Annotated in this window: 46 protein-coding genes (1 of these 46 running past the window's edge); 25 read left to right on the top strand and 21 right to left on the bottom strand. The window is 32.9% G+C overall.

Going from position 1 to position 57,671, the window contains the following annotated elements; genetic code table 11:
• Positions 1 to 11 carry the start of a M14 family metallopeptidase gene (locus DFQ10_RS16280; RefSeq protein ID WP_115818512.1) on the bottom strand. 1,747 nt of this gene lie to the left of the window's left edge, so the window shows 11 of its 1,758 coding nt (coding positions 1–11); its start codon is at positions 9 to 11; its stop codon lies off the left edge, out of view.
• Between the two features lie 39 nt (positions 12 to 50).
• On the opposite strand from DFQ10_RS16280, the gene DFQ10_RS16275 reads away from it, so the two are divergent.
• Both DFQ10_RS16275 and ctlX read left to right on the top strand, forming a co-directional pair.
• Positions 51 to 419 carry a DUF7793 family protein gene (locus DFQ10_RS16275; RefSeq protein WP_115818642.1) on the top strand — a complete coding sequence of 123 codons (369 nt, stop codon included), beginning with the start codon at positions 51 to 53 and terminating at the stop codon, positions 417 to 419.
• Positions 420 to 483: 64 nt separating this feature from the next.
• Positions 484 to 1,416: a citrulline utilization hydrolase CtlX gene (ctlX, locus tag DFQ10_RS16270; protein ID WP_115818511.1), complete on the top strand. Its 933-nt coding sequence runs from the start codon at positions 484 to 486 to the stop codon at positions 1,414 to 1,416.
• A gap of 49 nt (positions 1,417 to 1,465) precedes the next feature.
• Here ctlX and DFQ10_RS16265 read toward each other — a convergent pair whose 3' ends face one another.
• The 3 genes from DFQ10_RS16265 to DFQ10_RS16255 form a co-directional block, all read right to left on the bottom strand.
• Positions 1,466 to 2,092: a chromophore lyase CpcT/CpeT gene (locus DFQ10_RS16265; RefSeq protein WP_115818510.1), complete on the bottom strand. Its 627-nt coding sequence runs from the start codon at positions 2,090 to 2,092 to the stop codon at positions 1,466 to 1,468.
• 38 nt (positions 2,093 to 2,130) lie between these two features.
• Positions 2,131 to 4,200, bottom strand: a complete 2,070-nt coding sequence (locus tag DFQ10_RS16260; protein ID WP_115818509.1) for a tetratricopeptide repeat-containing sensor histidine kinase — start codon at positions 4,198 to 4,200, stop codon at positions 2,131 to 2,133.
• 329 nt (positions 4,201 to 4,529) lie between these two features.
• Positions 4,530 to 5,657, bottom strand: coding sequence for a glycoside hydrolase family 53 protein (locus tag DFQ10_RS16255; RefSeq protein WP_115818508.1), 1,128 nt, complete (start codon positions 5,655 to 5,657; stop codon positions 4,530 to 4,532).
• Between the two features lie 145 nt (positions 5,658 to 5,802).
• On the opposite strand from DFQ10_RS16255, the gene argS reads away from it, so the two are divergent.
• The 3 genes from argS to DFQ10_RS16240 all read left to right on the top strand — a co-directional run bounded on the left by argS (position 5,803) and on the right by DFQ10_RS16240 (position 10,092).
• Entirely contained in the window at positions 5,803 to 7,584 is a 1,782-nt protein-coding gene (gene argS, locus DFQ10_RS16250; protein ID WP_115818507.1) for an arginine--tRNA ligase, read from the top strand.
• Positions 7,585 to 7,639: 55 nt separating this feature from the next.
• The gene (locus tag DFQ10_RS16245) at positions 7,640 to 8,692 is read left to right on the top strand and encodes a helix-turn-helix domain-containing protein (RefSeq protein WP_147299240.1); all 1,053 of its coding nucleotides are present in this window, start codon (positions 7,640 to 7,642) and stop codon (positions 8,690 to 8,692) included.
• Positions 8,693 to 8,793: 101 nt separating this feature from the next.
• Positions 8,794 to 10,092 (top strand): carboxypeptidase-like regulatory domain-containing protein, encoded by a 1,299-nt coding sequence (locus DFQ10_RS16240; RefSeq protein ID WP_115818505.1) that lies wholly within the window; start codon positions 8,794 to 8,796, stop codon positions 10,090 to 10,092.
• A 71-nt stretch (positions 10,093 to 10,163) separates the two neighbouring features.
• Here DFQ10_RS16240 and DFQ10_RS16235 read toward each other — a convergent pair whose 3' ends face one another.
• The 4 genes from DFQ10_RS16235 to DFQ10_RS16220 are packed head-to-tail and all read right to left on the bottom strand — an operon-like array spanning position 10,164 to position 15,257.
• Positions 10,164 to 11,441, bottom strand: coding sequence for an acyloxyacyl hydrolase (locus DFQ10_RS16235; protein ID WP_115818504.1), 1,278 nt, complete (start codon positions 11,439 to 11,441; stop codon positions 10,164 to 10,166).
• Between the two features lie 41 nt (positions 11,442 to 11,482).
• A complete protein-coding gene (locus DFQ10_RS16230; protein ID WP_115818503.1) occupies positions 11,483 to 13,795 on the bottom strand; it encodes a TonB-dependent receptor plug domain-containing protein in 2,313 nt (770 codons plus the stop codon).
• A complete protein-coding gene (locus DFQ10_RS16225) occupies positions 13,788 to 14,684 on the bottom strand; it encodes a FecR family protein (protein WP_115818502.1) in 897 nt (298 codons plus the stop codon). The genes DFQ10_RS16230 and DFQ10_RS16225 overlap by 8 nt, the downstream gene beginning before the upstream one ends.
• A 57-nt stretch (positions 14,685 to 14,741) precedes the next feature.
• Positions 14,742 to 15,257: an RNA polymerase sigma factor gene (locus DFQ10_RS16220; RefSeq protein WP_115818501.1), complete on the bottom strand. Its 516-nt coding sequence runs from the start codon at positions 15,255 to 15,257 to the stop codon at positions 14,742 to 14,744.
• Between the two features lie 104 nt (positions 15,258 to 15,361).
• Here DFQ10_RS16220 and DFQ10_RS16215 point away from each other — a divergent pair, with 104 nt between their 5' ends.
• The 4 genes from DFQ10_RS16215 (at position 15,362) to DFQ10_RS16200 (ending at position 21,613) form a co-directional block, all read left to right on the top strand.
• The gene (locus DFQ10_RS16215; protein WP_115818500.1) at positions 15,362 to 18,304 is read left to right on the top strand and encodes a hypothetical protein; all 2,943 of its coding nucleotides are present in this window, start codon (positions 15,362 to 15,364) and stop codon (positions 18,302 to 18,304) included.
• 252 nt (positions 18,305 to 18,556) lie between these two features.
• A complete protein-coding gene (ffh, locus tag DFQ10_RS16210) occupies positions 18,557 to 19,888 on the top strand; it encodes a signal recognition particle protein (RefSeq protein WP_115818499.1) in 1,332 nt (443 codons plus the stop codon).
• Between the two features lie 102 nt (positions 19,889 to 19,990).
• Complete coding sequence (locus DFQ10_RS16205; protein WP_115818498.1) at positions 19,991 to 20,875, top strand: bifunctional 5,10-methylenetetrahydrofolate dehydrogenase/5,10-methenyltetrahydrofolate cyclohydrolase; 885 nt, start codon at positions 19,991 to 19,993, stop codon at positions 20,873 to 20,875.
• Positions 20,876 to 20,884: 9 nt separating this feature from the next.
• Positions 20,885 to 21,613 carry a YwaF family protein gene (locus DFQ10_RS16200; protein WP_115818497.1) on the top strand — a complete coding sequence of 243 codons (729 nt, stop codon included), beginning with the start codon at positions 20,885 to 20,887 and terminating at the stop codon, positions 21,611 to 21,613.
• Here DFQ10_RS16200 and DFQ10_RS16195 read toward each other — a convergent pair.
• Genes DFQ10_RS16195 through DFQ10_RS16170 form a run of 6 tightly spaced genes read right to left on the bottom strand, consistent with a single transcriptional unit; the run spans position 21,599 to position 26,168 of the window.
• Positions 21,599 to 22,021 carry a VOC family protein gene (locus DFQ10_RS16195; protein ID WP_115818496.1) on the bottom strand — a complete coding sequence of 141 codons (423 nt, stop codon included), beginning with the start codon at positions 22,019 to 22,021 and terminating at the stop codon, positions 21,599 to 21,601. The two genes, DFQ10_RS16200 and DFQ10_RS16195, sit on opposite strands and share 15 nt — an antisense overlap.
• A complete protein-coding gene (locus DFQ10_RS16190) occupies positions 22,021 to 22,785 on the bottom strand; it encodes a pseudouridine synthase (RefSeq protein ID WP_115818495.1) in 765 nt (254 codons plus the stop codon). The genes DFQ10_RS16195 and DFQ10_RS16190 overlap by 1 nt, the downstream gene beginning before the upstream one ends.
• A 21-nt stretch (positions 22,786 to 22,806) precedes the next feature.
• Complete coding sequence (locus DFQ10_RS16185) at positions 22,807 to 23,634, bottom strand: alpha/beta fold hydrolase (protein ID WP_115818494.1); 828 nt, start codon at positions 23,632 to 23,634, stop codon at positions 22,807 to 22,809.
• A gap of 1 nt (position 23,635) precedes the next feature.
• On the bottom strand, positions 23,636 to 24,010 hold the full coding sequence (locus DFQ10_RS16180) for a cupin domain-containing protein (protein ID WP_115818493.1): 375 nt from the start codon (positions 24,008 to 24,010) through the stop codon (positions 23,636 to 23,638).
• 42 nt (positions 24,011 to 24,052) lie between these two features.
• Positions 24,053 to 24,625, bottom strand: a complete 573-nt coding sequence (locus DFQ10_RS16175) for a hypothetical protein (RefSeq protein ID WP_245940751.1) — start codon at positions 24,623 to 24,625, stop codon at positions 24,053 to 24,055.
• 4 nt (positions 24,626 to 24,629) lie between these two features.
• A complete protein-coding gene (locus tag DFQ10_RS16170) occupies positions 24,630 to 26,168 on the bottom strand; it encodes a helicase HerA-like domain-containing protein (protein ID WP_115818492.1) in 1,539 nt (512 codons plus the stop codon).
• Positions 26,169 to 26,294: 126 nt separating this feature from the next.
• Here DFQ10_RS16170 and DFQ10_RS16165 point away from each other — a divergent pair, with 126 nt between their 5' ends.
• From DFQ10_RS16165 to DFQ10_RS16140, 6 genes are all read left to right on the top strand, one after another.
• The gene (locus DFQ10_RS16165; RefSeq protein WP_115818491.1) at positions 26,295 to 26,927 is read left to right on the top strand and encodes a 7-carboxy-7-deazaguanine synthase QueE; all 633 of its coding nucleotides are present in this window, start codon (positions 26,295 to 26,297) and stop codon (positions 26,925 to 26,927) included.
• A 55-nt stretch (positions 26,928 to 26,982) separates the two neighbouring features.
• Positions 26,983 to 27,528 (top strand): HNH endonuclease, encoded by a 546-nt coding sequence (locus tag DFQ10_RS16160; protein ID WP_115818490.1) that lies wholly within the window; start codon positions 26,983 to 26,985, stop codon positions 27,526 to 27,528.
• 218 nt (positions 27,529 to 27,746) lie between these two features.
• On the top strand, positions 27,747 to 29,759 hold the full coding sequence (locus tag DFQ10_RS16155; protein WP_147299239.1) for a tetratricopeptide repeat-containing sensor histidine kinase: 2,013 nt from the start codon (positions 27,747 to 27,749) through the stop codon (positions 29,757 to 29,759).
• Between the two features lies 1 nt (position 29,760).
• Complete coding sequence (locus DFQ10_RS16150) at positions 29,761 to 30,399, top strand: response regulator (RefSeq protein ID WP_115818488.1); 639 nt, start codon at positions 29,761 to 29,763, stop codon at positions 30,397 to 30,399.
• A 160-nt stretch (positions 30,400 to 30,559) separates the two neighbouring features.
• Positions 30,560 to 33,331 (top strand): tail fiber domain-containing protein, encoded by a 2,772-nt coding sequence (locus DFQ10_RS16145; RefSeq protein ID WP_115818487.1) that lies wholly within the window; start codon positions 30,560 to 30,562, stop codon positions 33,329 to 33,331.
• Positions 33,331 to 35,619 (top strand): lamin tail domain-containing protein, encoded by a 2,289-nt coding sequence (locus DFQ10_RS16140; RefSeq protein ID WP_115818486.1) that lies wholly within the window; start codon positions 33,331 to 33,333, stop codon positions 35,617 to 35,619. The genes DFQ10_RS16145 and DFQ10_RS16140 overlap by 1 nt, the downstream gene beginning before the upstream one ends.
• A 62-nt stretch (positions 35,620 to 35,681) precedes the next feature.
• On the opposite strand, the gene DFQ10_RS16135 is transcribed toward DFQ10_RS16140, so the two are convergent.
• Positions 35,682 to 36,227, bottom strand: coding sequence for a DUF2911 domain-containing protein (locus DFQ10_RS16135; RefSeq protein WP_115818485.1), 546 nt, complete (start codon positions 36,225 to 36,227; stop codon positions 35,682 to 35,684).
• A gap of 262 nt (positions 36,228 to 36,489) precedes the next feature.
• Between DFQ10_RS16135 and asnB the strand changes: the two genes are divergently transcribed.
• The 8 genes from asnB (at position 36,490) to DFQ10_RS16095 (ending at position 50,164) form a co-directional block, all read left to right on the top strand.
• A complete protein-coding gene (asnB, locus tag DFQ10_RS16130; protein WP_115818484.1) occupies positions 36,490 to 38,154 on the top strand; it encodes an asparagine synthase B in 1,665 nt (554 codons plus the stop codon).
• A gap of 307 nt (positions 38,155 to 38,461) precedes the next feature.
• A complete protein-coding gene (gyrB, locus tag DFQ10_RS16125) occupies positions 38,462 to 40,411 on the top strand; it encodes a DNA topoisomerase (ATP-hydrolyzing) subunit B (protein WP_115818483.1) in 1,950 nt (649 codons plus the stop codon).
• Between the two features lie 186 nt (positions 40,412 to 40,597).
• Entirely contained in the window at positions 40,598 to 41,650 is a 1,053-nt protein-coding gene (locus DFQ10_RS16120) for a DUF6588 family protein (protein WP_115818482.1), read from the top strand.
• A 144-nt stretch (positions 41,651 to 41,794) separates the two neighbouring features.
• Positions 41,795 to 42,721, top strand: a complete 927-nt coding sequence (mdh, locus tag DFQ10_RS16115; protein ID WP_115818481.1) for a malate dehydrogenase — start codon at positions 41,795 to 41,797, stop codon at positions 42,719 to 42,721.
• A gap of 167 nt (positions 42,722 to 42,888) precedes the next feature.
• Entirely contained in the window at positions 42,889 to 43,980 is a 1,092-nt protein-coding gene (locus DFQ10_RS16110; RefSeq protein ID WP_115818480.1) for an acyltransferase family protein, read from the top strand.
• 94 nt (positions 43,981 to 44,074) lie between these two features.
• A complete protein-coding gene (locus DFQ10_RS16105) occupies positions 44,075 to 44,686 on the top strand; it encodes a hypothetical protein (RefSeq protein WP_115818479.1) in 612 nt (203 codons plus the stop codon).
• A gap of 176 nt (positions 44,687 to 44,862) precedes the next feature.
• On the top strand, positions 44,863 to 47,919 hold the full coding sequence (secDF, locus tag DFQ10_RS16100; protein ID WP_115818478.1) for a protein translocase subunit SecDF: 3,057 nt from the start codon (positions 44,863 to 44,865) through the stop codon (positions 47,917 to 47,919).
• A gap of 166 nt (positions 47,920 to 48,085) precedes the next feature.
• A complete protein-coding gene (locus DFQ10_RS16095) occupies positions 48,086 to 50,164 on the top strand; it encodes a PKD domain-containing protein (RefSeq protein WP_115818477.1) in 2,079 nt (692 codons plus the stop codon).
• A gap of 63 nt (positions 50,165 to 50,227) precedes the next feature.
• On the opposite strand, the gene DFQ10_RS16090 is transcribed toward DFQ10_RS16095, so the two are convergent.
• From DFQ10_RS16090 to folE, 6 genes are all read right to left on the bottom strand, one after another.
• Positions 50,228 to 51,091, bottom strand: coding sequence for an alpha/beta hydrolase family protein (locus DFQ10_RS16090; RefSeq protein ID WP_115818476.1), 864 nt, complete (start codon positions 51,089 to 51,091; stop codon positions 50,228 to 50,230).
• The gene (locus DFQ10_RS16085) at positions 51,084 to 51,587 is read right to left on the bottom strand and encodes a DUF192 domain-containing protein (RefSeq protein WP_115818475.1); all 504 of its coding nucleotides are present in this window, start codon (positions 51,585 to 51,587) and stop codon (positions 51,084 to 51,086) included. The genes DFQ10_RS16090 and DFQ10_RS16085 overlap by 8 nt, the downstream gene beginning before the upstream one ends.
• A complete protein-coding gene (lgt, locus tag DFQ10_RS16080) occupies positions 51,587 to 52,411 on the bottom strand; it encodes a prolipoprotein diacylglyceryl transferase (protein WP_115818474.1) in 825 nt (274 codons plus the stop codon). Before lgt ends, DFQ10_RS16085 begins: the two co-directional genes overlap by 1 nt.
• A gap of 65 nt (positions 52,412 to 52,476) precedes the next feature.
• Complete coding sequence (gene yidD, locus DFQ10_RS16075) at positions 52,477 to 52,710, bottom strand: membrane protein insertion efficiency factor YidD (RefSeq protein ID WP_115818473.1); 234 nt, start codon at positions 52,708 to 52,710, stop codon at positions 52,477 to 52,479.
• A gap of 2 nt (positions 52,711 to 52,712) precedes the next feature.
• Complete coding sequence (gene cysS / locus DFQ10_RS16070) at positions 52,713 to 54,194, bottom strand: cysteine--tRNA ligase (protein ID WP_115818472.1); 1,482 nt, start codon at positions 54,192 to 54,194, stop codon at positions 52,713 to 52,715.
• Between the two features lie 58 nt (positions 54,195 to 54,252).
• The gene (folE, locus tag DFQ10_RS16065; RefSeq protein WP_115818471.1) at positions 54,253 to 54,930 is read right to left on the bottom strand and encodes a GTP cyclohydrolase I FolE; all 678 of its coding nucleotides are present in this window, start codon (positions 54,928 to 54,930) and stop codon (positions 54,253 to 54,255) included.
• A gap of 198 nt (positions 54,931 to 55,128) precedes the next feature.
• Between folE and DFQ10_RS16060 the strand changes: the two genes are divergently transcribed.
• Complete coding sequence (locus DFQ10_RS16060; RefSeq protein WP_147299238.1) at positions 55,129 to 55,581, top strand: hypothetical protein; 453 nt, start codon at positions 55,129 to 55,131, stop codon at positions 55,579 to 55,581.
• Positions 55,582 to 55,684: 103 nt separating this feature from the next.
• Positions 55,685 to 57,671 (top strand): PKD domain-containing protein (locus tag DFQ10_RS16055; protein ID WP_115818640.1); only part of this gene is annotated, 1,987 nt, incomplete at its 3' end.

Raw genomic sequence — 57,671 nt, 5'->3', positions numbered from 1 at the left:
AGTTTTTTCATTATTATATATTTGTCCTAAAATTACTTATATTTATTGATATGAAATCACATCAATTAAGCTTTGGCGAAATTATTATTATAAAGCCTAATCTCGCAGAAGTTATAATTAATGACGAAGTTTTAATGGATATAAAAATGGTTGATGAATATCATGCCTTTTTGTTAACTCATTTAGAAGCTCCTTTTTCTCTCCTTGTAAATAAAAAGTTTTCGTATGCCTATACGTTTGAAGCACAAAAAACTATTGCAACTTTAAAAGAAATTAAAGCTATGGCTGTTGTTGTAGAAGGATTTAATGCTAAAGTGTCTACTAATTTTTTAATAAGTATTAATAAAGAACATAAGTGGAATATTAAAACCTTTAGATTAAGAAGTGAAGCCTTAGAATGGTTAGAAAATGAAGATTAATTTTATGATTGTTTTCGATTCAAAAAACAATAACTTTGCATAAGTTTTATCACTCCTTATTTTTATGCAACAAACTACAAATACCATATTAATGATTCGTCCTGTAAGTTTTAGGATGAACGAACAAACGGCTGTTAATAATTATTTTCAAGAAGATTTGGATTTAAAAAATGCCGAAATAAATATAAAAGCACAAGAAGAGTTTGATGCTTTTGTAAAAAAATTACGCTCAGTGGGTATTGATGTGGTGGTTGAGGAAGATGATAAATTAAATGATACACCAGATTCTATTTTTCCAAATAATTGGGTGAGTTTTCATGGTAATGGTGATGTTGCTAAGTACCCAATGTTTGCAGAAAACAGAAGACGCGAACGTAGAGATGAAGTTTTTATTAGGTTGGAAGAAGAAGGTTTTGTTATTGAAAACATTATCGATTATACGTCTGCAGAACATGAAGGTATATTTTTGGAAGGTACCGGAAGTATGGCTTTAGATCGAAAAAATAGAATTGCGTATTGTGCTTTATCTGCTAGAGCTGATGAAGAGTTGTTTATTGAATTCTGCGAAGATTTTGAATATACACCTGTAATTTTTACAGCGAACCAAACTGTAGAAGGGAAGCGCTTACCGATTTATCATACCAATGTAATGATGTGTTTGGCTGAAACGTTTTCGGTGATTTGTCTAGATACTATTGATGATAAAAAAGAGCGTAAAAATGTAGTAAAACATTTAAAACAAGATGGTAAAGAAATTATTTCTATAACTGAAGCTCAAATGCATCAGTTTGCAGGAAATATGCTTCAACTTAGAGGTAAAAATGAGCAGCGTTATTTAGTGATGAGTGAAGCTGCATTTAAAAGTTTAACACCTAATCAAATTGCTAGTATTGAGAAACATTGTCCTATTATCTCAAGTTCTTTAGAAACGATTGAAACTTGTGGTGGTGGTAGTGCGCGTTGTATGATGGCAGAGGTATTTCTTCCAAAAAAATAAAGCTATTGTTTGGTTGCTCTAAAAGAAGAATTAGTTTTTTGTGTAATTGTTAATCGATTTTATTAAAAATATAACCCGCTTTTTCTGCTCCCCAAACGTATTCTCCATTGGCATCAAAACCACGATCCCAAGAAATAATTTTGTCTTCTAATATTTCTACTTCACTTCGTGCATAAGAAGCTCCTCTCATGGTGCTTATACAAGTGTCATCTCCTGTTTTTCCGATAAATTGATTTGGAGCTATGCGCTTAAGAATAACTTCGCAACCTTCTTTTAAAGCAATATTATTTAAAGAGATAGAATCAAAAGCTTTTGGATTTTTCCATTTACCAATCCATAGAGAATCCACATCTAACTTGTATATAGCAGAACTAAATGTGCTGTCTGAGTCTCTTTTAACTTCGTATATGCGCTGGCGATAAGGTTTCTTTGGCGTGCTTGTTAGAGCCTGTTCTACATAAAGAAAATGGCCTTTATTTTCCCAAATGGGATACATGTGTAATGAAATATTGTAATATGTAGAATCTACTTCTGCTTGAATTTCAGAATTAAAAGACCCTTGCATTAGAGCAAATAATTCTTTGAGTTCACTATCTTCTTTAACTTCGGGTTTGGTATTATTTTTACAATTGAAAACTAGTGATAAAATAATAATTAAAGGAAAAAAGTGCTTCATAAAACTTTAGTTTAGAAGCTAAATATATGTAAAATTAATTAAACCTTAGACTCTGCTTTTGGTAGCTCAACAAAGAATTTACTACCAACGTTTTGCGTACTTTCTACCCAAATTCTACCATTGTTTAATTCTACCAAGTCTTTGGCTATAGTTAAGCCTAAACCAGTTCCTTTTTCATTTTTAGTTCCGGTAGTTGTGAAGTTTTTATGTGCAGCAAATAATTTATCAATATTATCTTTAGCAATACCAACTCCAGAATCTTCAATACAGATTAAAGCTTTACCGTTTACATCGATATTAGAAATGGTAATGACATCACCTGTTCTGCTAAATTTAACTGCGTTTGTAATTAAATTCTGAATTACAATCTCAACCATACTGCGATCTGCGTAAATAAAATCGCGTTGTGATTCATCAATAAGAACAATCCTTTTGTCTTCAACTTTTTGTTCTACTAATGCCATTTTAGAATGAAAAACATCTTGGATATTAAACAATTCTGGTTTTGGTTCTAAATTTTGCATTTGAGATTTAGACCAGTTTAATAAATTAAATAAAAGTGAAGATGCGTTATTCGCGTTCTCGCTTAATTCTGGAATCAGTTCGTAAAACTCGTCTTTAGAAATGCTACCTTCTTTTAGTAAATCTAAAAATGCTTTAATAGAGGAAATAGAATCTTTTAAGTCATGCGAAACAATAGAGAAAAGTTTATCCTTTACTTGGTTTACTTCCTCTAAGTGATGTGTTTGTTCTAAAATAGCATCCGTTCTTACTAGCTCTTCTGCAAATCTTTCCTTTTGTATCTCTAATTCCTCTCTATGAGATTTTGCTTTTATGAAACTAAAGATTAAAAGAGCAGTTAGTAATGTAAAAAGACCAATTGCACCGTATATAATATAAGGATTATTAAGCCAATTTGTTGATGATTTTAAAAGTGGTGTTTGTTGATTTGATTTTAAAGGATTACTACTGTTAGTTTCTGTGTTGTTTTTTGTAATTAAATCTAAAGCTGCAACATCTGTTGGAAAAACAGGTTGGTCTATTTTTGAAAGTGAGTCTTTTAAATTATAAAACTTATTCTGCCAAAAGAAAGCATTTTGAAAATAGCCACGAGTAGAGTCTAAGGCAATATGGAGTTTGTAATTTTCTAAAAGTTCAGTTTTGTTATTTGTTTTTTGAGCAATTGCATACGCTTCATTAAGTTGTTTTTCGGCTAGTTTAACTTTCTTCTTTTGAAGATTAAGATTTCCTATTGCATTCAATGCTCTTAAAACGCCTTCTTTATTGTCTTGTTTACGATTGTATTTTAAGCCTTCAACTAAGTATTCAGACGCTTTATCATATTCTTTAAAACGCAAATATTCACTACCTAATTTAGGAAGTATTTCACCACGTAAATCCTGATCGGTTTTTGGATTTAAAATATCTAAAGCTTTTTCATAATATTCAATTGCTTTTCTATGCTCTTTTAATAAAGAGTATAGTTCAGCAATATTTTTAGTTGAAGATTTAATCCCATTTTTGTCCTGAATTTGTTTTCTGACTTCTAAAGCTTTAAAATTAAATTCAATTGCTTTATCAATTTGATTTGTTTTGTGATAAGCCTCAGCTAAATTATTGTAAGCTGTACTCAATTCATCTTGAAGATGTTGCTTTTCAAAAATATCGATTGCAGATAATGAGTTTTGTAACCCAATAGCATAATTTCCACGTCTAATTTCTACTAAACCTATACTATTACTCACTTTTGCAACGCCTAAGGTATCGCTGATTTGAAGGTATAAATCTCTAGATTTTTTGTAGTTATCTATAGCATTAAAATAGTCGTTATGTTCTGTGTAGATTAATGCTCTATAGTAGTTGCTTTCAGCAAGTCCTTTAATATAATTTAAATCTTTTGCAAGCTTTGAAGTTTGGTTAACGTAAAGCAAAGCTTTGTCATAATCTTTAACGTCATAAAGTTTACTAATGAGAATAAGCGACTTATCTACTTTTGTAGAATCTGGGTTTAGATATGTCAACTGAACCGTCAGTTCATCTATTTTTTCATCTTGCGAAAAAATAGCAAACGATATAAGACAAACAGCTAATGTTAGTATCTGTTTCATCTTAATATAGTATTAAAATGAATTGCGCTGTTTTGGTGCGAAAAACTTTTATAGAGGGATAAAAAAAGTAAGTTAACACAAAACAATAACAACTTAGTTAAAGTTTGATCATCAAGCTTCATTAATGTTTGGGACATTGATTAATAGCCTACCAAAAGTGCTACTATGTATACAAATATGCTAATATTTAGGTCTTAATACTAATAAATTAGATGAACGGTCAATATTATTTTTAGAAAAAATCCACCTATCGATTAACGGTAAAAATCATGGGAGTATAGCTGTTTTGTCGATGAAATGCACGTTTTTGTTAGGGTGTTGTTTTTTAGTTAGTTAGTGTTAAAAGCGTCTAGTATTGGTAGTGCTTTTAAATTGAAATCAAACACACATTGATTCTCCCAAGACGTGCCATTTGTTGAGGTGGTTTCGTTACCGTTAAAGGCTACCCAATCTGGGGCCCAATAACAAAATCCTATGCCTTTATTATTCGGAATATTTTTAATTGTATTAATCAACCATTCTAAGTATGCTTTTTGTCCTTGAGGTGTTGGTGCAAATTCTGGAATAGTTTGATTTATACTACCAATGTAGTTTGTTAGATTGTCATTCCATTGTAACGTAAACGGATAGGCAACTTCCACCATTAAAATTTCTTTATCAAATGTTGTTGCTAAGGTGTTTAATTTAGAAGCGACCACATCTAAGTCTTTGGTTTGAAATTGAGGGTAGTATGACAAGCCAATTATGTCAAAATCGAGATTATAAGTTTGAAGCTCATTAAAAAAGTAAATAGAATTTTCTACACTACTATGGTGTAACATTATTTTAACTTTACCTTCAGTATCAACTTCTCTAACAGCTCTAATGGCTTCGGTAACTAAATCAGCGTAGTTAACCCAGTTATCATTAAATTCATTCCAAACCTTACCATAATCCCAAAGAAAGCCGCTGTCGGTTTCATTACCAATTTGAATTATTTCTGGTAAAGTATTTTGTGCCTTTAATTGTTGAACCACATTTTTAGTATAATTATAAATAGCCGCCTTTAAATCTTCTATCTCTAAGTTTTGCCATGCAGCAGGAGGTGTTTGTGTTCCAGGATCTGCCCAAAAGTCGCTGTAGTGAAAATCGAGAAGGAAGTTCATCTCTTTAGTTTTAATGCGCTGAGCATAAGATTTTACATCTTCTAAGCTGTTTTGTCCATCTTGCGGAGTGTGCCATAGTTTTAAACGAATTAGATTTGTGCCTTTAGATTTAACAAAATCGAGTAGCTCTACAGCGTTTCCGTTTGCGTCTTTATATGGCACATTGTAATCTTCTAATTCACTTTGAAAAGATAAATCCATTCCTTTATAAAAGGTTTCTGTAACCATTGGGCTATTAGTGTTGTCATCCTTTTTAGAGCATGAAACCAAAACAATAATGATTACCGAAAGCACGTATTTTAATAATTTCATGTTGAATAGTTATTTTGGAGTACCGTCTTTCTTCAATTTATTAGACGACTTCCAAAGTTAAGTAATAATGTCTTTATAGAATCCTAATAAAACAATAAAACCATTATCTTTGCAAGCGTTTTAAAATACTACAATAAGGCAGATTATGAATCTTCAAGATACTCTAGAATTACACGTAAAAGCAGCGATAAAAGCGTTGTTTCAATCAGACTTAGAATCCGTAGAATTTCAAGCTACTCGTAAAGAGTTTGCAGGAGATATTACAGTGGTTGTATTCCCAATGTTACGTGTAGTAAAAGGAAATCCTGCAGTTATAGGAGAACAAATTGGTCAGTATTTGTTAGATCAAGTAGATTTGGTAAAAGGATTTAACGTGGTTAAAGGGTTTTTAAATATTGAGATTAGTGATTCTTATTATCTCAATTTCTTTCAAGCTATAAAAGAAGATTCTAAATATGGTTTTGTTGAGCAAAAAGACGATAAAGCTATTATGGTAGAGTATTCGTCACCAAATACCAATAAGCCTTTGCATCTTGGACACGTTAGAAATGTTCTTTTAGGTTATAGTGTTGCCGAAATTTTAAAAGCTTCAGGAAAGAAAGTTTACAAGACTCAAATTATTAATGATAGAGGTATTCATATTTGTAAGAGTATGTTGGCTTATCAGAAATTTGGAAATAATGAAGCTCCAACTAAAGATTTGAAAGGTGATAAATTGGTTGGTAATTATTATGTGAAATTCGACCAAGAATATAAAGCTGAAATTGCAGAATTAGTTGCTCAAGGTCAATCTGAAGAAGAAGCCAAGAAGAATGCTCCATTATTATTAGAAGCACAAGAAATGTTGATTAAATGGGAGGCAGGAGATGAGGATGTCGTTGCGCTTTGGAAAAAAATGAACCAATGGGTTTATGATGGTTTTGAGGTAACTTACAAAAATATTGGTGTTGATTTTGACACGTATTATTACGAGAGTAATACTTATTTGTTAGGAAAAGAGTTTGTTGCAGAAGGATTAAAAACGGGTGTCTTTTTTAAGAAAGAAGATGGTTCTGTTTGGTGTGATTTAACTGAAGATGGATTAGATGAGAAAATAGTATTGCGTAGCGATGGTACAGCTGTTTACATGACGCAAGATATCGGAACAGCTATTCAACGTATTAAAGATTATCCAGATGTTGGAGGTATGGTTTATACAGTTGGTAACGAGCAAGATTACCACTTTAAAGTTTTATTTTTAATCTTAAAAAAATTAGGCTTCGATTGGGCAAAAAATCTATTCCACTTAAGTTACGGAATGGTAGATTTACCAAGCGGAAAAATGAAGAGTAGAGAAGGAACTGTTGTAGATGCTGATGATTTAATTCAAGAAATGGCAGTTACAGCTGAGGAAATTTCTAAAGAACTTGGAAAGCTTGAAGAATATAACGAGGAAGAGAAGCAAGCCCTTTATAAAACCATTGGTTTAGGTGCTTTGAAATACTATATTTTAAAAGTAGATCCTAAAAAACGAATTTTATTTGATCCTAAAGAGTCTATCGATTTTCAAGGAAATACAGGTCCTTTTATTCAGTATACTTATGCGAGAATTCAGTCTATTTTAAGAAAGGCAGATTCTAATAACGTCGCAGAAACGTCATCTAATGATGAAATTGTTTTGCACGATAAAGAAAAACAATTGATTAAACAATTAGAGTTATTTCCAGAAATAATTCAAAATGCGGCAGAACAACACAGTCCAGCTTTAATTGCTAATTACACTTACGAATTGGTTAAGGAGTTTAATTCATTCTATCAAAATGTTTCTATTCTTGGAGCTGATTCAGAGGTAGAAAAGAGTTTTAGAGTGGGCTTATCTAAAGTGGTGAGTCAAACTATTAAAAATGCATTTCAGGTATTAGGGATTCAAGTGCCAGAGCGCATGTAGTTTTGAATAACTAAAAAATATAGCTTAACTTGTGTCAACTCATTAAAGACACATTTTGAATATTGTTCGTTACATATTGTTTGCGCAAGTATTTGTTGCATTTTTTGTAGCTGGAGGTGTGTTTTTTAAATCGAGACAACTTAGGAGTCTAACATTATCCTTACTTATTGCCTTTGTTGGATGTCATATTTTATTATTCTTATTTGGCTCTGGTGAGTTAGTTAATCTACATCCTGAGTTTAAAAGTTGGTTTTATTATGAAATAGCTTTTCTCTTTGGTCCTCTAGTTTTTATTCACTTACAATGTCTTATTTTAAATAAGAAACGATTACGAGCAATAGATGCATTGCATTTACTTCCAATTCTTGTTTTTTGGTTAGGTTATGGAGATGTTTTACTCATGGAAGGAAACATTAGAAGTGAATATATTAATGCTCATTTTTTAACAAGAACCATGTTTTGGAATTACTTGTTGGCCTTTCAGATGATGATTTATGCCATTAGTTCCTCTGTCTTTCTATATCTAAATCGTACAGTGTTATCGGCAAAGCGGTTTCAATATGCAGTGTTTTTAGTAGTGGCTTATGTTTGTTCTTCAATTTTGATTTCTTATTTAACCCATTTTGCAGATGGTTGGCGAGATTTTGCTTGGTATTATGTATTGCTTACTTTTTTAATTTTTGGTGTTGGGTATTTTTTGGTTAAAAATCCAGAGTTCTTACTTCAGATTAAAAAGAAATATTTTGCTTCAAATCTAAGTGAAAAAGATATGCTTCGTATTCAATCTAAAATTCAAAAGGCTTTTAAAAAAGATCAGATGTTTTTAGATGGAAGTTTTAATATTTCGGATCTGAGTAAACAACTTAATGAAAAACAACATCATGTTTCTCAAACATTTTCTGAACTCATTTCTGAGAATTTTAACGACTACGTCAATAAGCATCGAATAGAAATTGCTAAACAATTATTGCACGATCCTAAATATGGTAATTATAAAATTGAGGCCATTGCTTTAGAAAGTGGTTTTAATAATAAAGTAACATTTTATAAGGCGTTTACTAAGTTTGTTGAGCAAACTCCATCTGCGTTTCGTAAATCAAAAAAGTGAATAATAATAATTGTTTACGGTTTAATGAATTGATTTTTAAGTGAAAAGTGGCTTTTGTCGTATCTTAGTAATTGTTAAACCGTTCATTAAAACTTACTGTTATGGAAAAATCTCACACTTTAAAGCGTTGCGCTATTACATTAATTTCAATATTATTTATTGCATTTTCTATGCATGCTCAGACAGGTTTTACCGAATATAATGGTAAGGTGATTGATGGTCGCTCTAATAAGATTTTAGAAGCAGCTAGTTTAAATATTAATGCAACCAATATTAGCACCATTACAAATTCGGAAGGAGAATTCACTTTAAAAGTACCTAATAATTATTCAAATTCTAAAGTGATAATTTCATTGTTGGGTTACAACAGTTACGTGGTTCCATTATCTGAACTATCAACCACAGACAATACTATAAAATTATATATGGCAGTCACGGAATTGTCTGCAGTGAGTATTTCAGCCTATAAGGATGCTGAGAGTTTGGTAAGAAAAGTATTTGATGATAAAAACAAGAACTTGGAGGAAGCAAGTGTTTTGATGACTGCCTTTTATAGAGAAACCATAAAACGCAGAAATAGAAATGTGTCGTTAACAGAAGCTATAGTTAATATTTTAAAACAGCCAATAAGTTCAGATCAGCGTGATGCTATTCAGTTAGGTAAAGCTCGGAAAAGTACAGATTACACCCGTTTAGATACTGTTTCGGTTAAATTGCAAGGTGGTCCATTTTCAACGGTATATATAGATATAATGAAATATCCGGAATATATTTTTACAGACCAAAGTATTGGGACTTACAATTTCTCTTTTGATAATCCTTCAACGATTAATAATAGAAATGTATATGTTATAAATTTTAGCCCAAAGAATTCTTTCCAAGATGTTAATTATATAGGTAAACTTTTTATAGACGTAGAATCGTTAGCTTTAGTAAGTGCAAATTACAGTTTGGATTTAAGTAATAAGAGTAAAACGAAAAACTTAATGGTAAGAAAGAAGCCTAGAGACATTGAGGTTTATCCATTAGAGGCTAACTATAAAGTAGATTATAAAGAAAACGGAAATAAGTGGTATTACAGTTATTCTAATTTAAGCTTAAAATTTAAAATAAATAAAAAACGTGAGCTTTTCAATAAGGTTTATACGTTGGCAAGTGAAATGGCTGTAACGGATTGGGAAGTTAATGTAGCGGATAAAAAAATAAAAAATAAAGATAAATTAAAACCAAGCGTAATAATTACAGATGCTATTTCAGGATTTTCTGATCCCGATTTTTGGGGTGAATATAATCTCATAGAGCCAGACAAATCTATTGAGTCTGCCATTGATAAAATCAGAAAAAATATTGAAAAGCAGAAAAAACGTGAAATCAAAAACTCTTCTAATGGCAAAGCATAGTTATTGCTAGTATGGTAAATTACATAAATGATATAAGAGAAGCTTATTCTTTAGTATGCAGTTTCTTTATATCATTTATGTTTTTCTTTTAAACCAAAACGATATTCGTAACCAATGCTTAATTCTGTAAAATCTGCCTGACCCAAATTAGCGTTTATATGTGCTCCGATGTAAGCATTGTATTTTGGTGCTTTATTGGTAGACCATAAGTAATATTTTAAACCCAATCTGGCAGAAACGGTTCGTTTAATTTCGTAATACCAATCTAATTCTCCTAACACTTCTACGGTTTCTCCATTTTCTAAATCATAAGAATAACCTTGGTTAAGTTGCCAGTCTATTTTATAAAATGGTTTATAAATGTTTAATCCAAGATTGAATTCAATACCAATATGGTCTAGTAATAATTCTGAGGTTGCAAATAGCCCAAAAGTGGTTGCATAACCATAAGGATTATCTGTGAAGTGTGGTACTTGTTCTGCAACTAAAGCTTCGTTGTTTTTTATATAATCATAATAATGCTCGTAGAACCTATAGTAAAATCCTCCACCAAATTTAAAGGTGTTATTAATAATTTTTCCTGCAGAAGCAGCAATAGAATACACCTCTTTTTTAGTGTTGAAATGTGTTGAAAGTACATTTTGTCCTAAACCAAATCTAAAATCAAAATACATTTGAGATTTAGCCCTGAAATTTGGTTCTTCAAACGTATAACTACTTGATTTTTTGTGGTCGATTTTAGCGGAGATACTTGCTGCTAATGAATTTAAACCTTGGTTTGGTAAATTGGTGTGTCCATTAGAATGATGCAAATAACCCAATCCAAATCGCCAATCTGTAGCGTTAGATTTAAACATATCATAATATACAAAAGACCTAAAGGACCAATTGATTTTAGTGGTTATAGCCCTATTGAATTCATTACTAATCTCTTCATATTGTGTATTCATATATGAGCTACCAAAACCAATTTGTAAGTTTAAGCCTTCAATATGGCTTTTTAAAATTGAAAACTCAATAAATGGTAATATTGAGTACGCTTGGCCCACTTTTTCTGAATTTCCAAAATCAGTGTAGCCAAATGAAATACCTGTTTTTGGGTAGTTTAATCTCGCAGCCCATTCTTTGTTTTGACTAAAATTATAGCGTCCGATACTAAGGAATAAGTTTTTTTGAAGTTTGGTTTCTGGGAAATCGGTATTTGCTTCTAGCGTTTTTCCGATGAGAATTTCAGGTATAAAAAACAGTGAATTGTTCTCGCTAGTAGAAGGTGTTTGGGAGAAACAATTTTGATAAAAAACAATTATAGTGAGTACTATAAATAAACCGAAATAGTTTTTATAATGCATTGGTTATAGTTGGTTGGTACTACAATAATAGCATTAAACCATTAAAAATTGATTCTAAAACTAAAATTTGGTGTGATTTTTAAAGAACGGTTATCAATTTTTATAAGTGAATCTTCAGCATCTAAACTGTAATAGCGATTGATAATGTTGGTTTGGTTAAAAATATTCCAAACTGAAGCTCCTATATCTGCTTTTACACCTTTTGAAATTGAAAAATTATAAATCGCAGAAATATCGGTTCTAAAATAAGCTGGTAGTCTTCTACTATTTGGTTCGCTGTATTCTACTACCATGTTGCTTTCGTCTTGCAATGATGATGGTGTTGTAAATGGTCTGCCTGAATGCCAATTAATACCAAAGCCAACTTTAAAATTATTATAGTTGTAAGTTAAAGAAGCATTGGCAACATGTTGTAAATCTATGGTGTTTGGGAAAGAATTTCCGTCGTTTAAATTCTCAAAATGATAATCGTTTTTACTATAAGAGTAGCTTAACCAAGTGCTAAAATTACTAATACGTTTATTAATTAAAAAGTCAATGCCTTTAACAGTATATGAGCCAATATCATTTGTAAATTGAAATTGATTTTGAAACCCTTGGCTTTGGGCTGTAATATTACTAACATTTTTGTAATAGCCTTCAAGTGAAACTAAGAGGTTATTATGATTGTAGCTAATACCAGCAGATACTTGTTGGCTTTTAACTAATGGAGTGTTATTTGTATTTGCTAATTGCCAGCGTCGTTTTTCTATACCTAGAAAGTCTTGCTGTAAATCTATAACTTGAGTAATTGCTTGATTTTTAATTTCTCCTAATATTTCTAACCTAAAGTGATCAGATATTTTTTGGTTAAATGCAAATCTAGGCTCAATAATAAGTTCTTGGAGCTTGCTAAAATAGTTGATTCTTGCACCAAAGCGCAAATACGTATTTCGAGACTGAGAGTAACGCACAATTTCACCAAATAATGCGTGTGATCTTATTATTTCTTTTTTGAGACTTGTAAAATTAGGATTAATAACATCTTCTAAATTGGTGACACCAACTTCATTAAATTGATAACCAAAATTTAATTTTAAACTAGCGCTCAATACTTTTGAAATATCAAATCGCAAACCATAATCTTCAACTTTATTTTCTTGTTCTAAAAGTTGATTACTAGTCACGTTATTGTTTTTTGCATCTAGAACGTAGCGAGAATAATATGTTTCAGCAGATATATTGATTTCATTTTTTAATTGTTTAGCATAATTAGCGCTGGCTCCAAAACTTACTTGATTGAGTTGACTTTTTGTTTCTTGAAAATTATTTTCAGAAGTGGTAAAAACTTGATTATAATATAAGTTATTATACATGTTCATTATGTTCATTCGGAACTTAGAAGTTTTGTTTATATCGTATAAAAACTTAGCATTAAAATCGTGAAACAAAAAACGTTCATCTAGTGCTAATTGAGTATTGTCATTAGTGGTGTTTAATTCCGAATCTCTAAAAATTCTATCAAAATAAGAATCGTAAGTTTCAGAAACCAAAATATCAGTATAAGAACGTCTTGCTGCTAATTGTAGTTCGGTTTTTTTTGAGAGTGGAATTTTTGCATAACCATCAACACTTAATAGATTTCCGCCAATGCCTCCACTTGTTTTTTTATCTAATTCATCAACATTTTTTATAGCAATAGTGCTTGAGACTCCATTGCCAAATTTGGCACTTGTCCCGTTTTTAGAAACTGTGATATCTTCAGATAAATAAGGATTAAAAGCTGAAATTAACCCAAAGAAATGACCTGTTTGGTACATTCTTATGCCTTCGTACAAAATAAGATTTTGGTCATTGGTGCCACCTCTAACATTAATGTTAGAAATGCGTTCGTCTACACTAATGATTCCTGGTAAGTTTTGGACTATTTGTAATACATCGGGTTCAATTAATCCAGGTAAAATTTCAAACGCTTTGGTATCTGCTTCAATAGTTCCGTTGTTGGTTTTAGAAATACCTTTAGTAAGATAATTGATGACTACTACTTCTTCTAAATGCTGAATTTGGTTTTGTAATTCTGATAAGGTTTTTGGTGTGATTGCGATGAAGCGGTCACTTAAAATTTCAAAATTTAATTGAGTAGCGAGTTTTAATTGAGTGATAACCTGATCTAAGGATAATTCAGGATATAATGGGGAAATTGAAATGCCTTCAATTGTTTTGGTTTCAAAAGAAAACTTTACGTGATATTGTTTCTCTATGTCTATTAGAATTTTGGCAAGCGGTTGTTTTTCCTCTTGTTCTTGGCTAAAAGCAAGGTTACATGAGGCAATGGTTAAAAAGAAAAAAAATAAACAAAGTAATTTTTTATTCACGCTTTAGTAAAATAGATTTTCCTGATTTGCTGTAGCTTAAATTTAATGGTATTGTAACAGATTTCAAGGCTAAATCTAAATTATTATGCGTAAAGCTTCCTGTGAATAAACGCGATGTGTCTATTTGGTCCGTATTTATTTGTAAATCATATTGATTTTCAAATTCAGCAATCACATGTTTTAAAGGAACGCTTTTAAAACTACTTTCTCCATGCAACCAAAGAGGTTGTGCGGCAGTTTCTTTATCAGCAGTTAGTTGTTTTCCGTCAATAATTTTGAAGGTATGTCCTGGTTTTAATTTTACGGTTTTATTATTGTGTGTAACGCCAACTAAACCTTCGTAACAAGTAACTTCAAAGTAAGATTCACGCTGTTTTACATTAAACTGTGTGCCTAAAACACTAACTATTCCGTCAGAAGTGATAACATCAAATTTCTCACCTTTGGCAACTTTAAAAAAGGCTTCTCCATTTAGTGTTACAGCTCTTGTTTTACTCCAGCTGTTTTCATTAAAAGTTATTGTTGAATTCGCATTTAAATCTACCGTAGAGTTATCTGGTAATTGAATTGTTGTTTGTTGTGCAACAAGAGTTTCAATGTGTTCGTCTAAGTTTGAAGTATAAAAATAAACACTAAATCCTATAGCTAAAACAGCCGCTATTCTAAGTAACGGTTTTAACCATTGATTGGTTTTTGATGACTGAGATTTAAGATGCGGTTTTAGAGTTTGGTAAGTTTGGTCAACTGAAAATTCTGGAGCTTTAAACCCTTTTAAGGTCGCATCCATTTTAATCAATTGATTATAATCCTCAAGCTGCTCAAAAGCATTCTGCTCTTCAGGATTTAGGTTATTATCTAACCATTTTTTTATGAGTTCTTCTCTTTTCATATTCTGATTTCAACTATATAACAGCCAAGGTTTAAAAATCCCTACCATCTTTAAGTTTTAAAGTTCATCAATATCTTCTCTTAGCTTTTTTAACGCACCATATATACGTTTCTCTACACCTTTTACAGAAATATCTAATAGTTCGGCTATTTCTTTAAAGCGTTTACCTTCAACTCTATTCATTAAAAAAGCTACACGTTGCGCTTCGGTAAGGTTACTAATTGCTTTTTGTAATTTTTGATGGTATTCTTTTTCTTGTAAAACAAATTCTGGTGTTTCGTTGGTAGAATGTTTTTGAGGTTGTTTACTGTATTTTAAAACTACTTTTTGATGCGCAAAAGCATTTAGCATTAAATTATTTGCTGTGGTAAATAAATAACTCTTAGCCTTATTAGGTTCAATTTTGCTACAATTATTCCACAATTTTATAAAAGCTTCTTGAACTTGATCTTGTGGATTTAAGTGTTCGCCAAATTTGTAATACAAAAAATCATGCAAGTTTTTAGCATGTTTTTTATAGATACTTTCAAATAATTGTGATTCGCAAATGTTATTTCGTAAAGGTTTACTCATAGCTTTTTAAAGGTGCCACAAATTATAAATAATATTTTAATAATTGCGAGTAGGACTTTTTATAACTAAACTGTTTTATAATAAATAGTTAAAGTGTGAATGCCATGAAAACCAATTTTAAGTACGTTCTAATTAGTTTCATTTTTGTTCTTTTTTGTTTTACATCTTGTCAAGATGAGATTTCTCAAATTGAAGATCAAAATGAGCAAGAAACTATTGTGCCAGGTTCTAATTTGGCAAATCTTATGAGCAGAACTACTACTAATGATGGCGCAATAGATGATTTTTTAGATAATGCAAGTTGCTTTTCGGTAGAATTACCAGTGACCATTGTATTAAGTGATATTACTATTATAATTGAAACTGAAGCTGATTTATTTGAACTAGAAGATTTACTAAGTAATGTTACTGTTGATGAAGATATCTTAGATTTTATATTCCCTATTACTGTTATATTTAGTGATTATAGCGAGATTGTAATTGAAAATGAAGATCAACTTCTAAATTTTATTGAGGCATGTGTTGAGGATGATAACGACGTTATTGAATGTGCCGATTTTGTATATCCAATTTCATTTTCGGTTTTTAATTCTGGATTTAACCTTGTTGAAACCATTGTCATTGAAAATGATGAGGCTTTATACGTGTTTTTAGAAGAACTAGAGCAAGATGATAATACTTTAATTGTTAGTTTAAATTTTCCTGTAACTTTAGAATATGGCAATGGAGAAAGCATTGAGGTTAATACCAATGAAGAATTAGCAAATGCAATTGAAGACGCAGAACAATTTTGTGAGGATGAGAGCGATGATTGTTTAGAGGATGAGGTTGTATTAAATTTAATAGAATGTCCGTGGGAAGTGTATTTATATACTAATGAAGATGTAGATAATTTAGATGGACCTTATGTTTTTGATTTTAATGAAAACGGTGTTCTAACTATTGAAGGAATTACTACAGAAACACATACCACTTCTTGGGAAATTAATGAAACAGATGCTGGTTTAGAACTTCATATTGAATCTTTTTATTACTACGAAGCGCAATTTGGAAATTGGCTAGTGGTAGAATGTGATGCTGACGAGCTTAGATTTGAGCATCTCACAGTTGAGGGAACAGGTATGTATTTTGAGCAAGATTGTGATGATGATTTAGACTGCTCAATTACTGATATCAGTAGTATTTTACAAGAATGTCCTTGGGATTTTACAGATGGTACAGGTAATTACGATAACTATCAATTAATTTTTAATGATAATGGAGAGCTGCAAATCTCAGAAGGGATGGCTGCATCTGCAATTGGAGGTTATTGGAGTTTGTCTTCTACGGATAATGGTATTGCACTTACATTTTCAAATTTAACAGCCTTTCAAGATAGTTTAGAAGGAGAATGGATAATTATCTCTTGTAATGACGATGACGATTCCTCAAACGAATTAACAATTATTCAAGATAATACTATACTCGAATTAGAACAAGATTGTTTAGGTGATTTAGGTTGTTCAGTTGAAGATATTAACGCAGATATTTTGGAGTGTGCTTGGTTATTACAAACTAATTTATTGGATTCATTTGTTCCTATTTATGTTCATTTTGGATCTAATGGTGACGTTTTAATTGAGGATGTTAGTAATTTAGAATCACCAATTGGTACTTGGGATCTTGTGACCATTTCAACAAACATATTTATTGATTTTACATTTCAACAAGGATATGAAACCTTAAATGGACAATGGCAAGTTGTAGAATGTGTAGAAGGTGAATTGTATTTGGTTAATGGTGATAATAATATTGTTTTAGAAAAAGCTTGTGAAGTTAATAATCAAGATCTTTTAAATTGTTATAGTCTCTATGTTTTGTCTGAAGAATGTGATGATAATAACGATGGTATAGCCACATTTGTTTTCGAAACTAGTAGTTTACAAAGTTCAGAGTGTATTGAACTTTACCCAATAGCAGGCAGTTATCATCCTACCTATGACGATGCTATAATTTCTACTAATTATTTAAATATTCAACTAACTACACCAACAGAATTAGCATCTCAAATGATATATTTTAGAGTTTTTAATCAAGAAACACATGAATTTGCGGTACAAGAATTAGAGCTCATAGTTGAAGCTTGTAATGAAAATGTTTTCAGTTGTTTTGGAGATTTTGAAATTGTAGAATGTAATCAACCTAATAATGTGCCTGTTTATAATCTAAGTGCTAACACTATTGGGTTAGTAGATTGTCAATATGCTTTTACACCTTCATTTCACGAAACATTAGCTGATGCAGAGAACAATAATAATCCAATAGCAAACACAGAAGCATATGGAACTTTAACTACTGAAGTTTATTTGAGAATTGAAGCTGAAAGTGGAAATTTTCAAATATTTAATGTTTATTTAAATACAGAAGAGTGTAATTATTTTGAATGTTTTCAAAGTTTTGATGCTGTTTTAGAGCTATGTGATGAAAATAATGATACTGCCGCAACTTTTGATTTAACAATTGCTTTTTCAAACTGTACAATCAGCCCTGAGTATTTTATGTCTTATTATGAAATAGAAGTTGATGCTAATTCAGGTGTGAACCCTATCGCAAATCCGCAGAGTTTCACCAATACTGTAACGTCTCAACAAACGGTATATGCAAGAGTAGATATTGGTGATGAATATCAAGTATTCCCAATTCAATTAAATATTATTGATTGTAATTCAGGCAGCTGTACAGAAGGAGATATTGATGGTATTTTAACTGAATGCCAATGGAACATCACAAGTTATAATGGTAGTGATAACCTTGGTAGTTATAATTTTAATTTCGAAGAAAATTCAGGAATTGTAGTAATATATACGGATACAACAGTAATAGATGCTTATTGGTCTACAACACAAACTATTGATGGTGTGATTGTAGAATTTACTAATGTAAATGGGCCAAATATCCAAGCGATAAACGGAAGTTGGTTAGTTGTAGAATGTACTGCAGAACAATTAGTATTGCATAACGTAAATGATAGTAATAATGAAATAGTTCTAGATAGAACCTGTGAATAAAGAAAATGCTGAAAGTTAGTAATTTTAGTAAGTTAGTTAAGTTGATTAAAAAGAGTTGCTCGCCATGAGTAGCTCTTTTTGTTTGAAGGTATTTAGTCAATTTAAGTAATATTTCATCTTTTTAAACCTTCATTTGCAACTAAAAACTAATTCTTAAACTCATTAGTAATTCGCTCATAAATTCTTAAATTTGCAGCTTATTAAATAATTACGGGCTGCTTTGTTGCAGGCTGCAAATAGAATACTAGAAACATGTTCAATAATTTAAGTGATAAGTTAGATAAAGCGTTACACGTATTAAAAGGTCATGGTAGCATTACAGAAGTAAATGTTGCTGAGACGCTTAAAGAAGTAAGACGTGCACTTTTAGATGCCGATGTTAACTTTAAAATTGCAAAGGAATTTACCGTACGTGTAAAAGAAAAAGCGCTTGGTCAAGATGTATTAACAACATTACAACCAGGTCAATTAATGGTTAAAATCGTTAAAGACGAATTAACCGAATTAATGGGAGGCGATGTAGAAGGTATTAATCTTTCTGGAAACCCAAGTGTGATTTTAATGTCTGGTCTTCAAGGGTCTGGTAAAACCACTTTTTCTGGTAAGCTTGCCAATTATTTAAAAAACAAGAAAACTAAGAAACCTTTATTAGTAGCTTGTGATGTTTATCGTCCTGCTGCAATTGATCAATTACATGTTGTAGGTGATCAAATAGGTGTTGAGGTTTTTAGCGATAGAGGTAATAATGATCCTGTAGCGATTTCGCAAGCAGGTATTGCTCATGCAAAAGCTAATGGTTATAATGTTGTTATTATTGATACAGCAGGTCGTTTAGCGGTAGATGAAGCGATGATGACTGAAATCTCTAATATTCACAAAGCAATTCAACCACAAGAAACTTTATTTGTTGTGGATTCTATGACAGGTCAAGATGCTGTGAATACAGCAAAAGCCTTCAATGATATATTAAATTTTGATGGTGTTATCCTTACCAAATTGGATGGTGATACACGAGGTGGTGCTGCAATTTCTATTAAATCTGTAGTTAATAAGCCAATTAAATTTATTGGTACTGGTGAAAAGATGGAAGCAATTGATGTCTTCTATCCATCACGTATGGCAGATCGTATTTTAGGCATGGGTGATGTTGTGTCTTTAGTTGAACGTGCTCAAGAGCAGTTTGATGAAGAAGAGGCAAGAAAACTTCAGAAGAAGATTGCCAAAAACCAATTTGGGTTTGATGATTTCTTAAAACAGATTCAGCAAATCAAGAAAATGGGTAACATGAAGGATCTTATCGGAATGATTCCTGGAGCAGGAAAAATGATGAAGGATATTGATATTGATGACGATGCTTTTAAAGGTATCGAAGCGATTATTCATTCAATGACACCAGAAGAACGCTCTAATCCATCAGTAATAAACGCAAGTCGTAAAAAGCGTATAGGAAAAGGATCTGGTACTTCAGTACAAGAAGTAAATCAACTCTTAAAGCAATTTACGCAAATGAGTAAAATGATGAAGATGATGCAAGGTGGAGGAGGCAAGCGTATGATGCAAGCCATGCAGAATATGCCAAAATAGAAATTTTAAGTTTCTATATTCCGTAGATTTTTTAAATATTTAAATATAACCAAGTAAATCTTAGCGCTATAGCGCTTTTGCTAGAAAACAATAACCAACAGCATGACAATTTTAGACGGAAAAAAAATAAGCAACGACATTAAAAACGAAATCAAAGCCGAAGTCGACAAGATGAAAGCAAATGATGAAAAAGTTCCGCATTTAGCAGCAGTAATTGTTGGTAATGATGGAGCAAGTTTAACTTATGTTGGTAGTAAAGTTAGAGCATGTGAGCGTGTTGGTTTTGAGTCTACAATGGTGCGTTTATCGAGTACAACGAGTGAAATTGAGTTGTTAGATAAAATTGAAGAATTAAATAAGAATAATGATATCGATGGCTTCATTATACAGTTGCCATTGCCACGTCAAATTAATACTCAAAAAGTATTAATGGCTGTAGATCCTAATAAAGATGTGGATGGATTTCATCCTATGAATTTTGGGAAAATGGCATTGGATATGTCTACTTTTATTCCTGCTACACCTTTTGGGATTTTAGAACTCTTAGAACGTTACCGAGTGGATACTGACGGCAAGCATACTGTGATTATTGGTCGTTCTCACATTGTTGGTCGACCTATGAGTATACTAATGGGTAGAAAAGGTTTCCCTGGAAACTCAACCGTAACTCTAACGCATAGCCACACCAAGAATATTACACAGATTACATCACAGGCAGATATTATTATATCAGCATTGGGAATTCCTAATTTTTTAAAAGCAGAAATGGTGAAAGATGATGCTGTTATTATTGATGTTGGTATCTCACGTGTAGCTGATGATTCTGAAAAAGGTTATTATATAACAGGTGATGTAGATTTTGAAAACGTTAGTAAAAAGGCAAGTTTTATTACACCAGTTCCTGGTGGAGTTGGCCCAATGACTATTGCGATGTTATTAAAAAACACATTATTGGCAAGAGAGCAACACAGACAGGAAAATAGATAATATTTTTATATGGAATTACTGAGGCTATGTTTCGTTCAAACAAAAGTAACGATAGGTAGTTTTCAGCATATTATTCCCATTCTTTTTGCAATTGGCTTTACTGTTTTTCTAGTAAAATATTCTAAGAAACATTTTAATGAGCAACAAAAACAAAAGGCTATTCACTATTTAGGGTGGGTGGTTTCTACTACGCTTATTGGATTTCATCTATCTCGAATACTTTTCAGTAATTATAATTTTAAAACCGATTTGCCACTTTACCTCTGTAGTTTAATGGCGCTTCTTATTCCTTTTTTTACACACTACCGGAAGTACTGGATGTTCGAAATATTAGTGTTTTGGATCATAGGAGGCACTTTACAGGCTGTAATTACGCCAGATATAACGCATGGTTTTCCTAGTTTCGATTATTTTAGATATTGGGTAGTGCATTTAGGGTTACTTTCCATTATTTTTTATTTTGTATTTGAGTTGAAAATGAAACCAACACTGAGAAGTGTTTTCAAATCTTTTTTAGCACTTCAGGTATATGTCGTCTTAATGATGGTATTAAACTACCTCTTAAATGCTAATTATTTTTACTTAAATGAGAAACCTAAATCAGCGTCGTTATTAGATTATTTTGGAGAATGGCCCTATTATATTTTGGTAGGTCAGTTGATTATTATTCCTTTATTTCTTTTAATTTATTTACCGTTTTTTCTTTTTGGTAAAAAAGAAAATCTACTTAGCAAATAACTGACTCATATCTTTAAAAGCTTTAAACTCTAGAGCGTTGCCAGAAGGATCTTTAAAAAACATGGTGGCTTGTTCTCCAACTTGTCCTTCAAATCGTATATAAGGTTCAATGATAAAAGTAATGTCTTTAGACTTTAATAATTCTGCAAATTGTTGAAATATTTCCCAAGGTAAGACAACACCAAAATGTGGTACAGGTACATCTTTTCCATCTACCAAATTAGTGGCAACTTCTGTGGTTTGTTTCTCTTTGTAATGAATAACTAACTGATGTCCAAAAAAGTTATAATCTACCCAATGATCACTACTTCGTCCTTCTTCAAAATTCAAAATATTAGTATAGAAATTTCTGCACTCAGTTAAATTATGAACTGGAATTGCCAGATGAAAAGGAGAGAGTTCCATGATTAATAGTTATTAGACCTGTCTATTGTTTTGGGTTGAAATGTTTTTACAGAATCACTTATAAGAGTATTTAATTCTTTAAACTCTTCTTTAGTGAGCTCTCTGTACTGACCTAATGATATGTCTAACTTTATATTCATTATCCGAACACGTTTTAAGGTTTGAACCTCATAATTCAAGTATTCACACATACGTCGAATTTGGCGATTTAAGCCTTGTGTTAGGATTATACTAAAGGTAAATTTATCAATCTTGTTAACCACGCATTTCTTGGTACGCTTACCTAAATCTTCTAAATAAATACCACCAGACATGCGTTCAATAAAAGTCTGCGAAATAGGAGTGTCAACGGTTACAATATATTCCTTTTCGTGATTATTACTAGCTCTTAAGATTTTGTTTACAATGTCTCCATCATCGGTAAGTAGAATTAAACCTTCACTAGGTTTATCTAATCTTCCAATTGGGAAAATACGCTTTGGGTAGTTAATGTAATCAATAATATTGTCCTTTTCAACACGTGTATCTGTAGTACAAACGATCCCTACAGGTTTGTTAAAAGCTAGATAAACAAAATCTTGTTTGCGTTCGCCAATAATTTCTCCATCAACTTTTACAACATCTTCTGATGCTACTTTTGTGCCCATTTCTGGTACAACATCGTTTATGGTAACTCTTCCAGCTTCTATTAATCGGTCAGCTGCTCTACGTGAGCAATAACCAGCTTCGCTGAGGTATTTATTAAGGCGTTTTAATTCTTGTGACATGCTGTAAAAATACGATAAAGATTATTCATTAATAAACTCAATAATCTGTGGGATTAGAGATGCGTCCTTTAAGCCATGACCAAAACCAGTCGTAGAAATAAATTTAGAATTTTTATAACGACTAGCAATTAATTGCGCATCTTCATATGGAATGATGCGATCATTTTTATCATGAATAATTAAACCTTTTGCGGTAAAGGTCTCCGTGAAATTAGCTGCAGAAAAATAAGATACAGGTTGCTCAAAACGTTCTAAAACAATTTTATCTAAACCATTAGAAATTCGGTTGTTAAAACCCATCATTGATTTGTATCTATCAAATACACCTGTAAAATGGGCAGGCGCACCTAAAAGAATGAGTTTTTTTATGGATGGTAATTGGTGCTTATGCAAACAAAATACGCTTGCCATACCACCAACGGAATGACCCATTAAAACATCTGGCTGAAACTTTTTAGCGACTACATTTATAAATTCAGAATATAAAACAGCATTAAATTGTTTGCCGTCAGATCTGCCATGAGCCGGAGCATCTAAAGCAATAATATTGTAATCTTGTGCTTTTAAGTCTTTTAAAATATATTCCCAACGTGAGGTGTTACTTTCCCAGCCATGCGCTAACAAAACAGTTTCGCCTTTGCCTACCCAACGGTAGGTTGCAATTTCCATGTTGTTATATTTGACTTCTTCAAAATAAGCTGATTCTATTATGCGTTTTTGGTCATCGTTATAGCGTCCTTTTCTTGGAGATGCAAATAAACTGAGCGCCTTTTTAGAGGCGTATTTAGATGAAATTAAACTCGTTGCATTGAGTGCATTTCCAATAGATTTTATTACAAAACTACTCATATTAGTTGTCTTCTCTATTTACGGCTTCTATTGAAAAAGCAGGTAAGCAAATAGCTAAGTATTCGCAAGGTTCAGTAAAAGGGTTAGAGTATTGTAATCTGGTATTTTTTTCTACTTTAATAGATTGACCTGCCTCTAAAACTATAGTTTCACCATCGATGATAAATTGTTTTTTCCCTCTAATAATAAAGGTGTATTCATCAAATTCTGGAGTTTGAAAAGGTTCAAACCAACCAGCAGGTGCAACCATGTGTGCAATACTTAATTCTGAGTTTCCATCTGTGGCATTTCCAAAGTGTTCTTTTATAATTTTACCGTCGTCTGTAGGCACTACAAATGGCGAATTTTGAATTGTATATTTTTGCTTTTTGTGCATACTTTTAACTGTTTACCTAAAATTAAGATATCTAACTTTAAACTACCAATGAATCATAAAATATTTAATCTTCGCTTTTCCAGGAATTTGAATAGGGTCAATAGTCATATTCATATCAAAACGCATACTAGCTGGTAATTCCTTTTTGTCAATAGTGAAAGATGCATTTATTTCATTCACAGAAACAACAATAGCATTTATAAGATTATCTACTTTTGAAATTTTATAAGCTTCATTAATATCTTTAAACGTACTTAGTGTCGATATATTTTTCTCAGTTTTATAACGTTCATCAATAATATTAACACTTGAAATAACTGAAGTAGAATCTAAAGCCTCTTTAGGCGATAAGTCTAATAGTTTTTTTCCACCTTTTTCAAAAATTTCAATGGTATTTACAGAGCCTATAAATTCATCTCCTGCAATATAACGTACTACTGAGTCATTGCTAAAAATGGCTTCTAATTCTCTTACTTGTGTAGAGTCGGTTAATAACCCAATATGATTCTTAGCTACAGCAAATGGGTTTGATGCTTTGTCTGTGGTGCAACTAGTTATTAGTAGGCCACAAATTAATGCTGCAAATAGGGTGTTTTTTATTTTAGATTTAGACATTATTTTATTTAATCATTTTACTTAATATTCCTAATACTCCTCTTATAACGGTTGCACTGGTTAAAACCTTAACAATAGGATTCATTCTTGTGCTTTTTCTTCGGGTTGTGCTTGTTTTTCTTTTGCTTTCAGCGCGTTTTAATGCTTCTTTTTCTTCTTTAGCTTTTTGTTTAGCTTCTTCAGCTTCGGCTTGCTTAATTTTCTCATTAAGCATTTCGTAAGCACTTTCTCTATCAATCTCTTTATTGTATTTTCTAGCTAATTGAGATTGTGCTAATAAGCTGCCTAATTCAGATTCGGTTAAAACATCCATTCTACTCATTGGTGCGCGCATCATGGTTGCAGCCAACGGAGTTGGTTTTCCTTTTTCGTCTAATGCAGACACTAATGCTTCTCCAATTCCGAGAGACGTTAATACTTCTGCTGTATCGTAATATTCTGTATCTGGATAGTTTTGAGCGGTTAATTTAATCGCCTTTCTATCTTTGGCTGTAAATGCTCTTAAAGCGTGTTGTACTTTTAAACCTAATTGGCCTAAAACAGATTCTGGGACATCGGTTGGACTTTGCGTAACAAAATATATACCGACACCTTTACTACGTATCAGTTTTACAATACTTTCAATTTGATTTAATAAAGCATCAGAAGCTTCATTAAATATTAAATGTGCTTCGTCAATAAACATAATTAATTCTGGTCGTCCACTATCTCCTTGTTCTGGGAACGTAGAGTAGATTTCAGCTAATAAACTCAACATGAAAGTTGAAAATAACTTAGGCTTATCTTGTATATCTGTTAATCTAATAATATTGATATAACCTCGACCATTCTCATCGATACGCAATAAATCTTGAGTGTCAAAAGACGTTTCACCAAAGAATAAATCGCCGCCTTGTTGTTCAATTTCAATTAGTTTTCTAAGGATGGCTCCTGTAGATGCTGTTGAAATACGACCATAAGATTCTTCAAATTCTTTTTTGCCTTCACTTGTAGCATATTGCAATATTTTCTTAAAATCTTTCAGGTCTAATAGTGGCAGATGATTATCGTCGCAATATTTGAAAATCACTGAAATAATTCCTGCTTGTGTTTCCGTAACATCTAATATTCTAGAAATTAAAACAGGTCCAAATTCACTGATAGTGGCTCTAAGTCTTACACCATCTTGTTCAGATAAAGTCAATAATTCTACCGGAAATCCTTTGGCTTCAAAAGGCAAGCCAATTTTTTCCATGCGTTCATCAATCTTAGCATGTCCAGGACTCGGTTTTGCCAAGCCGCTTAAATCACCTTTAATGTCCATTAATAAAACAGGAACACCTTTTTCAGAAAGATTTTCAGCTAATACCTGTAGCGTTTTTGTTTTTCCAGTACCAGTTGCTCCAGCTATAAGGCCATGTCTGTTCATGGTTTTTAAAGGGACGTTTACAAAAGTGTTTGTTATAGTTTCACCATCAAGCATGGCAGAACCAAGGGTAATATAGTCACCTTTAAAGGTGTTTCCTTTGTTGATATCTTTTATGAATGCTTCTGTATTCTTCATTAGTGAGAAAATTTGGATAAAAATACTGTAATTTTAATCAAGTTTAAAACAGAATTGCGCTAACTCATTACTTTTTACTAAGTATTGCAACAAATTACTGTGTACTTATTAATATATTTGCGGTCTATGACAAGAAGAGAACGACAAGAGTTGATAGATAAAGGTTTGTTATTGCCTTTAATGGAAGAGTTTTATACGATTCAAGGAGAAGGATTTCACAAAGGTACTGCTGCTTATTTTGTAAGAATTGGTGGCTGTGATGTGGGTTGCCATTGGTGTGATGTTAAAGAAAGCTGGTTAGCAGAATTACATCCACCAACTGAGACTGAAAAAATTGTTGAGAATGCTGTAAAATATAGTAATACCATAGTAGTTACTGGTGGAGAGCCTTTAATGTGGGACATGGGACCTTTAACGGCACAATTAAAGGCCAAAGGTGTACAAACACATATTGAAACTTCTGGTGCTTATGAGTTATCTGGTACTTGGGATTGGATTTGTCTCTCACCAAAAAAGATGAAATTACCAACTGAAAGAGTTTACGAAAAAGCACACGAACTTAAATGTATTATCTATAATAAAGACGATTTCCGTTTTGCTGAAGAGCAAGCTGCTAAAGTAAATAAAGATTGCATATTATATTTACAACCAGAATGGAGTAAGCGTGATAAAGTGGTGCCAATGATTGTAGACTATGTTATGGCAAATCCAAAATGGAAGGTGTCTCTTCAGACACATAAGTATTTGAATATACCTTAGAAACTAAAATATACTAGTTTTTATTATTTTTTTAGAAACCCTTAATTTTTATAAAATGATAAGACATTTATGGAAGGAGCAATGGAAAACCGTTGTTTTTGATGATTTTGTGCATCCCGATGAAAAATATCAATTATCTAATTACGGTCGATTAGCCCGAATTAGAAATGGAAAAAAAGTTCTTTTTGAACCCTATAAGATGCACGGTTACTTGTATTTTAAAGTAAAAAAAATAGAAAAGGGGAAATTCAAAACATATTACTTGCATAAAATACTAGCGCAACACTTTTTAGAGCAAAAGGATGGAGTATACGTTATTCATTTAGATTACGATAAATTGAATAATCACATAGATAATCTTAAATGGGTTACAAAACGCGAAAAAGAAATCCATCAGTTCTCTAATCCTAGCTATAAAAGGCCAGAAAAACTAACTTCAGCAAAGCTTTCAGAAAACGATGTTAGACGTATAAAAAAGATGTTAAATGATCCAAATAGAAGAACGAGGTTAAAAATAATAGCAAAGCGATTTGGTGTTAGCACAATGCAACTGCAAAGAATTAAAACTGGTGAGAATTGGGGACATGTGCCATCTTTATAATATGTATCTACTTTGCGTAGAGTTTTTTAAATGAAGTTCTTTCTGTGGCTATTTTTGTTTTAATAATCCTAATTGTTATATAAGCGTCTAAAAAACAGTAAGGTATATCTTTTTTAGTTGTGTTAGGTGAAATATTATTACCTAAAAGTTCTTTTGAATGACAATTAATTCACAAACGCTACTGCAAAAAATCTTATATTTAAAAAAACAAAACCATTTTGAAACCCTACTTCCTAATTGTATGCTTCGCCTTTTGCACTATGTTAGGTGCTCAAAATGAACAAATAGTAGACAGTTTAAAACAACTTATTCAACAAGAAAAAGTACAAGACACTATAAAGGTAAAAGCCTATAATGATTTGGGTATTCAGTATGCGCGTTCAAATCCAGAGCTTGCAAAGCAATACATTAATGATGCCTTAAGTTTAGCGACAAAAGCAGATGCAAAACGCGGTGTTGCCGGAGCCTATAATTGTTTGGGAATAGTAGATTACTACCAGAAAAATTATGATGTAGCCCTAATCAATTTTCAAAAAGCGCTCAAAATTAATGAAGAGCTAGACCATCTTTGGGGACAAGCAGCAGCTTTAAACCAAATTGGGGCAGTGCAGAACCTAATAGACGATTATACGGATGCAATACAGAGTTTTGAAAAAGCAGGCGACATTTTTAAAACAATGAATGATTCGCTCGCCTGGGCAAAATCTATACAGAATATAGGGCTTTCCTATTCACGGATGTCATATCACAAGAAATCTATAGAATACTATCTTAAAGCCACCGAGCTTTATAAAACAATTAATAATCCAGAAGGAACTGCCAGAGGCTATATATCCATAGCTAATATTTTTTATAAGCAAGAAGATTATATAAAATCACTTGAATACCTTAATGAAGCCTTTAGTTTAGATGAAATTAGTGATAACTCTATATTACTATCGGTTATCTATGGAAAAATAGGGCGTTGTCATATGCAATTAAAAGACTATAATAAAGCATTAGATTATTTTCAAGAAGCTATTGCATACAGGAAAAAGCTGCATAAAAATTATAATAAAAGTATTCGTTACATAGAATTTGATATAGGGAATACCTATTATGAATTAGAAGACTACACCAAAGCTTTGCAGTACCAGAAAGAGGCTTTAGAAAAATATGACTTAAAATCTCAGAGCACTGTGACAGCAAGGATTCACAATGCAGTTTCCAAAACCTACATTAAACGCAACCAACTTAGTGAAGCGACTGATTATGCGATTAAAGCGCTTAAAATTTCGCAATCTGTTGGTGATTTAAAAGGACAAAAAGACGCCAGTCAAACCCTCGCGATTATTGCGCAACAGCAAGGTAAAAGTGCAAAAGCATTACAATACTATATGGATTTTCAGAGGTTGAATGATTCGTTGTTAACTAAAGAAAATAAGCAGCATGTACGAGAACTGACTACCATATATGAAACCGAGAAAAACGAAATTGAAATTGAAGCACAAAAAAAAGATATAACACTCTTAAACCTTCAGAATAAAAACAAAACGCAATTGCTAATTTTTGGGTCTTTAGGTTTTTTAGTTCTATTCGGAGCCATTATGTTTCATCGTTATTTTTTAAATGCTAAGAAGACTGCAATTGCACAGCAAACATTTTCTCAAGAGCTTATAAAAACTCAAGAGGAAGAACGCACACGTATAGCTAAAGATCTGCATGATGGTGTTGGGCAGCAAATTACACTGCTTAAAATGAAAGCCCAAAATACCAACCAGACAGAGCTATCTGGTTTAGCACATAATGCTTTAGAGGAAGTACGAAGTATTTCTAGAGATTTATATCCTGTAACATTGGCAAAACTTGGGCTAAAAGATAGTATAGAGCAGATGCTACTAGAGTTAGATGAAGAAACCGATATGTTTGTTTCGGTAGAAATTGACGATGTCAATACCAATTTTAATGAAACCGAATCGCTTAATTTATATCGTTTTATACAAGAATCTGTAAACAATGTTTTAAAACATGCCAAAGCCAAGACCTTAGTTGTCAATATTTTGAAGCAAACCGATGGCATTAAAATAGTAATAAAAGATAACGGCAAAGGCTTTGAGGTTAGTGATAAGGTAAAACAAAATAGCTTGGGTTTAAAAACCATGGCAGAACGCGTAAGCATGCTCAAAGGCAGTTTTGCAATAAAGAGTAAAAAAGAAGAAGGCACCTCAATATTAGTTCAAATACCAGTATAATATGATTGATAGTATCACATTATTTGTAGCAGACGATCATCCTTTATTATTAAAAGGATTAGTAGACCAGTTAAAGGAATACAATTATAATGTTATTGGTACAGCAGAGAATGGTGCCATAGCGCTAAATAAGATTATGGAGTTACAACCTCAAATTGCTATTTTAGACGAAGAAATGCCAATGCTCACTGGTTTTGAGGTCATAAAAAAATGTAAAGAGCAGCTGGTAGATACCAAATTTATTATCCTTACCTCTCACAAAGAAAAAGCCTTTATCTATAAAGCGCAAAAACTAAACATATCTGGTTATATTATTAAAGACGAACCTTTTTTAGAATTACATAATTGCATACAAAGCATTAGTAAAGGCGTACCCTATTTTAGTGCTGTTTTTAATACGGTCTTAGAAAATGAAGTCGCGCCACAATTACAAAAAATGAAGCTGCTAACACCATCAGAGCGCACTATTGTGAGGTTTATAGCTCAAGATAAATCATCTAAAGACATCGCAGCGTTATTATCACTGTCTGCCAGAACCATAGAAAAACACCGTTCTAATATTATAACTAAATTGGGTCTTGCCAAAGAGAAAGACATACTTACCAGTTGGGCAAAAGAGAACATAGAGTTCGTTAATTAAGCCTAATTCTTATTTCATATTTATTTTTTCAAACTACGTGGTACCACGTAGTTTTTGCATGCACTACGTATTGTTTTGGGCCAAAACGCAAACTACCTTCGTTGCCTAAGTGTATGTCTGGTAAAAGACCAGATGTATTATCCTCTAAAACAAAACTATTATGAAAAGAATTACCCAAGCATTACTCATGTTGTTTACTATAACAACATTTGCCCAACAAGGTATTAATTACAAAGCCTTAATAAAAGATGCTAACAATGCTGTTGTTGCTAATACGGCAGTAACGGTAGAGTTTAGCATATTACAAGGTGTTGCACAGACCAATGTGTACCAAGAAACACATACACCAACCACAGATGCCAATGGTATTATCATTATTAATATAGGAGAAGGTGCAGTAGATAGTGGTGTTTTTGCAGATATAGATTGGGCAAGCGATACTCATTTTTTAAACACACAAATTGATACAGGCGCAGGTCTTACGGATATGGGTACCACAGCTTTTAATGCTGTGCCTTATGCTTTGAGTGCTAAAACGGCTGAGAATGTCTCAGGTCTAGAAGCTATAGATGAAGGTAATGGTTTGGGTTTAGTGAAAGTAGGTAGAGTAGAGGCTAATTATGGAGCTATTGGTGAGAATGCTGTGGATTTGAGTTATTCATCATCAGCTAGTACGACTAAGGGGGCTTCAGGTTTGTTGTCAACCGCAATGGGAATCGGTACAACCGCTTCTGGACAGTATTCAACCGCAATGGGTCGGACTACAATCGCTTCAGGGTTTTTTTCGACGGCAATGGGCATAGTTACAACCGCTTCAGGAAATAGGTCAACCGCAATGGGTAATCGTACAATAGCAGAAAGCTATGGACAAACCTCTTTAGGAATATATAATGTAGCTACAACACCAATTAGCACAACAGCTTTTAATGCATCCGATCAATTATTGGTAGTTGGTAACGGAGCAAATGGCGCCAATCGCAGCAATGCCTTAACCATACTAAAAAACGGTACCATAACCGCACCAAGTTTTGATATCGCAGAAATTACAGATGCTAAGGCTTTAGTGACTAAAGAGTATGCAGATGCTAGTATTGCAAATGCAGCGAGTACGGGTTTAGAAGCTATAGACGAAGGTAATGGTTTGGGCTTAGTAAAAGTAGGTAGAGTAGAAGCTAATTATGGAAATATTGGAAATGGTGCTGTGGATTTGAGTATTTCAACATCTGCTAGCACAACTCGTGGAGCTACAGGGCAAGGATCAACCGCAATGGGGTCATCTACAACGGCATCAGGTTATGCCTCAACCGCAATGGGCCAATCTACTATTGCTCAAGGTGATTGGTCAACGGCAATAGGTGAAGGTACAACTGCTTCAGGGTTTTTTTCGACGGCAATGGGATGGAATACAACCGCTAATGCATATTATTCAACAGCAATGGGTAGATACAATGTTGGTGGCGGCAGTGGATTTAATAACATAGCAACTGATCCTTTATTAGAGGTTGGTAACGGAGCAAGTAGCGCCAATCGCAGCAATGCCTTAACGATACTAAAAAACGGTACTATAATCGCACCAAGTTTTGATATCGCAGAAATTACAGATGATAAGGCTTTAGTGACTAAAGAGTTTGCAGATGCTAATTATATAGATGCTATGTTTAGTGGAGATTATTATGATTTATCAAACATACCATCTGGAGTTGCCGCAACAGGTTTAGAAGCTGTAAACGAAGGCAATGGCTTGGGCTTAGTTAAAGTAGGTAGAGTAGCTGCTAATTATGGTAATGTGGGTGAGAATGCTGTGGATTTGAGTTATTCTCAATTTACTGGCAATGCTACAGGCGCTACAGGAATTGCTTCAACCGCAATGGGAGTTAATTCAATTGCTTCGGGAAGTTATTCAACCGCAATGGGTATAGCAACAAAAGCAGACGCATATAATTCCGCAGCAATAGGACGTTACAATATTGGTGGAGGTAATCCATCAGCAATAGTAGCTACAGATCCTTTGTTTGAGGTAGGTAATGGAGTTAATGATGCCAATCGCAGCAATGCCTTAACCATACTAAAAAACGGTAATGTTGGTATTGGTGAGATTAGTCCATCTACAGCGCTAGAAGTTACAGGCGTAATTAAAGCTGTGGTAGATAATGCACCTGCGCTTATTGTTAGTGGGTCGTCAAATACAACATCAGGAGACGACGGTATTATCTCATCAAACCCCGATTATGCAGGTAGTGACCTCTTTTTGAGAAGTAACGATGCCGTCATTGTGTATTTAGATCATGATGATAATGAAACTGGAGATTTTGGGATAGTCAATGGAGCAGGAACTACTGTTTTTAATGTGAACGAAGCAGGTAACACAAGAATAAATGGAGCTACAACAATAGGTGGTACCGCATCAATAACGGGTGGCACAGTAATAGGCGGTAACACAGTAATAGGTGGTGACGCACAAATAAATGGTCTTACATATATGGCTAATGGGGCATTTATAATAGGTAATGTAACCGTAAATGGCTCTACAGTGCATTCATCAGACAGACGTCTTAAAAAAGAGATTGAAACCATACCTTTTGGATTAAAAGAAATATTACAATTAGAGCCTAAAGCTTACAATTGGAAAGCAAAAGACCAAGAACATAAATCTTTAGGGCTTATAGCACAAGATGTACAGAAAATTATAACCAACATAGTGCAAGTTGGCGATGATGAGTTAAAGACCATGGGTGTAAGCTATACAGAATTAATACCTGTACTTATTAAAGCGACCCAAGAGCAACAAGTCATTATTGATGCACAAGCAGAGAAAATTAAACAATTAGAAGCTAAAAATAAGGTATTTGCTTCGTTAGAAGCTAGGCTTTCTGCTTTAGAAAATAACACAGCAACAGCTAGTGCAAACACATCACTTAAAACTAAAAAATAATGAAAACACAACTCACAAGTTTTGTCATTATGTGCTGTTTTGGGTGGTTAAGTAGCCAAACCCTATACAAAAGCAGTATAGATAGTGGTGGCGATAATGTTAAAGTAGGCAATACCAAATTGCTATACACTATTGGAGAAGTCAATGTGCAAGAGCTTAATGTTGGTGGTACTCATGTATCTGAGGGTTTTATAAGTCCGTTAGAAAAAATAGATATTATCATCACAGAGATCATGCAAAATCCAGATGCTGTAACTAATGCCAATGGAGAATATTTTGAGGTGTACAACCCAACAAAATATCCTATTAATTTAAAAGGTTGGGCCATAAAAGATGATTTGGCAGATGCCACACCGCATATTATAAATGCAGACCTCATTGTGCCAGCAGATGGTTTTGTGGTTTTAGCACGAAACAGCGATTTTGCTACCAATGGTAATGTGGTGGTAGATTATGAGTACATAGATACAGACCTTAACAACACAACAGATGCTATTATCTTAGAGGATGGAGAAACCACCGAAGTAGACCGTACGGTTTATGACGGTGGAATTCTTTGGCCAAATCCAACGGGAGCCTCTATGGTATATATTGGCAGTAACATACAAGATAATAACGATGGAACCCTTTGGGCAACTGCTGAGGTTTCAGAAGGTATTTTGCCAGATTTAGGATCGCCAGGAAGCAATGGAGAAGACCAGATTGTTAACCATTTGGTATTTCAGAATGCAGCATGGAACGAAGTGCCAACGCCAAATACAGGGGTTAAAAATTCTATAGTCATGGAAGATGAAACAACCACCATAACTTCAGATGTGTCTGTATTATCATTAAAAATTAGACCAGGAGCAGATGTAACAGTTAATACTGGTGCTACAGTAACCACACCTTCAGTGGTTTTAGAATCGACATCTATAATCTATTCTAGTTTAATTTTAAACGGAACCATTACAGATGGTTCTAGTGAAAGTGTTGTGATTTATAATCGTCATGTCAATCAAAATGCGAGCTCAGGAGGCAATGATTTGGTAACACCACCAGTAACAGGTGAAGGTTTTGATACCTTTATAGCTGCCAACCCAAATGTGGTGAGCAATGGCGCAAATACATTATTTCTCTTTGGTCCATTTGATAAAACGATAGGCGACTATGTTACTTATTCTAATACAGAAACGGTAGCATTAACGGCTGGAGTAGGTTATAGAGCAGGTACAACGGATAATGAAAGTTTACGTTTTAAAGGTTCAGCTAATAAGGAGTCTGTTGTTATGCCGATTTCAAATTCGGGTCCAGCATATCAACAATGGAATTTAATAGGTAATCCATATCCTTCGTATTTAAATGTTCACGATTTTTTAAATTTTCCAACCAATGCTACACTTTTAGATCAGAACAATGTGGCTATGTATGGCTATGATGGTGATGCGTCTGATGGCTGGACGGTTTATAATTTAAACACCACCACACCATCTACTTTAATTGCGCCAGGACAGGGTTTTTATGTTGCAGCAGACAATGATGGACCTGTTTTCTTTATGCCATATATGCGTAGAACTGGTACAAGCGATGATTTTATTTTAGGACGTAGCAGTACGTTTGAGAACAGACACTTAAAATTGCAATTAAGTACAGCTATAGATATGTATAACACCGATTTCTATTTTAATGAAAATTCAACTTTAGCTTTAGACCCAGGTTATGATGCAGGTATTTGGGGAAATAATGCGGCAAGTTTTTCAATATACTCAGAATTGGTTAATGAAAATACAGGCTTAGATATGGCAATTCAATCCTTACCATTTGAGGATTTAGACACCATGATTATTCCTTTAGGGATAAACAGCAATATGGGAGAACAAATTACGGTAAGTATTGCAGCATCTGATTTGCCTGTAAGTACAGACGTGTATTTAGAAGATCGCGATAATAATACGTTTACCTTGTTAACCACAAATGATTTTGTCATTACACCAAGTGAAGCATTAAGTAATACTGGTCGTTTTTACTTAAGATTCTCATCAGAGAGCTTATCTACTTCAGAAAATGAATTAGATGATTTAAGAATATTTACCACAGAGAAACCACGTGTGTTAACTGTAAGTGGTCAGTTATTGCAAGATACAGCGTTAAAACTTTATGATGTAAGAGGTCGCTTAGTACTAACGCAAAGTTTAAATGAGACATCATTAAATAATACAATAGATGTATCTCAATTACAAGATGGAGTCTATGTTGTGGAGCTAAATAGTGGTTACCAACGTAAAACACAAAAAGTGATTATTAGGTAATTATTAGATTATATTGTAAAAAAAATCGCCTTGAGAAATCAAGGCGATTTTTTATTATAAATTTAAGCTCTAAAAGGTACGGCAACTCTCACAGTTCCCCAACCTAAATGCATATTAATACCATTATCGGATTTATCAAATGCTATAGAAAATGCTTCTAAAGATTCTTTTCCCTCTGTAACAGGTACTGTTAAACGTGCAACGTCATTTTTTTCATTATAGAAATAACTACCCCAAGCATTTAAGTCTGTGTTAATAATTGCTGTCCATTCTTTCTTTCCAGGAATCATATAAAAAGTATAAGTTCCTGCTTTTACTTCTTTATCTCCAAATTTCATGTCTTTGTAAAGCGTAATCTCTGCAGCTTCATTGGCTCCGGTTCTCCATATTTCTCCTTCTTTAGCTAATTTATCTACAGAACGATTTTTTAATTGTGGACGACTATAAGTGATTTTAATAAGTTTGTTAGCGTCTTTGTAGTCAGAAGGGAATGAAGAGGCATCCATTGGACTTTTGTCTAAGTCTTTAAATTCTTGTGCATTCACATTAAATGATAATAACATTGTAATTGCAAAAGCAACCGTTGTAAGTAATTTTGTGGTTTTCATAATCATTATTGTTTTTTGTTGGGTTAAAAATAGAGTTTATTCTGTGCGCTCAGTCGTTAGGAAATACTAAAATTTACAGATTAACAGATAAACTATTTATTTAAGGATAAGTTAGTTTTAATATGGTTCGTTTTTTTGATTTTTTGTTTTAAATCGTAACCATTATTGTTTTTTATGTTTTTAATATGAAAGTTTAAATTCATATTTGTCCTCTAATTAATAATGTAAGGTTTATTAAAGCCTGATTAAAAAGATAAAAGTTATGTGCGGAATTGTATGTGCGTTCGATATAAAACAAAAAGTTGAAGATTTAAGACCTCAGGTATTAGAGATGGCAAAAACCATTCGTCATCGTGGACCAGACTGGAGCGGAATTTATAGTGATGATAAAGTAATTATGGCGCATGAGCGTTTGGCTATTGTAGATCCTGCCTCGGGAAAACAACCGTTATTAAGTCCTGATAAAAAACTAATTCTTGCAGCCAATGGAGAAATCTATAACCATAGAGCTATAAGAAAACAATTTGAAGGTAAGTACGATTTTCAAACCCAAAGTGACTGTGAAGTAATTTTAGCTTTATACCAAGAAAAAGGGGTGGACTTTGTAGATGATATGAACGGTATTTTCGGTTTTGCTATTTACGATGTAGAAAAAGATGAGTATTTCATTGCTAGAGATCATATGGGAATTATTCCTTTATATATAGGATGGGATAAAAACGGAACATTCTATGTGGCTTCAGAATTAAAAGCATTAGAAGGTATTTGTACTAAAATAGAATTATTTCCTCCAGGACATTACATGTCTAGCAAAGACGGCGAATTTGTTAAATGGTACAAACGCGATTGGACAGAGTATGAAGCTGTAAAAGATAACGAAACAAGTATTGCAGAAGTAAAACAAGCCTTAGAAGATGCTGTGCATAGACAGCTAATGAGTGATGTACCTTATGGAGTATTATTATCTGGTGGTTTAGACTCTTCGGTAACGTCTGCCATTGCTAAAAAATATTCTGAAAGACGTATCGAAGCAGATGATAAAGAAAAAGCGTGGTATCCTCAATTACACTCGTTTTCAGTTGGACTAGAAGGTTCGCCAGATTTGGCAGCAGCTAAAAAAGTAGCAGACCATATTGGTACAGTTCATCATGAAATTAAATTCACCATCCAAGAAGGTTTAGATGCTATTAAAGATGTTATTTATAATATTGAAACTTATGATATTACGACGATTCGTTCGTCAACTCCAATGTATTTAATGGCGAGAGTTATTAAATCCATGGGAATTAAAATGGTGTTATCTGGAGAAGGTGCCGATGAATTATTTGGTGGGTATTTATACTTTCATAAAGCGCCAAGTGCACAAGAATTTCATGAAGAAACAGTTCGTAAATTAGATAAGTTACACATGTACGATTGCTTAAGAGCAAACAAAAGTTTAGCAGCTTGGGGAATTGAAGGTCGTGTACCATTCTTAGATAAAGAATTTATGGATGTCGCTATGCGCATCAACCCAAAAGATAAAATGATCAACGGAGAGCGCATGGAAAAATGGGTCGTTCGTAAAGCATTTGAAGACATGATACCAGAAAGCGTAGCATGGAGACAGAAAGAACAATTTTCTGATGGAGTAGGTTACAGCTGGATTGATACCTTAAAAGAGCTAGTTGAAAAAGAAGTGACAGATGAGCAAATACAAAATGCATCATTCCGTTTTCCAATTAATACACCTCTAAACAAAGAAGAATATTATTACAGAAGTATTTTTGAAGGTCATTTTCCAAGTGATGCAGCAGCATTAAGTGTACCGCAAGAAGCTAGTGTTGCATGCAGTACTGCAACCGCTTTAGAATGGGATGAGGCATTTAAAAATATGAATGACCCATCTGGTAGAGCAATTGCTAATGTGCATGCAAAAGCGTACTAAAATGACCATAAATTGACTTTTGTAGGTCTATTTAATATAAATTTTAATCTCAAAATCTCGCATTTGCGAGATTTTGTGTTTTACTCTTGCGCTTATGCTAAGTTTAATTTTGTAAAATCGATTTTAAGGCCTTTTTTGAGCGATTTAAGACACTTTTTTAATAATTAACAAATGTTGATAATTTTTGTACGTAATGCGTAAAATGCTTTTAAAAACCTTTAATAATCCTTATATTTGTTAGTATTCAAAAATGATGCACTTGTGTCATTTTTTTATGCGATAAATCGAATTAAAACTTATTAAAATAATGAGCGAGAAAAGAGAAGAGTTTAACAAGGATAATTATTCAGCAGATAGTATTCAGGCTCTAGAAGGTATGGAGCACGTGCGTATGCGTCCTTCTATGTATATTGGTGATGTTGGTGTACGTGGTTTGCACCATTTAGTATATGAAGTAGTTGATAACTCTATTGATGAAGCATTAGCTGGTCATTGTGATAATATCACTGTTATCATTAATGAAGATAATTCTATTACCACAGAAGATGATGGTCGTGGTATTCCTGTAGATTTACACAAAAAAGAAGGTGTTTCTGCATTAGAGGTTGTAATGACTAAAATTGGTGCAGGTGGAAAATTTGATAAAGATTCTTATAAAGTTTCTGGTGGTTTACACGGTGTTGGTGTAAGTTGTGTAAACGCATTGTCTGAGCATCTTAAAGCAACGGTTTATAGAAAAGGTGAGATTTGGGAACAAGAGTATGAGCGTGGTAAAGCGATGTATCCTGTAAAAAAGGTTGGTGAGACAGACAAGAGAGGAACGATTGTTACTTTTAAGCCAGACCCAACAATTTTCACTCAAATTTTAGAATATAACTACGATACCTTAGCAAGTCGTTTACGTGAATTGGCTTATTTAAATAAAGGCATTACAATTCATTTAATTGATAAGCGTCATAAAAAAGATGATGGTGAATTTGAGGGTGAAACATTTCATTCTGAAGAAGGTCTTAAAGAATTTATCAAGTTTTTAGATGGAAACAGAGAGCCTTTAATGAAAGATGTTATTTCGTTTGAAGGTGAAAAGAATGGTGTACCTGTTGAGGTTGCTATGATTTATAATACATCTTACGCAGAAAATTTACACTCATACGTAAACAATATTAATACACATGAAGGTGGAACACACCTTTCTGGTTTCCGTCGTGGATTAACACATACCCTTAAAAAGTATGCTGATGAATCTGGAATGTTAGACAAATTAAAGTTTGATATTGCAGGTGATGATTTCCGTGAAGGTTTAACAGCTATTATTTCGGTAAAAGTACAAGAACCGCAATTTGAGGGGCAAACAAAAACGAAGTTAGGTAACCGTGAAGTATCAGCATCTGTGTCACAAGCCGTTTCTGAAATGCTTACAGATTATTTAGAAGAGCATCCGGATGATGCTAAGATAATAGTTCAAAAAGTTATTCTAGCAGCTCAAGCACGTCATGCAGCTCAAAAAGCTCGTGAAATGGTACAACGTAAAACTGTAATGAGTATTGGTGGTTTACCTGGTAAATTATCAGATTGTTCTGAGCAAGATCCTGCAAAATGCGAAGTTTATCTAGTCGAGGGAGATTCGGCAGGTGGTACTGCAAAACAAGGTAGAGATAGAATGTTTCAAGCTATTTTGCCATTAAGAGGTAAGATTCTTAATGTAGAAAAAGCCATGACGCATAAGGTTTTTGAAAATGAAGAAATCAAAAATATCTTTACAGCTTTAGGTGTAACTATCGGAACAGAAGAAGATAGTAAAGCTTTAAACCTTTCAAAATTAAGATACCATAAAATTGTGATTATGTGTGATGCCGATATCGATGGTTCGCATATTGAAACTTTAATCTTAACGTTCTTTTTCCGTTACATGAAGGAGTTAATTGAAAATGGCCACATATACATAGCAACACCACCTTTATTCTTAGTGAAAAAAGGTACAAAAAAAGAATATGCTTGGAATGATGAAGAGCGTTTAGCTTTAATGGAGCGCTATGGTGATGGGGCTAAAATTCAACGTTACAAAGGTCTTGGAGAGATGAATGCTGAGCAACTTTGGGATACTACAATGAATCCTGAGTTTAGAACATTACGTCAAATTCAAATAGATAATGGAGTAGAGGCAGATCGTGTATTCTCAATGCTAATGGGAGACGAAGTGCCGCCACGTAGAGAGTTTATTGAAAAGAATGCTATTTATGCTAATATTGATGCATAATTGCTAGTCTATCAAATACAAATCTGAAGTATATATTTCAGTTATTAAAACACCCATAATTGGGTGTTTTTTTGTTTTAAGCTGTTTTTAACTACAATACAGGGTCGTTAAAACGCAAAAATAAACGATTAAGTGTTGTTTTTCAATTTAATTTTATATGTTTACGGCAAACTAAAACCAAGATATATGAAAAATTTAATCGCTTCAATTCTTTTAATTGTAAGTTTTCAATTCGCTAAAGCTCAGGATTTAGAGACTATTCTTTTGGCAGCAGACGATGCTAGTTTGTTATCTCAAAACTATTTAAAACCTGCAATGGAAGGTTTAATGTATAGTATGAATGGTAGTTGGGCAACAACGGCCAAAGTTCATAAGAAATTTGGATTTGATTTAACCATAGGAGTAAACGCTTCACTAGTTCCAGATAAAGCTAAGGCTTTTGCTTTTGTGCCAAGTGATTATTCATATTTAACATTAGCTAATAATGAAACAGAATTACAAACCGTAATGAGTGAAGACGATTCAGAAGTGATGGTTAATGTGAAAATCCCTAATGAAAATGGTAACGGAACATACAGAGTTGTGAGTTTTACTATGCCAGGGGGTATTACAGAAGATTTACCAGTAAATGCTGTGCCTGCTCCAGTAGTTCAGATTGGTTTTGGCTTACCATTTAAAACGGATATTAAAGCACGTTTTGTGCCGACACAACGCTATGATGACGTTGAGGCGAAATTACTAGGATTTGGTTTACAACACGACTTAACACAGTATTTAGGCATAATAGATAAGTCTCCATTAAGTGTTTCAGTATTGGGTGCATTTACAAATATGAGTGTTACCTATGATATGGACGACCAAGATGCATCAGATAATGTACAAGTTATTAATGGAGAAGCAGAATTTAAGATGAATACTTGGACCGTTCAAGCATTAGCGTCATTAGATTTTAAATTCTTGACTATTTACGGGAGTGCTGGTTATAATAGCGGAAAAACAACAGCTAAAATGAAAGGGGATTATATATTAACGTATGATATTGAGGATGAAAACGGAAATCCTGCCGGATTGCCAGAAGACGTAAATATTACTGACCCAGTAAATTTAGACTTTGAAGCTAATGGAATGCGAGCAACATTAGGCATGCGATTAAATCTAAGCATTTTTAAAATATTTGCAGATTATACGTTTCAAAACTATAATACAGCAACTGTTGGTATTGCTTTCAGTGTTAGATAAGTAATAGTTATAATGTTTAAAAAAGAGCAATCATCTGATTGCTCTTTTTTTTATTTTAATAGTATGATTAATGTCATGGAAATTAAAACCTAAAACCTTAAATTTGTATACTAAATTATTTAACGGATAAAAAATAAAATAGATATGAAAGTAACCGTAGTAGGCGCAGGTGCAGTAGGCGCAAGTTGTGCAGAGTATATAGCAATTAAAAACTTTGCTTCAGAAGTTGTAATCTTAGATATTAAAGAAGGTTATGCAGAAGGGAAAGCAATGGATTTAATGCAGTGTGCATCCTTAAATGGATTTGATACTAAAATTACAGGAAGCACTAACGATTATGCAAAAACAGCAAATAGTGATATTTGTGTAATAACTTCAGGTATTCCTCGTAAACCAGGAATGACACGTGAAGAATTAATAGGAATTAACGCTGGTATTGTAAAAACAGTATCTTCTAGTTTAGTTGAGCACTCTCCAAACACTATAATTATTGTAGTGAGCAACCCAATGGATACCATGACATATTTGGTGCACAAAACAACAGGTTTACCAAAACATAGAATTATTGGAATGGGTGGAGCTTTAGATTCTGCACGTTTTAAATATAGATTAGCAGAAGCATTAGAAGCACCAATTAGTGATGTGGACGGAATGGTGATTGGTGGACATAGTGATACAGGTATGGTACCATTAATTTCTCATGCAACAAGAAACAGTATTAAAGTATCTGAATTTTTGTCTGAAGACCGTTTAAATCAGGTAGCAGAAGATACTAAAGTAGGAGGAGCAACATTAACAAAACTTTTAGGAACATCTGCTTGGTATGCTCCAGGAGCAGCAGTAAGTGGGTTAGTGCAGGCTATTGCTTGCGACCAAAAGAAAATATTCCCATGTTCTACTTTATTAGATGGTGAATATGGTTTAAGCGACTTATGTATTGGTGTACCAGTAATTTTAGGTAGAAACGGCATCGAGAAGATTGTAGATGTATCATTAAGTGATGCAGAGAAAGAACACATGAAAGCAAGTGCAGAAGGTGTTAAGAAGACTAATAATTTATTAGAATTATAAGAATTATTTTTTTAGAATAAGAAAGAGGATTGTTGGTGCAATCCTCTTTTTTTATTAAGATTAATGACCTTTAAAATGATAATTTTAGATTAATTATAAATGTGCCTTTAAATTAGTCGTTATGGCACTTTTATATTTAACTTTTTAAACAACCTACGCTGTTGATAATGAAGTATTTAAATTCTATAAACCACTACAGAGCCCTAGCTATTGTATTTATTGTTGCGATACATGCCCAATTTGTAGCTGGTCTAAAACTAGATACTTACATCAATCAATTTTTTTTCAATGTAATTAGTGGAGCAACTTTAAATTTTTCTTTTATCTCTGGCTTTGTGTTTTATCTCGTATTATATAAGAGGTATAAGTACTCAACTTTTGTTAGAGGACGCGTAAATAGATTTTTAAAGCCATACTTGGTTTTATCAATATTACCAATTGTTGTTAGTTTAATTATTATGCCGATGTATTGGGATAATTCTAATTTAGCAGCATATAATAGCTGGTTTTGGTATATAATTTCAATATTTAAATATGTCATTACAGGAGCTCATATTACGGCATATTGGTACATCCCTTTTGTGATTATTATGACGCTAATGTCACCACTGCATGTAAAGTTTATTAAACTTAAATTCAAACAGCAACTCATCATATTTGGTGTACTCTTAATAATTGCTTCAGTTGTGCAAAGACCTTATACCCGAACGTTTTTATTTCAAGCTGTTCAATCTACGATTTATTTTACACCATTATATTTAATGGGAATAATGTGTGCCATGCATAAGGATAGAATTTATAAACTATTAAAAGGTAAAGATGTTTACCTCTTAATCATTGCCTTAGGCTTTGTTGTTTTACAGACAAATAATGGTGTTTTAGGTCTTTACAAAAATCAATTTTTGGCCTACAATGGTGTAGATTTAATAGTATTTAAAATGGTTTTTATGTGCTTATTTTTTATGGTGTGGTTACATCGATTTGAACATGTGAGAAGTACTATTATAAACAGTTTAGCAAATACAAGTTTCGCTATTTATTTTTTACATGTTTATGTTTTAAAGCTTATTTTAACAATAAAAAACTATTATAATTTAAGTTTTGAAGGCTATACGTTGTTATCTTATATTGTAATTATCTTGCTTATGTTAGGGATGAGTATGATTGTTGCTATAGGTGTTAATAGGCTATTTCCTAATTATTCATTTTATCTCATTGGTTATGGTAAAAAACCATCTAAGGATTTAAAAAAGAATTAAATTAATCCATTTATAATTTCGAAGGTTGAGGATTAAAAGTTTACAATTCAAATTCATATAGAAAAACCTTTGTTTTTTTACTTATATTTGGCGCATGAAAACTAAATTACATTTAGGGATATTAGTTGTGGTCTTAGCGTTTTTAGGAACGATTATGGATCAAAAAACGGTACCTAATCAGCAGATTGTAGTTCAGTTTTTGGATAAATCAGTTTCTTTAGAAGACTCTGAAGAAGCTATTGAATCTATTCAATACAAATTACAAAGTATAGGTGTTACTCATATTCAGATTGGTCAAAATAGAGACGGCCAACTTAGAATTACCTATCATAGCGATTCCGATGTTTCACACATTCAAGATGTACTTTTTAAGGGTGACGATTTTGATATAGCTTACCAAGCTTCTCAACAACAGTCAGATAATTTACCTAAAGAAAGAGAGGCAAATGATTACGAACTCAATATTTCAGAAATTAAGTCAGGTACTGATTTTAATTGGGATTTTGAAGGTACTCAAGTAACTGAAGTCAATCAAAAAACGGATCATTCTAATCAACTTCAAGTAAATTATTCTGGTAAGCCGTTTAGTGTAAAACCAGTCAATAGCATAGTAAATGTGGCAGTTGCCGCTAATAATACGGTTGTAAATGCTATAAACCAACTTTCTTACGAAATTCCTGAAGTCAGAGCAGGACCAATTTCATAATTGGATTATTCAATTTGGAATAATTCGAACTTCATAAAAGGTCTTTTTTATCTCTAAAAAGATCAAAATCTAATTCATAAAAAACATTGTCGGGTTTTGGTGTAAAGGCTATATTTGCGCCCAGAAAATTATAATTAAAATTATAATTAAAATTCGATATTAAATAAACAATTACAATGCAAAACAAAGGAATAATTAAGCTTTTTGCGCTTTTATTTGGTTTGGTAAGTATTTACCAATTATCATTTACGTTTAAAGCGAATCAAATTGAAGATACGGCTGAGCAAGCGGCTATAGCTAAGTACGCAGAAACAGAAGACGATTATCAAACTAAACGAAACATAGAGGAGATTCGTTACTTAGATTCATTAAAAACTTCTAAAATTAAAGTAGGAGATAAGTTTGAATCTATTGACGTTTACAACTTAGGTTTTGCAAAATACTCTTATACTGAAGTAGAAAATAATGCCATGAACCTTGGTTTAGACCTTAAAGGAGGTATTAATGTTATTCTTCAAATTTCAGTAAGAGACATTTTAAAAGGTTTAGCAAATAATAGTAAAGATCCTATTTTTAATAAGGCTCTAGATGATGCTGAAGAATTACAAAAAGATTCACAAGATTCATATTTACAATCGTTCTTTACGGCATTTGACGCTATTAAAGGTGTTACAAAATTAGCATCTCCAGATATTTTTGCTAATAGAACGTTAAGTGATGAGATTAAATTCGATATGTCAGATAACGAAGTTAAAAGTATTATTGAAACAAAAATTGACGAATCTATTGTTTCTGCTTTCGAAGTATTACGTAAGCGTATTGATAAGTTTGGTGTAACATCTCCAAACATTCAACGTTTAGGGAACTCAGGTCGTATTCTTTTAGAATTACCAGGAGCTAAAGATATTGAGCGTGTTAAAGATTTAGTAACTAAGACAGCACAATTACAGTTTTGGGAGACGTATAAGACTCAAGAAGTTTTACCATATTTAATGGAAGTTAACCAAAAATTGATTGAAGAAAATAAAAAGAAAGAAGCAAAAGAAGAAACGAAGGAAGAGGTTGTAGATGCAGCTGAGGTTCAGGATGAAACTTCTAGTGCTATTGATGAGTTAACAGGTCAGATAGAAACAGATTCTACAAACGTAGCAGATATCAATCCTTTAGGTATTCAAGGTTATGGAAATGGTGGTTCTGTTGTTGGTATGTTCTTAGCTAAAGACAAAGAAAAAGTTATGGCGCATTTAAATGCACCAAAAAACAGAGCGTCTTTACCTGCAGAAATGCGTTACGTAAGATTTGTTTGGGGAATTCAGAATGAGGATTCTGAGTTTTCAGAGCTTTATGCTGTTAAAGGTAATAGAGACAATGAACCAGAATTAAGTGGAGCTGTAATTACAGATGCAAGACAAGATTACGATCAAGTTAGTAGACCAGCAGTAAGCATGCAAATGAATGCTAAAGGTGCTAAGATTTGGGAGGAAATGACCAAAAAGGCTTATGAAACTCAAGGTTATATTGCTATCGTATTAGATAATATAGTGTATTCTGCACCAAGTGTATCTTCTGGCCCAATTGCTGGAGGAAACTCTCAAATATCTGGAGCATTTTCATTAACAGAAGCTGTCGATTTAGCAAACGTTTTAAGAGCTGGTAAATTACCTGCTTCTGCTCAAATTGTACAAGCAGATGAGGTTGGACCTTCATTAGGACAAGAAGCTATTGATAGTGGTATGAAATCATTTATTATTGCTTTAGCATTTGTATTGCTTTGGATGATATTTTACTACGGAAAATCTGGTGGATTTGCAGATATCGCATTATTATTAAACATCTTATTAATCTTTGGTGTATTAGCAAGTTTAGGTGCTGTGCTTACATTACCTGGTATTGCAGGTATTGTATTAACGATTGGTATTTCAGTCGATGCTAACGTACTTATTTTTGAACGTATAAAAGAAGAAATAGCAAAAGGTAAATCGCAAAAAGAATCTATAAAAGATGGTTTCTCTAACGCTTTATCTTCAATTTTAGATGCCAATATTACAACCGGTTTAACCGCTTTAATATTATTTGTATTTGGTACTGGTCCAATCAAAGGTTTCGCAACAACTTTAATCATTGGTATTTTAACATCATTATTTACTGCAATTTTTATAACACGTTTATTAGTTGATTGGTATATAAATAGAGGTGGTAAATTAGATTTCTCTACAAGTTTAACTAAGAACTTATTTACCAATGTAAATATTGATTTCTTAAAGAAACGTAAGATGGCTTATATCATTTCTGGAGCGTTAATTTTAGCGAGTTTAGGTTCGCTTTTTACAACAGGATTAGATCAAGGGATTGATTTTGTTGGTGGACGAACGTACCAAGTACGTTTTGATCAGGATATGAGTGTTGAGGAAGTTAAGAGCGACCTTCACACAGTATTTGAAAGTGCAGAAGTTAAAACTATTGGTGGTCCAAACCAATTAAAGATTTCTACTAAGTATTTGGTTGAGGATAGTTCTACTGAAGCTGATGAAAAAGTACAATCTATGTTGTTTACAACACTTCAAAAATACCTTCCAGAAGGAATGACATATGCTGAGTTTTTAGATGGTTCAGGAGACAAGAAAATTGGTAAGATGTTATCTAGTAAAGTAAGTCCAACTATTGCAGATGATATTAAAAAATCTTCAATTTGGGCGATTTTAGGATCGTTAGTGGTTGTATTTTTATATATCTTATTAAGATTTAAAAAGTGGCAATTTTCTCTTGGTGCAGTAGCAGCTGTTTTTCATGATGTTTTAATCGTGTTAGGTATCTACTCATTAACATGGAGATTTATGCCATTTAGCATGGAAGTTGATCAAACGTTCATTGCGGCAATCTTAACGGTTATTGGTTACTCGCTTAATGATACTGTTGTTGTATTTGATAGAATTAGAGAATACTTTAACGAAAACTTAGGTTGGAAATTTGATACAACTATTAATCGTTCTATAAACAGTACTATTAGTAGAACATTAAATACATCTTTAACAACTTTAGTTGTATTATTAGCGATGTTCTTATTTGGTGCAGATTCTCTTAAAGATTTATTATTTGCATTAATCGTTGGTGTAATTGTTGGTACATATTCTTCAGTATTTATTGCAACACCAATTATGTACGATACTGCTAAGAAAGGTAACGCAACAGAAGCCCTAAAGAAAAAAGCAAAAGAAGACGGTGAAGAAGCTTAAGTCTTTATAATTATTATTTTGAATTATATTCAGAATTTAAAATGCCTTTCTTGATTGAAAGGCATTTTTTTGTTTTATAATTATTGATCTTTTTACGCAACCTTTTTACAGTTTATGTATCTTTAAAGGGAGAAGTACAGTTTTACTAATATAAAAAACCGCTAAAATGAAAAATTTACTACGCTTATTATTCTTAATGTTAGGATTTTGCAGTTTTGGGCAAGATGTTCTTATGCAAAATGGCACAATAACTGCATGTTCAGGGACATTTTATGATGCAGGTGGCGAATTTGCAAATTACGCAGATAATGAGAGTTATATTATAACAATTTGTCCTGAAGAAATTGGACAACGTACACGATTGGATTTTCAAGAGTTTTCTACCCAACTCAATACTGATTTTTTAACGATCTATGATGGAGATGATGTGTCTGCTCCATCTCTTGGAGTCTATTCAGGCACGCAATCACCAGGTTTATTAATTGCTACATTCGATAATCTAACTGGATGTTTAACAATAGAGTTTACATCTAATTCTACTGATAATGAGATAGGATGGGCTGCAAACATATCATGCACAACTCCGTGTCAAGAAATTACATCTTTATTAGATTCAACCTTTCCAATAGCAAATGCTGAAGGTATTATTGAGGTCTGTATAGGTGATAATATAAACTTAAGTGGTAGTGGTATTTTTGAAACTGATGGAACGGGAGCAAGTTATACTTGGGATTTGGGCGATGGTAATACAGCTTCAGGTCAAACGATTAACGTTTCATACAACATACCAGGTGTCTATTTAGTGAATTTAGATATTAGAGATACAAATACAGATGATATCATTCAAGGTTGTCCAAATACAAATAGTATAAATTTAGTAATACGCGTTTCTGGAGAACCTGATTTTTTAGATACGCAAGCGACAGATAATACCTTGTGCTTTGGGGAAACGACGACTTTAGTAGGTGTTGTAAATCCACTAACCTTAGTTTATAATTGTCCTCCACCAGAAAGTGAATTAACCTTTTTGCCTGATGGTAGCGGAGCAGCTTACAGTACATCTATTAATGTAACTTGCTTTGATTCTGCTCAAGTTCTAACAGATGTTAGTCAGATTGAAAGTATTTGTTTAAATATGGAACATTCGTATTTAGGGGATTTAGATATCGAAATTGTATCGCCAAATGGTCAAGTGGTAAGACTGCATGATCAAGGAGGAGGTTCTGCTAATTTAGGGATTCCTTGGGCAACAGGCACAGTAGATGGTAATAGTTTTGATGTCACACCAGGTAATGGGTTTGATTATTGTTTTGTACCTAATGGTGGATTTCCAACACTAGTAAATGGTATACAGTCAGGTGGTGCTTTTCCTATCGGTAATGATCCAGATATTTATATAGATACTTATGTGCCGGAAGGTAATTACAGTTCTGTTAATTCTCTAGAAGGGCTATTAGGTTCCCCATTAAATGGGAATTGGACAATTTATATTGTTGATAATTTAGCTCAAGATAATGGATATATATTTTCATGGGAACTTAATTTTGATAATAATCTACAATTAGAAGACTTTGATTTTGTACCAGCAATTGTATCTCAATCATGGGATTCTGACTCAAGTATTACAGAGGTTAATGGTAGTACAATTACAGTAGCGCCAGATTCTGCTGGCGAGTTTTGCTATACGTTTAGAACTGTAGATATTTTTGGATGTGAATACACTAAAGAAGTTTGTGTTAATGTAACAGAAGAAGGTGCACCTCCAATAACGTATTATGAAGACTTAGATGGTGATGGTTATGGAGATCCTAATAGTAGCATCGAAGACTGTTCTGATACTCCTCCATTAGGATATGTGGTAAATGGTTTAGATTGTAATGATACTAATGGTTTAATTAATCCAGAGGCAGAGGATTCTGAAGGCAATGCGATTGATGAAAACTGTGATGGAGTTGATGGAGATACTTTAGGTTTAGAAGATTTTAACTTAGATGATATTAAAGTCTTGTCTAATCCATTTAGCGACCATTTAATAATAAATGTGCCAACTATTTTAAACGGAAGTCAATTGAATATTACTATTTATGACTTAAACGGTCGTAGGGTTTACCATAATAAGCATTCAGTTAGCACTAATCAAATCACAATTAATAATCTAGATGAATTAGGGAAATCGACCTATTTATTAGAGATATCTAATGAAGAGTTTGGGTTAAATATTGTAAAGAAATTAGTGAAGCTATAGATTTATAGAATTATAAAAATGCCTTTGTTAATTGAAAGGCATTTTTTTATAATAACTTAATAGTTACGAGTTATTCTCAATCCATTCATGTGTCATTTTCCATAGTGACGCTTTAAATTGATTTCTAAAGAACCCAAAATGTCCAACATCAGATATGCCTAAATCATTTGGGACTATATGACGTCTATCTACGTTAGCATTACTAAATTGTTGAGCCAACCAATCTACTGAAGATTTTGAAGCAAATTCATCTCTAGTAAAACTTAACACAAGTAAATGTTTATTATAATTTTTGAATTGAAGATCATCAAACTCAAATTCGCTCAGTAAATAATCTTTGTGTTTCCCCAAACGTCTCCATTGATAAACCATTTGTTTCGGTAGATTTTCGAAAAGTCCTAATTTCTTTGCAGGAAAATATCCAAATATAGGAGTAAGTGCAGGAATGAGCATATACCAAAACGCGAACATTTTAAAACGTTCAAAACCTTTCCAATGTTTCCAATAACCACTTTGTGAAGCAATAGTAATTATGGTGTCTATTTGAGATATTTCTTTATTGAAGGCTAGTATCTGACCACCAATACTATGCGTAATGATGGTTATTTTATGTTCTGAATTTTGTGATTTTGCATAGTTTACAATAGACGCTTGATCATTTTCTCCCCAAGCTTTTAGATCAATTGTGTTTTGTTTTAAATCGGCAATATTAAAATGGGATTTTCCAATGCCAGAATAATCGAAGGTGTAAACTGTATATCCTAATTCTGAAAAATATAAAGCAAACTTAAAATAATAATGTTGTAATACTCCAGTAGCCGAAGAAATGATAATACTTTTATTATTTGAACATTTTGGCTTAAAAGAAGTAAGGCTCAGTTGGTGTCCTAAAGGTGTGTTGATATATAGATCTTGCGATCTATTCATTGTTTAATGAAAAATTAATCTTATCACCAACGTCAAGTTGCCATGTGTCTGAAAGTCCTCCATTAATCTCTAAAACATATTTTGCAGGTGCTTCAGATGGCAAAGAAGTTTCGTCCATTGGCTTTGCGTTTTTTTGAATGCTCACAATAGATAGGTCTTCATTAATGTAAATAATATCTAATGGAATCTTTGTGTTTTTCATATAGAAACTACGCATTTGTACGTCAGGAAATATAAATAACATACCATGATTCGTCTCAAGTTTGGTTCTATACATTAAACCGGTTTGAGTTTCGTAGTCATCGTCGGCAATTTCAATAGCTATTGTCTTAATTATAGTATCTGAATCTGCTTTTTTAAGTGTAAGTGTGCCTTCGTTTTTAAAACTAACTACTACTTTGTCTTCAGGTATGGCTTTCTTGTCTTCTTTACAAGAAGAAAGTAACGTAAGTCCAAAAACAAGAAGTGTTGATGATAGAAACAGTTGAAAACGCATTAATCTAGTTTTGTTTTAGGTTTATAGATAAACATAAAGTATAATCCAATAAGTACAAAAGGAATGCTTAGCAGCTGCCCTGTGTTTAACAACCAATCTGCACGTTCTGGATTTTGAGCTTCTTTAACAAACTCTACAAAGAATCTTACGGTCCAAAGTAGTACTAAAAATAAGCCAAATAGAAAGCCTTGTTGTTCAGATTTTTTAGTTTTCCAATAGAAATAAAAGAGAATTAAAAATACAAAAATATAACAGAATGCTTCATACAATTGTGCAGGATGTCTTGGTGCCGTTTCTCCTAATTGATTAAATACAACTCCAAAATCACTACCAGTATATTTTCCTATTATTTCAGAATTAATAAAGTTTCCAATTCTAACAAATACAGCTCCTAAAGCTACAGGAATTACCACGCGATCTAAAATCCAAAGTACCGTCTTATGTAGTACTTTTTTATTGTAGAGGTACATGGAAATAATCATAGCAATAGCAGCTCCATGACTAGCCAAACCTTGAAAGCCAGTAAATTCAAAACCTCCTTTAAACTTAAAAGGTAAAAAGATGCTGAAAAAATCTTCTGTTATAAGTTCTGACTGATAAAAAATAACATGACCTAATCTTGCGCCAAGCATAATGCCTAATACAGAATATATGAATAAGGAATCTAACGATTCTTCAGATTGTCCCTCATTTTTATAAATACGCTTAGTGATCTGAAAGCCTAGAATAAAGGCTGTAATCCACATGAGGCTATAAAAATGAAGCTTAAAAAATCCGAGATCAATAAATTTAATAGGATCCCAATCAATGTGTAATAGAAACATAGAAATTATCTTTATTCGGTAAATATAATATTTTGATTGCGATTGAAAATGAGATTAACGTAATATTAATCTTCTTTAGGTGGAACAGGGTCAAAACCACTTCCTCCCCAAGGATGACAACTAAAAATCCGCTTTATAGCCAACCAACCACCTTTAAAAAATCCATGAACTTCTAAAGCTTCTTTAGCATAATGCGAACAGGTAGGTTGGTATCTACAGGTTGCAGGCGTAAATGGTGATATTATGGTCTGATAGACTTTAATAATAAATAGAAACGGATAGGTTAAAAACTTCTTCACTATTAGTTAGTCGTAAAAGTGGTGCCTTCCCTACTATCATTTAGTTGAATACCAGCTTCAGCTAATTCATTTCTAATTTTATCAGACAATGCGAAGTCTTTATTTAATCGTGCTTCTTTTCTAAGATTGATTAAAATTTCAACGGCTCCAGCTAATTTGTCGTTACTAGTATTTTCTTTCGAAATATTGACTAAACCAAGTACATCAAATACAAAGGTTTCAATAGTTTCTTTTAAAATTAATAGATCGTCAGAAGTTAATGTAGCGCTGCCATCTTTTACTTGGTTGATGAATTTAACAGCTTCAAAAAGCGTAGCAATTAAAATAGGTGTATTAAAATCATCATTCATAGCGTCGTAGCATTTTTGCTTCCATTCGGTAACATTAAATGACGATGTCTTTCCTGTTTTTAGAAGATCGAGTAAACTAATAGCGTCCATAAGTCTATGAAACCCTTTTTCGGCAGCAGCCAAACCAGCATCCGTTAAGTCTAAAATACTTCGGTAAGAGGCTTGCATCATAAAAAAGCGAATGACACTAGGGTTGTAAGCCTTAGACATAATATCGTTGTCTCCTGAAAGTAATTCAGCTGGATTTATGTAATTCCCAGTTGATTTACTCATGCGAGCTCCATTAAGTTCTAACATATTGGCATGCATCCAATATTTTACAGGTGCTTTGCCTTTTGCGGCTTGGTTTTGTGCGATTTCACATTCGTGATGTGGAAATTTTAAATCCATACCTCCACCATGAATATCAAAGTATTCTCCAAGATATTTGGTGCTCATAGCTGTACATTCTAAGTGCCAACCAGGAAATCCGTCGCTCCAAGGTGATGGCCAACGCATAATGTGTGTTGGTTCAGCTTTTTTCCAAAGTGCAAAATCTTGTGGATTCTTTTTGTCGCTTTGTCCATCAAGCGTACGGGTATTATGTATTAAATCCTCTAACTTACGTTTACTTAAAATGCCATACTCTTTAGTTTCATTGTATTTGTGTACATCAAAATAGACAGAGCCATTAACAATGTAAGCAAAGCCATTATCTATAATGGATTGAATTAATTCAATCTGTTCTATAATATGACCAGTAGCTGTAGGTTCAATACTTGGTGGTAAAAAGTTGAAGGTGTTTAGTACATTATGAAAATCTACCGTGTAACGCTGAACGATTTCCATTGGTTCTATAGCCTCCAATCGCGCTTTTTTAGTGATTTTATCTTCACCAACATCGGCATCATTTTCTAAATGTCCAGCATCTGTAATGTTTCTTACGTAACGAACTTTATAACCTAAATGTTTTAAGTAACGAAAAATCATATCGAAGGACATAAAAGTCCTTACATTTCCTAAGTGCACGTTACTATAAACAGTTGGTCCACATACATACATGCCAACATGGCCTTCAGTTATTGGTTGAAAAACTTCTTTTTCACCAGAAAGTGTATTGTATATTTTTAATTTATTTGAATTGTATAATGACATGATGCTATTTTGAAAAATGAATCAATATATTCAGTAACCTAATCTAAATAAATGAAATTTAGAATTGAGTTTCTAATTTTATGTATTCTAAAAGCTCTCTTCGAGTGTCTGATTCTTTAAATTTACCTCCAAATTCTGAAGTAACAGTACTGCTTTCAATATCCCTTATGCCTCGAGAATTTACACATAAATGTTTCGCATCAATAACGCAAGCAACATCATCTGTGTTTAAAACTTTTTGAAGTTCTTTTACAATCTGAATCGTTAAACGTTCTTGAACCTGAGGTCGTTTAGAATAATAATCAACAATTCTATTCATTTTAGATAGTCCTACCACAGTACCATTAGAAATATATGCAATATGTGCTCTACCTACTATTGGTAATAGGTGATGCTCACAAGTAGAATAAACAGTAATATTTTTTTCCACTAGCATTTCGCCATACTTATATTTATTGTCAAAGGTAGAAGCGCTTGGTTTTTTATCAGGATCTAAGCCACTAAATATTTCGTTTACAAACATTTTAGCAACACGATTTGGTGTGCCTTTAAGACTGTCGTCAGTTAAGTCCAAGCCTAGAGTTTCTAAAATATGCTTTACATCATCTTTAATGATATTTATTTTTTCGCTGCTAGATAATTCGAAAGCGTCAGCTCTCAAAGGAGTTTCACTAGATGAACTTAGGTGATCTTCACCTAGTGCATCAATATCATTAAAATCATTTTCAATTTTCATTATAAAATAATTGGTTATCAGTTTTTAAAAACGAAATGCAAAGATAAACAATAAAAATAGTTTCATATAAGGTAGGAGATTTTTAATTATAGCTGTTATATATGTAAAACCGTTAAAAAGTCAATATCATTGACGAATTAACAATTGTTTATATAAAATTTTCTTAATTTTCGAAACTCTAAATATTATGGTTAAGCTATGAAAAAAATACTAATTATTATGACTTTAATAGTCATGCCTTTTTGCATGTCTGGTCAACAATCAAAACAAAAAAATGCACTTCCATTAGCAAAGTTTAATGCTAATGTTAATTTACCATTAACAGCTAAAGAGCGTGCTCAAATTATTGAGGTTTATGGTGATTCTGCAGAGAAACTTGTTTTTAATATGCCGCATCGATTAAAAAGTATAAAGCATATTCTTAGAAATAGAGTAGTTATTAAATTAATCTCAGATGATAAAGATAAAAAGGCATGTCCTAAATTATCTGAAGTGTCTTTGTTTAATGAATCAAACTCAGAAACTAAAGTATTTAATCCAGATACTTTTAATCCATTAAGATATGATTTAAATTTTTATTCAAGAGAGGCTGGTTTGTTTCAAGTTGATAATACTAATTATTATATCATCGTTAAATCTCAGTACCAATAAAATAGTATCGTTTGAAACTAGCGTGTTAAAAGCAATTTTATAGTATAAAATGATTAATTGCTAACAAATAGTGACACTAACAAAGAACAATAAAAGTAAACACATGAAATATTTAATTACAATAATCCCTCTATTATTTTCATCGCTATTATTGGCTCAAGATGTAAATATGCAAACCGCAACTGTAAGTCAATGTGGAGGCATATTTTATGATTCGGGCGGTGAATTTGGTAACTATTCAAATGATGAAGATTTTATTCTAACTATTTGTCCTGAAAACCCAGAGCAAAAAATACAATTAAATTTTATATCATTTACTACACAATTAGGTGTAACACCTGATGTAATGACAATCTATGATGGAGATAGTGTTGCAGCAACCTCTTTTGGAGATTTTTCTGGAACCAATAGTCCAGGTTTAGTTCAGCCTACTGAAGATAATACATCAGGCTGTATTACTATTCAATTTGTGTCAAGTGGATCTGGTAATATTGATGGATGGGCAGCAAACATTACTTGTTTAACACCTTGTCAAACTATTAACTCTCAAATTGATTCAGCATCTCCTGCTCCAAATGGAGATGGATATATTAGAGTGTGTCCAGATGAAGAAATTACGTTAACAGGAAGTGGTGTATTTTCAGTTGATGGAGCCGGAGCTACTTATGAATGGGATTTAGGAGACGGAAATACGGCTTCTGGTCAAACTGCTACATTTTCTTATCCTGATCCAGGTGTATATATTGTGAATTTAAATATTCGTGATGCTAATACTTCTGTTGATCCATTAGGGTGTGATAATAATAATTTAATTAATCAGGTTATTCAAGTTGCTACTGAACCTGATTTCTCAGGTACTGAAGCAGCAAAATCTGTGCTTTGCTTTGGCGATAACACAGATATAACAGGTGTGGTTGAGGCTGTTGAGTTTATAAATAATTGTACACCTCCTGTAAGTGGTATCACGTTTTTACCAGATGGAAGTGGTGCTGTTTACGAGACATCTATTACTGTAGATTGTTATGATTCTGATCAAGAGTTAACGGATATTAGTCAATTGATTAGTATTTGTGTAACTATGGAGCATTCTTATTTAGGTGATTTAGATTTAGAAATTATTTCTCCTAATGGTCAAGTAGTTAGGCTGCATGATCAAGGTGGTGGTAGTGCTAATTTAGGTATTCCTTGGGCTACAGGAACGGTTGATGGTGATAGTAATAATACAACACCAGGAACTGGTAGTCAATATTGTTTTGTGCCTACTGGAGGATTTCCAACGTTAGTTGGTGGTATTCAAACAGGTGGTACGTTTCCTAATGGTAATGGACCTGGTACTTATAATGATTCATTTGTGCCAGGAGGCACATATAGTTCAATAAATTCATTGAATGGTCTTCTTGGTTCCCCTCTTAATGGAGATTGGACCATTAGAATTGTAGATAATCTCGGAGCAGATAATGGCCATGTTTTTGCATGGAGTATAGAGTTTGACCCAAATCTTCAACCTCCAGAACTTTCATTTACACCAGTAATTGAAACGGAAGCATGGGATACGGATGCTACTATCACTAGTACTGCTGGAAATATTATTACAGTTCAACCATCAGCAGCAGGTGTATACTGTTATACTTACAGAGTTACAGATGATTTTGGTTGTGAATATACAGAAGAAGTATGTATAGAAGTTTTACCTGAAATTATTACAGAGAATCCAAATGATTTATATATATGTGATACAGGTATTCCGCCATATATCTTTGACTTAGATTCCAATACCGGAGTTGTTCTTGCTAGTGCAACTAATGTTTCGGAATTAGTGGTTACTTACCATAATACACTTGGAGATGCAAATGCAGATATTAATCCTATAACTGACTCTGGAAGTTATTCAGGTACTGATGGAGAAGTTATATTTATTAGGGTGGAGTATTTAACGTCTGGATGTAACGAGATTTTATCTTTTATCTTGAATGTTGACGGCCAACCGACCATTAATCCAGCCTCAGATTTAGAATTATGTGATGACGAAAGCAACGATGGATTTGAAGAGTTCGATTTAGGATCCCAGACGGCAATTATTTTAGGCTCAC

Origin of the sequence: Winogradskyella eximia (assembly GCF_003386165.1) — a bacterium.
GTDB lineage: Bacteria > Bacteroidota > Bacteroidia > Flavobacteriales > Flavobacteriaceae > Winogradskyella > Winogradskyella eximia.
The sequence above is the reverse complement of the archived record's forward strand: the minus strand, read 5'-3'. Positions and strand labels throughout refer to the sequence as shown.

Coding starts and splice junctions, on each gene's coding strand:
- DFQ10_RS16090 (WP_115818476.1), bottom strand. CDS start 51,091: ATGAATAGATCGCAAGATCTATATATCAACACACCTTTAGGACACCAA.
- DFQ10_RS16220 (WP_115818501.1), bottom strand. CDS start 15,257: ATGAGTAAACCTTTACGAAATAACATTTGCGAATCACAATTATTTGAA.
- mdh (WP_115818481.1), top strand. CDS start 41,795: ATGAAAGTAACCGTAGTAGGCGCAGGTGCAGTAGGCGCAAGTTGTGCA.
- DFQ10_RS16120 (WP_115818482.1), top strand. CDS start 40,598: ATGAAAAATTTAATCGCTTCAATTCTTTTAATTGTAAGTTTTCAATTC.
- gyrB (WP_115818483.1), top strand. CDS start 38,462: ATGAGCGAGAAAAGAGAAGAGTTTAACAAGGATAATTATTCAGCAGAT.
- asnB (WP_115818484.1), top strand. CDS start 36,490: ATGTGCGGAATTGTATGTGCGTTCGATATAAAACAAAAAGTTGAAGAT.
- cysS (WP_115818472.1), bottom strand. CDS start 54,194: ATGTCATTATACAATTCAAATAAATTAAAAATATACAATACACTTTCT.
- DFQ10_RS16170 (WP_115818492.1), bottom strand. CDS start 26,168: ATGAAGAATACAGAAGCATTCATAAAAGATATCAACAAAGGAAACACC.
- DFQ10_RS16180 (WP_115818493.1), bottom strand. CDS start 24,010: ATGCACAAAAAGCAAAAATATACAATTCAAAATTCGCCATTTGTAGTG.
- DFQ10_RS16165 (WP_115818491.1), top strand. CDS start 26,295: ATGACAAGAAGAGAACGACAAGAGTTGATAGATAAAGGTTTGTTATTG.
- DFQ10_RS16145 (WP_115818487.1), top strand. CDS start 30,560: ATGAAAAGAATTACCCAAGCATTACTCATGTTGTTTACTATAACAACA.
- ffh (WP_115818499.1), top strand. CDS start 18,557: ATGTTCAATAATTTAAGTGATAAGTTAGATAAAGCGTTACACGTATTA.
- DFQ10_RS16160 (WP_115818490.1), top strand. CDS start 26,983: ATGATAAGACATTTATGGAAGGAGCAATGGAAAACCGTTGTTTTTGAT.
- DFQ10_RS16140 (WP_115818486.1), top strand. CDS start 33,331: ATGAAAACACAACTCACAAGTTTTGTCATTATGTGCTGTTTTGGGTGG.
- DFQ10_RS16085 (WP_115818475.1), bottom strand. CDS start 51,587: ATGCGTTTTCAACTGTTTCTATCATCAACACTTCTTGTTTTTGGACTT.
- lgt (WP_115818474.1), bottom strand. CDS start 52,411: ATGTTTCTATTACACATTGATTGGGATCCTATTAAATTTATTGATCTC.
- DFQ10_RS16190 (WP_115818495.1), bottom strand. CDS start 22,785: ATGTCACAAGAATTAAAACGCCTTAATAAATACCTCAGCGAAGCTGGT.
- ctlX (WP_115818511.1), top strand. CDS start 484: ATGCAACAAACTACAAATACCATATTAATGATTCGTCCTGTAAGTTTT.
- DFQ10_RS16095 (WP_115818477.1), top strand. CDS start 48,086: ATGAAAAATTTACTACGCTTATTATTCTTAATGTTAGGATTTTGCAGT.
- argS (WP_115818507.1), top strand. CDS start 5,803: ATGAATCTTCAAGATACTCTAGAATTACACGTAAAAGCAGCGATAAAA.
- DFQ10_RS16215 (WP_115818500.1), top strand. CDS start 15,362: ATGAAAACCAATTTTAAGTACGTTCTAATTAGTTTCATTTTTGTTCTT.
- DFQ10_RS16135 (WP_115818485.1), bottom strand. CDS start 36,227: ATGAAAACCACAAAATTACTTACAACGGTTGCTTTTGCAATTACAATG.
- DFQ10_RS16150 (WP_115818488.1), top strand. CDS start 29,761: ATGATTGATAGTATCACATTATTTGTAGCAGACGATCATCCTTTATTA.
- DFQ10_RS16200 (WP_115818497.1), top strand. CDS start 20,885: ATGGAATTACTGAGGCTATGTTTCGTTCAAACAAAAGTAACGATAGGT.
- folE (WP_115818471.1), bottom strand. CDS start 54,930: ATGAAAATTGAAAATGATTTTAATGATATTGATGCACTAGGTGAAGAT.
- DFQ10_RS16175 (WP_245940751.1), bottom strand. CDS start 24,625: ATGTCTAAATCTAAAATAAAAAACACCCTATTTGCAGCATTAATTTGT.
- DFQ10_RS16255 (WP_115818508.1), bottom strand. CDS start 5,657: ATGAAATTATTAAAATACGTGCTTTCGGTAATCATTATTGTTTTGGTT.
- DFQ10_RS16225 (WP_115818502.1), bottom strand. CDS start 14,684: ATGAAAAGAGAAGAACTCATAAAAAAATGGTTAGATAATAACCTAAAT.
- DFQ10_RS16235 (WP_115818504.1), bottom strand. CDS start 11,441: ATGCATTATAAAAACTATTTCGGTTTATTTATAGTACTCACTATAATT.
- DFQ10_RS16205 (WP_115818498.1), top strand. CDS start 19,991: ATGACAATTTTAGACGGAAAAAAAATAAGCAACGACATTAAAAACGAA.
- secDF (WP_115818478.1), top strand. CDS start 44,863: ATGCAAAACAAAGGAATAATTAAGCTTTTTGCGCTTTTATTTGGTTTG.
- DFQ10_RS16260 (WP_115818509.1), bottom strand. CDS start 4,200: ATGAAACAGATACTAACATTAGCTGTTTGTCTTATATCGTTTGCTATT.
- DFQ10_RS16265 (WP_115818510.1), bottom strand. CDS start 2,092: ATGAAGCACTTTTTTCCTTTAATTATTATTTTATCACTAGTTTTCAAT.
- DFQ10_RS16240 (WP_115818505.1), top strand. CDS start 8,794: ATGGAAAAATCTCACACTTTAAAGCGTTGCGCTATTACATTAATTTCA.
- DFQ10_RS16060 (WP_147299238.1), top strand. CDS start 55,129: ATGAAAAAAATACTAATTATTATGACTTTAATAGTCATGCCTTTTTGC.
- DFQ10_RS16105 (WP_115818479.1), top strand. CDS start 44,075: ATGAAAACTAAATTACATTTAGGGATATTAGTTGTGGTCTTAGCGTTT.
- DFQ10_RS16110 (WP_115818480.1), top strand. CDS start 42,889: ATGAAGTATTTAAATTCTATAAACCACTACAGAGCCCTAGCTATTGTA.
- DFQ10_RS16275 (WP_115818642.1), top strand. CDS start 51: ATGAAATCACATCAATTAAGCTTTGGCGAAATTATTATTATAAAGCCT.
- DFQ10_RS16185 (WP_115818494.1), bottom strand. CDS start 23,634: ATGAGTAGTTTTGTAATAAAATCTATTGGAAATGCACTCAATGCAACG.